Source organism: Streptomyces sp. NPDC058457 (assembly GCF_042720695.1).
In the GTDB taxonomy this organism is placed as follows: domain Bacteria; phylum Actinomycetota; class Actinomycetes; order Streptomycetales; family Streptomycetaceae; genus Streptomyces.
This window is the reverse complement of sequence record NZ_JBHXLU010000021.1, coordinates 1-41,959: the sequence shown is the minus strand read 5'-3', so window position 1 is coordinate 41,959 and position 41,959 is coordinate 1. Positions and strand designations below refer to the sequence as shown.

Sequence of the window (41,959 nt, the reverse complement as noted above, 5' to 3'; positions counted from 1 at the left end):
TTTCTTTCTCGGGCGGCCCCTCTGGGGCTCGGGGGGTCTCCATCTCGACTGTGCCCCTTGGGGACCGGGGGGGTGGGGGGGGGGGGGGGGGGGGGCGGGGGGGGGGGGGGGGGGGGCCCCCCCCCCCCCCCCCCGGCCCTGGTCGCCACGTGAGGCCGGGCTCACGGCGTGAGCCCACAGCAATCCATCCACCAGCACGGAGTCAGGAAGATGACAAAAAGCGCCGCGGACGTGTCCGTGAGGCAGCCCAGGAGACGCAGCACCTACACCCTCGCGCCGCTCGTCCTCATCGCGGCCAATGTCGTGCTCTTCGCGCTGTTCTTCGCGTGGCCGGCGGTGATCGGGCTCGTCTACTCCTTCACGAACTACACCGGTGTGGGGGCGTTCCAGTTCATCGGACTGGACAACTACCACAACCTGTTCGGGGACTCCGCCTTCTACGACGCGCTGACCCGGACGCTGCTGTACGCCGTCCTCTTCGTTCCGCTGAACTTCGCGCTCTCGCTGCTCGCCGCCAACCTGCTGGTGAGCAAGAACGCCAAGGGCGCGTCCGTCGCCCGTGTCATCTTCTTCATCCCGTGGCTGCTGTCGCCCATCGTCGTGGGTGTCCTGTGGCGGTGGCTGTTCGGTGAGAACTTCGGACTGGTCAACTACGTCATCGAGAAGCTCGGCGGGTCCGCCGTTCCGTGGCAGTCGAACGCGGACCTGTCGCTGCTGGTGGTGGTGTTCGCGGCATCCTGGGCCTGGACGGGCTTCTCGATGCTGCTGTTCATCGCGGCGATCAAGAACGTACCGGTGTCGTACTACGAGGCGGCCTCGCTCGACGGCGCCGGCCCCTGGCGCCAGTTCATCAGCATCACGCTGCCGAGCATCGCGCCCACGTCGTTCATCGTGATCCTGCTCAACACGATCAACGCGATGAAGGAATACCCGGTGTTCGTCTCCCTCAACAACGGCGGACCCGGAACGTCGAACAACCTGCTTGTCCAGTACATCTACCAGACCGGCTTCCAACGGGGCCAGATCGGCTACGCGAGCGCCGCGTCGTTCGTGCTCATGCTCATTCTGATGGCCGTCGCGATCATCCAGCTGATCGTCAACCGACGGGTGGAGAACCGATGACAACCACAGACATGCCACGCAAGGCCGACGCCGGTCCCGGACGGGCCGTCTCCAAAAGGCGGCCCCGCGGCGCGAGCAGTGGTGGGCTCCGGCGGGCGGTACCCGCGACGACACTGCTGTGGATCATGGCGTGCCTCTACGGGCTGCCGGTGCTGTGGTTCATCCTCAGCTCTCTCAAACCGGCCGGGGACCTGTTCTCCTATCCGCTGACGCTGGTTCCGCACAACCCCACCCTGTCGGGTTACTTCCAGGCGTGGCGCAGTGCCAACTTCTCCCAGTACTTCATCAACACGACCCTCGTGTGCGTGATCACGACGATCCTCACGGTGGGCGTCAGCTGCTGCACCGGGTACGCGCTGGCCAAGTACGACAACAGATGGCTCAAGGCGTTCTTCATCTGCATCCTGGCCACCACGATGCTGCCGGGCGAGGTCATGCTCGCCCCCGAGTTCCTGGTGGTCCGCAACCTCGGCCTCTACAACTCGTTCGCCGGCATCATCCTCCCGGCCGTGCTCACGGCGACCGGATGCTTCATGTTCCGCCAGTTCTTCATCACGGTCCCCGACGAACTCGTGGAAGCCGCGCGCATCGACGGCGCCCGCGAACTGTCGATCTTCCTGCGGATCATGGTGCCGCTCTCCCGGCCCATCATGCTGACCCTCGCCATCCTGTCCTTCCAGTGGCGGTGGAACGACTACATCTGGCCGCTTCTGATGCTGAACGACCCCAACAAGTTCACCGTGCAGATCGGCATCCAGAGCATCGTCGGCGCGCAGAACATCAACTGGTCGGTCCTGCTCGGCGCCTCGGTCATCTCGATGATCCCGCTGATCGTCATCTTCCTGGTCTTCCAGCGCTACGTCATGGGCGCCGACATCAATGCAGGCCTGAAGGACTGACCTTGACCGCCCTGCTTGACCACGAGTTCGTCCGCGCGGCGGCGCTCGCCGCCGACGGGTCGGCCGCCCTGCTCGAGGCCGACCCGTCGGCGGAATTCATCGGGCCGCACCGCGCCCTGGCCCGGCGGGTGAAGACGCTGGTCGCGGCGTACCGCTCGCCGGAGTCGGCCCTGCACGGTAGCGAGCGGGCCGTCGCCGCCGCGCTGACCCACCTCCGTGCCCTGCGGTCCGTGCAGACGGCCTCCGGCCTCTTCGCGGGCGGCGACAACGTGCAGTCGCCGCCGGACTCCGCGTTCACCGTCAACGACGTGTGCGACGCGCACGTCCTCGCCGCGGGCGCGGGGCCGGAACTGGCTGACGTCACGGCGGCGCTAGCCGACATCGCGGGCGCCGCCACCGGCCCTCTCCTGACCGGCGGGGTGCACACCCCGAACCACCGCTGGGAGCTGTCCGCGGCGCTGGCCCGGCTGCACCGCTCGTTCCCGGACGCCCGGCTGCTCGCCCGCGCCGAGGAGTGGCTCGCCGAGGGCGTCGACATCGACGCGGACGGCCTGTACTCGGAACGCAGTGCCGTCTACGCGTCCCTTGTGACCAACCCGTCGCTGCTGTTGCTGGCCGAGGTGCTCGGGCGTACCGACCTGCTGGACGCCGTCGAACGCAACCTCGCCACGACCCTGGGCCTGATCAGGCCGGACGGCACGGTGGAGACCGTCCACTCGCGCCGCCAGGACCAGAGGCTGTCGTTCGCGCTCTGGCCCTACCTGCCGCACTACCGGCTGCTCGCGATCCGCACCGGCCGGGGCGACTTCGCCCGCGCTGCCCGCCTGGCGGCCGCCGACGGCATCAAAGACCCCGACCTGCTCGCCCAGACCCTCCTCACCCCGGATCTGTGCCGGGCCCTGCCGGCCCCGGACGCGGAGAAGCTCCCGCGCGACCGGTACCTCCCCACCGCACGCCTCGCCGCACACGTCTCGGCCATCGCGCACACCGTGGTGTACGGCGGCTCCGACGTGCCCGGGCACCGGCGCATCCGCTCGGGCCTCGCCTGCAACCCCACCTTCCTGCGCCTGTTCGCCGGTGCCGCCGTCCTCGACGCGGTCCGCCTCTCGCGGGTGTTCTTCGACCTGGGCCCGTTCCGCGCCGCCGACATGGAACAGCTCGCCGACAACCGGTACCGGCTCACCCAAACCCTCACTACCGCCTACTACCAGCCGCTCCCGAAGGACCGGAGGCGCGACGACGGCGCCTACCGCCTGGTGGACGAGGGCCGCTTCTCCGCGGCGATGGCCTTCCACGACCGTCCTCAGGACGAGGTCTCCCACACGACCCGAGCCGAGGTCGACCTGCGGGAGGACGGGGCCGACCTGCGGATAGACATCAGCGGCCCGCCGGTGCCCTGGGCCCTCGAACTGACCTTCCGGCCGGGCGGCGAGCCGCAGGGCGCCGTACCGATCGGCGACGGACGCTGGTGCCTGACGACCGGGCCGATGACCTACCGAGTCGGCGACGACGAGATCCGGGTCGAGGCCGGCATCGAGGCGGGCGAACCGCTTGCCGGGCCGGACCGCGGCGACGTACTACGGTATGACCCGGGGCAGGACCACACCGTGGTCGGCGGCACCGACGCGACGACCGGGAACCGCGTCTACCTCGGCGGGCACGGCTCGCAGACCCTGACCGTCGCACTGCGCGCCCACCGGTCCGCATCAGTCTCCTGACCCCGACGACCCACGCCATGGCCACCTCCAGCACGAAGGGCTGACCTCCCCCGATGCACCTGCCGCGCCAGCTCGGCCCGCTGCACGACCTGCCGTCCACCCCCGAGGCGTACGACGCGGTCCTCGCCGACGTCGTCGAACAGGCCCTGGCCCGCCTCACCCCCGAGGGCAACCTCGAACACCCCGACGCGGACGACGACATCGGCGACACCTCGCTCGGCATCACCTCGCTGCTGGCCCTGGCCTGGCAGCGGTCCAAGGACCCGCGGCTGCCGGAGGCGGTGCGCCGCAGCCTCGCCTTCCATCTGGGCGAACGGGTCTACACCGAGGACAACCCCGGCTACCCGAACCTCACCGTCCGCAACTCCGGCCTGCCGTACGCCCGTTACGTCCTGGCGGCGGGCGCGCACCCGATCGGCGACTGGCCCAGCACGGTCTGGGCGCTGCTCCAGGCCGTGAACATCCTCGACCTCGCCGACGGCCTGGTCGACGACGGACAGCGCGCCGAACTGCTGGAGGTGGCCCGGGGCTACTGGCGCTGGCTGACCGAGGCCACCTTCTTCAACCCGCAGGAGGCCGGCAACCAGGCCATCGGCTGCGTGGTCGGCGGCCTGATGCTGGCCCGGCACCTCCCGCCCACGGAGGCGGAGCCGGTCCGCGAGCGGGCACTCGCCCTGTACACCGACAAGATCCGCGCCCACCGCGTCCTCGACCGGGGCGCCCTGCTGCCCCCCGAGCACGGCGGCGCCTACGACAACAACTACGGCCCGATCTCCCTGTCCTTCCTGGCCCAGGCCCACCGGATCAGCGGCCTGGAGATGTTCGCCGAGGACGGCGACGCGCTCGCCCGCTACATCGACGCCCGGCTCACGGGCGGCGGCTTCGACAACGGCGGACCGCGCTACAGCGAACAGCACTCGGCCTTCGAGTCGGTCCTCGGCCTGCGCTACTTCGGCGCCCGGATCGGCTCCGACCTGGGCCGCTACCGGGGCGACAGCCGCTGGGCCCGGCACGCGGTCAAGCCGGACGGCGGGGTCGACGGGCACTTCGCCTGGATGCTGGTCTGGCAGATCCAGGACCCCACCCCCTGGCACCGCGACCCGTCGACGGCCCCGGCCCGCCACCAACTCCGCGCGGGCACGGTCTCGGTGGCCTTCGACAGCCGCATGACCCCGTCCCTGGTCGAGGCCGGCGGCACCTACCACCTGCCGGCTGCGGTGAACCGGCAGCACGGCTTCGGCCCGGTCCTGGACGGCTTCCTGTACTGTCGGCCGATGGGCGAGGTCCGGGTCCGGGACGTACGCGTCGACGGACTGACCGCCAAGCTGGTCAGCAAGCCGGTGGTGGGGCGCGACCACGTCCTGCGCCACGTCCGCTCCCTGTACGTCACGGACGGCACCCGGCTGTGGGTGACGGTGGCCGTGGAGCGGTTCGACGGGGCGCCGTACCTGCTGGCCGGGCTGCCCTACGCGGCCGACGACGGCGACCGGGTGCGCCGGGTCGCCGAGGGCGAGGTCGCCGCGGCGGGTGCGCTGCGCCTCACGCACCCCGCCGGGCAGAGTGTGGACCACTTCGACGCGCGTGCCGAACTCACCCAGGAACAGGCCGCGTTCGCGCTCGCCGCGGACCCGCGCGGCTACGGCAACCCGGACGAGGGCTGGCGTCACCTGGTCGCCTCGACTGCCTACGAGGCCGAACCGGCGCCGGGCGCGCCGGAGCACCTGCACGTGTTCGCCGTGCGGTACGGGCCCGGCGGTGACTTCACGCCGTCGTTCGAGGGCGACCTGACCGTGCACACCGAGGGGTTCACGGCCGTCATCGGGGGCCAGGACGCGCATGGTGATCCTGAACTGGCCATTGCTGCCTGCTGAGCGCTCCGCTTGGAGGGCCGCGATACGCCGTCTGCCGTCTGCGGCGGCGTCGTGGCTGGTCGCGCAGTTCCCCGCGCCCCTTCAGGGCGCGGGTAGTGCCGTCTGCCGGATCACCAGGTCGGCCCGGTCCCGGGTGGCCGCGACCAGGTCGGCGTTCAGCTGGTCGGTGCGTGCGACCCAGGCCACCGCCGCCTCGTGGCCCTTGCCGAACTCCTCGTGCCGGGCGACCAGTCGCCGTACCCGCTCCGGCTCGTCGATCTCGCAGAACCACACCTCGTCCAGGGCCGGCCGCACCCGCGCCCACAGACCGTCCGCCAGCAGCAGGTAGTTGCCCTCCGTCACCACCAGCCGGGCCGTCGGCAGGACGGGGATCGCGCCCGCGAGCGGCTGCTCCAGGACCCGCTCGAAGCCCGGCGCGTACACCACGACGTCCGTCTCCGCGCGCAGCCGCCGCAGCAGCGCCGCGTAGCCCGCCGCGTCGAAGGTCGCCGGCGCCCCCTTGCGGTCCCTGAGGCCGAGGCGGTCCAACTCGACGTCGGCCAGGTGGAATCCGTCCATCGGTACGTGCGCGACCCACGGCTCACCTGCGCCGTTCAGCTCCCGCACCAGATGTTCGGCGAGGGTCGTCTTGCCGGCACCGGGGCTGCCCGCGATGCCGAGGATCGCGCGCGGGGCCCGTCCGGCGAGTGAACGGGCGCGGTCGAGGAGGTCGTCGAAAGTCAGCGGCACGCAAAAAGTGTGACACCGGGCCCGGAATGTGGCGGGCGCCACCCCCTCGAAGCCGTCCGATGGGGAAGATGCGGGTCATGACTGCACTAGGTCTGCCCGACACCATCCAGGCCTGTCTCTTCGATCTCGACGGGGTCGTCACCAAGACGGCCGTCGTGCACGCCGCGGCCTGGAAGGAGACCTTCGACGCCTTCCTGCGCGACCACGACGGACAGCGGCCCTTCGACGCGGTCGCCGACTACGACGAGTACGTCGACGGACGCCCCCGCGCCGACGGGGTCCGCACCTTCCTCGACTCCCGCGGCATCCACCTGCCCGAGGGCACCCCGGACGACCCACCGGACGCCCCGACCGTGCACGGCCTCGGCAACCGGAAGAACGAACTGCTGCTGGAGAAGATCCGCACCCAGGGGGTCGAGGCCTACGACGGCACCCTGCGCTATCTGGAGGCGGTCCGTGCGCACGGACTGCGTACGGCGATCGTCTCCTCCAGCGCCAACTGCCGTGACGTGCTGCGCTCGATCGGCGCCGAGCACTTCTTCGACGTCCGCGTCGACGGGGTCGTGGCCGCCGAGCGCCGGCTGCCCGGCAAGCCGCACCCGGACACCTTCCTGGCCGCCGCCCGGGACCTCGGGGTCGAACCCGCCCGCGCCGCGGTCTTCGAGGACGCCCTCGCCGGGATGGACGCGGGTCGCGCGGGCCGGTTCGGGTACGTCGTCGGCGTGGACCGCGTCGGACAGACGGACGCCCTGTACGCGCACGGCGCGGACACGGTCGTGAAGGATCTCGCCGAGCTGGGAGGCAAGGAGTGATCACCCACCGGTCGTACGCCGTGGAACCCTGGGCGGTCCGCGAGACACAGCTCAACCTCGACGTGCTCGCCCAGAGCGAGTCGGTGTTCGCGCTGTCCAACGGGCACGTCGGCTGGCGCGGCAACCTCGACGAGGGCGAGCCCCACGGCCTGCCGGGCAGTTACCTCAACGGCGTGCACGAGGTGCACCCGCTGCCGTACGCCGAGGCGGGCTACGGCTATCCGGAGTCCGGGCAGACCGTCATCAACGTCACCAACGGCAAGATCCTGCGGCTGCTGGTCGACGACGAGCCATTCGACCTGCGCTACGGCCGGCTCGTCGCCCACGAACGGGTGCTCGACCTGCGCCGGGGCGTCCTGGAGCGGACCTGCGAGTGGACCTCGCCGGCCGGCTCCACCGTGCGGGTGCGCTCGACCCGGCTGGTGTCGCTGACCCAGCGGGCGATCGCCGCCGTCGCCTACGAGGTGGAGGCCGTCGACCGGCGCTGCCGGATCGTCGTCCAGTCCGAGCTGGTCGCCAACGAGCAGCTGCCCGGGTCCAACGGCGATCCGCGCGCAGCCGTCGCGCTGGAGTCGGCGCTGGAGCAGGAGGACAACTTCGTCTCCGGGCACCGGCTGCGCATGGTGCACCGCACCCGGCGCAGCGGCCTGCGGGTCGCCGTCGCCGCCGACCACACGGTCTCCGGTCCCGAGCGGACCTCGGCCGGCGCCGAGAGCGGCGTGGACGTGGCCCGGCTGACCGTCACCTCCGTGCTGGAGCCGGGGCAGCGGCTGAGGGTGGAGAAGTTCGTCGCCCACGGCTGGTCCGGGGTGCGCTCGCTGCCCGCCATGGCCGACCAGGTGGACGCGGCGCTCGCGGCCGCCGCCCACGAGGGCTGGCAGGGGCTGGCCGACGAGCAGCGCGGCTACCTGGACGACTTCTGGTCCCGCGCCGACGTGGAGGTGGACGGCGACGAGGAGGTCCAGCAGGCCGTCCGCTTCGCCCTCTTCCACGTCCTGCAGGCAGGCGCCCGCGCCGAACAGCGGGCGATACCCGCCAAGGGCCTGACCGGCTCCGGGTACGACGGGCACGCGTTCTGGGACACCGAGATGTTCGTGCTGCCCGTCCTCACCCACACCGCTCCCGGCGCCGTCGCCGAGGCGCTGCGCTGGCGGCACAACACCCTGCCCGCCGCCCGCGAACGCGCCGCCCAGCTCGGTCTCGACGGGGCCGCGTTCCCCTGGCGGACCATCGCCGGCTCGGAGGGCTCCGCCTACTGGCCGGCCGGCACCGCCGCCTTCCACGTCAACGCCGACGTCGCCGACGCGGTGGTCCGCTATGTCGCCGCCACCGGCGACACCGACTTCGAACGGGACACCGGCGTCGAACTGCTTGTGGAGACCGCCCGGCTGTGGCGCTCGCTCGGCCACCACGACAGCCGCGGCGCCTTCCACATCGACGGCGTCACCGGCCCCGACGAGTACAGCGCGGTCGCCGACGACAACACGTACACCAACCTGATGGCCCGGGCGAACCTGCTGGCCGCCGCCGACGCCGTCGAACGCCACCCGCGGCAGGCTGCGGAGCTGGGCGTCGACGCGGAGGAGAGCGCCGCCTGGCGGGACGCGGCCGAGTCCGTGCACATCCCCTACAACCACGAGCTCGGCGTCCACGAGCAGCACGCCGGGTTCACCCGGTACCAGCGCTGGGACTTCGAGAACACCCGCCCCGAGCAGTACCCGCTGCTGCTGAACTTCCCCTACTTCGACCTCTACCGCAAACAGGTCGTCAAACAGGCCGACCTGGTGCTGGCGATGTACACCTGCGAGGCGTACTTCGACGCGGAGCACATCGCCCGCAACTTCGCCTACTACGAGCCGCTGACCGTCCGCGACTCCTCGCTCTCCGCCTGCTGCCAGGCCGTCGTCGCCGCCCAGGCCGGGCATCTGGCGCTCGCCCACGCCTACACGGCGGAGGCCGCCCTGATGGACCTCGACGACCTGGAGCACAACACCCGCGACGGACTGCACATCGCCTCGCTCGCCGGCACCTGGATGGCACTGGTGGCCGGCTTCGGCGGGCTGCGCCACTACGACGATGGGGCCCGGTTCGCCCCCCGGCTGCCGGAGCGGCTGCGGAGACTGGCCTTCAGCCTGCAACTGCGCGACAGCAGGCTCCGCGTGGAGATCGGCGCCGACAAGGCGACGTACACCCTGCTGGACGGACCGCCGCTGACCGTGTACCACCACGGAGAGCCGGTGACGGTCGGCACCGACAGCCCCGCAGTGCGTGCGGTGCCTCCGGCCCGCCCGGGCCCGGCTCCGCAGCAGCCACCGCACCGGGCACCGAACCGACCGGCCTGAGGGCCCGGGTCTGCGTCACTTGATGCGGACACCTCGGGGCGAATCTAGACTGGCGAGGAGTGGAAAACGATGGATTAGGGAGATATGTGCCATGGCCAAACGAGGGAACAAGCGACGCGCCCGCAAGAAGAAGAGGGCCAACCACGGCAAGCGCCCCAACGCCTGAGTCAACCTGGGCAGACGGCCGAGGGCCCTGATGCGGGTCGGATGCTCAGGGGGCGTGCAGCCGTCACGGGGCGGGGCAGTGGACCAGCGCGTTTGCCCCGGGTCGCCTCAGGGTGTGCGCTCGGGCTGCGCCGCTTGGGGGAAGTCCGCAGCCCGGGAGGCGGTCTCCTGGGCGCGCAGTTCGTCCAGGGCGCCGCGCAGTCGGTCGTGGACCGCGTCGTAGCCGCCGTTGCCCAGGACGATGCGGCGGGGCGGGGAGTCCTGGCTCATGGCGTCGACGACGGCCTTCACGCCGCGGTGGGGATCGCCGGGCTGGCGGCCGTCCTGACTGACCATGGCCACCCGCACCGTCTCCACGAACGCCCGGTAGGCCTCCACGGTCTCGGTCACCGGCTCCTCGACGAAGCCGGCATAGGCATGGGTGCGGAAGGCTCCCGGCTCCACGGCGAGGACCTGGACACCGAACGGCTCCACCTCGGTGCGCAGCGCCTCCGTCATGCCCTCCACCGCGAACTTGGCGGCACTGTAGAAACCGAAACCGGGCACGCTCGCGATCCCGGCGACCGAGGACATATTGACGATCCATCCGCTGCGCCGCTCCCGCATTCCCGGAAGCACCGCGCGGACGAGGTCGACGACGGAGAAGAAGTTCAGCTCGAAGGAACGGCGTACATCCGCCTCCGGGGAGCCCTCCACCGATCCGTACCAACCGCGGCCGGCATTGTTGACCAGCACATCGATCCCGCCGAAGTGCGCTTCCGCGGCCTGGACCGCGTCCCGGACCTGCTGGGGGTCGGTGGTGTCCAGCTTCAGCAGCAGGATCCGCTCGCGCGCCCCGGCGCCGTGCAGGTCGGCCCATTCCTTGAGCTGCCCGGGCCGGCGGGCAGTCAGCACGACGTTGTCGCCCTGCTCCAGCGCAACGTCGGCATAAGCCCTGCCGAAACCACCGGTACCGCCGGTGATGAACCATGTCTTCATGGTGCTCCTCCTTGGAGAGTAAAAAGGCGGCAGCGCGTCAGGGGGCGATGACCAGGCTGCTGATCAGCGTGCCCTCAAGGGTGAAGCGGTAGTTGAGATCGGCGCTGCCGCCGGGGAAGTCGCCCTCCAGGTGCTGGGTGAGGGTGAACTGGTGGGTGCCGGTGCGCTCGGCGGCCACCGGTGTGGTGGTGTAGGTGAACTCGGAAGCGGCGTCGGCCATCCACTCGGTGATCGAGGGGATGCCGGTGTGGGTGTGGCCCTCGTCGGTGACGCTCGCCTGCGGGGTCAGGATCCCGATCACCGCGGTGGTGTCCCGGGTGTCGAGCGCGGTCACGAACTGCCGGACGGCCGCGGGCAGATCGGAGATGCCGATACGAACGGTGCTGTCGGTCATGGGGTGCCTTACGTGAGTTGATCGGGTGGGGGAGGTCACAACTGGAGGGCGAGCCCTGTCTGCGAGCGTGGCTGCCCAGGGCATCGACGAGCTCGGAGCCACTGCCCCCGCGGGAAACCCACGCGGACCGAAGCGAGCATCGGCCGGTAGCCGTCGATCGACTCCTTGACGGGTTCGTCGGCGAGGACCTTCATGCCGGCCAGGTGGCTCATGCCGATCACGATGGGGCCTCCCCCGGGGAGAGGGTCAAGCGCGTCGAGCCCGGCGGATGCACACTGGGGGCATGCTCCACGGATTGACGATCGGCGAGTTCGCGCAGCTGACGCACCTGAGTGTGCGGACCCTGCGTCGTCACCACGAGTCCGGGCTGCTGGAGCCCGCCTCGGTGGACCCCGTCAGTGGCTACCGCTGCTACTCCAGCGACCAGATCCCTACCGCGCAGGTCATCCATCGGCTGCGTGAACTGGACGTGCCGCTGGCCGACGTGGCCAAGATCCTCGCCACCGAGGACGCCGCGGAGCGCGCGGACCTGGTCGGCGAACACTTGCAGCGGCTGGAAGCAGAACTGGACCGCACGCGAGCCGCTGTGATCTCCCTGCGGAACCTGCTGCGCCCCGACGGCGGCGTCCTGCAGGTCGAGCTCCGACCGGTGGCAGCCAGAACGGTCGCCGGGGTCGAGGACGTCGTCGGCCACGAGGAGGTGTCCTCCTGGTACGACGGGGCGATGGCCGCACTCGACGCCGCGGTCGCCGGTCTGCCTGCACTGGGGCCGCCGGGTGGGTGCTACGCCAACGAACTGTTCACCCGCGGGCGGGGAACGGCGCTGGTCCACCGGCCTGTGGCCGACCCACCGACCCGGGGCCGGGTGCGACCGGTGGATCTCCCGGCCGGCGAGCTTGCCGTGGTCGTCCATCCCGGACCGCATGACGATATCGACGTCACCTACGGCCGGCTCGGCGCCTGGGTGGTCGACCACGCCCTCGCGGTCGATGGCCCGGTGCACGAGACATATCTCGTCGGCCCGCGCGACGACCCGGATCCGGCAGCCTGGCGTACCGAGATCGGCTGGCCGGTGTTCCGGCTCGCACCCCCGTTGACAGTCGGCTGACCACTGTGGACTCGCAGGGCGAACACACCAACGGTTGACCCCGCCAGAAGCGACGGTTCGGCGTTGCCGGAGCAGCGGATGCGGATCGAATTCCGCCGCGCCGGCCACGCAGCCGGCCAGAAGGCCGGCGAACCGGCAGGGAGCATCGGCGGGCGCGGGGTCCGCCCGTTCACGGCGGGGAGTCCGTCCGTGGTCCGGGCAACGACTCGATCGTGCCTTCCGGTCCTCCCGGCAGCCGCTCGGTCATGTCAGCGCGTTCCACAGCAGCCCCACCAGATCGCTCGTCGCGTCCGCCGAGAACAGGGCTGCCAGAGCGCCCAGGGCGAGAACCGCTGCCGCGGCCGGCCAGAGATGCGGGGGTGGGCTCGTCTGCAGGGCCGCGATGCGGCGCGTGACCGCGCGGTCGGTGAAGTTGAGGGCGCAGGCCGGGCGTGCGGCCCGCCCGGCGCTGAGGGCCGCCCGGGCCAGTGCCCGGGCGGTGGTGCCGCGGTCCCCGACCTCGGTCGCCGCCTGCTCGTCCGCCCACCGCTCCACCAGGAAGGTCACGGCGGAACGGACCGGGCCGAGCAGCGGGTTGGCGGCCGCGGCGAGCGTCACCGCCGTCACCAGACGGCCGTGCCGGTGCCGCAGATGGGCCCGTTCGTGGGCCAGCAGCACCCGCCGCTCCGCCGGTGCCAGCGCACCCAGCATCGCCGAGGTGACCAGGATGCGGCCCGGCCGGCCCGGGATCGCGAACGCCTGCGGCACCTCGCAGGCGGCCACCACCAGTTCGGTGTCCCGCGGATGCCCCTCGCACAGCCGCCGCAGCGCCCGCCGGGTGCGCCGCTCGGCCCGAACCGCCCGCTGCACCCGCCAGACCACCACGGCCAGCGCCAGGCACGCGGCGACGCCGATCACCTCGGGTACCGGGTCGGCCAGTGGGCGGCCGTCCTCGTGGGCCTCCCGGATCACCGGCGGGGCGTCGCCCAGCAGGGCCGTCGTCAGCAGGACCAGTGACCAGGTGGCCGCGGCCGCGGTGAGCACGGCGGCGGACGCCAGCACGCGTGCTGCCAGCGCGGGGGCCATCCGGCGGCCGACCGCGGGGCTGACCAGGGGCAGCAGCAGGGAGACCAGCAGCGGGGTGTAGACGTCGAACCTCATGCGCCGCCTCCGGCGAACAGGTTCCGCAGCGCCCGCTCCTCCTCCGGGCTCAGCCCGGACACGAACTGCTGGAGCGCGGCGATCGGGTCCGGGCCCCGGTCCAGGGCCTCGTGCATGGCCTCGGCGGTCAGCTCGGCCGCGTTCTTCGCCGGCCGGTAGGCGCCGCGCCGACCGTCGGCGTCCCGCAGGACGAGTCCCTTGTCGTACAGCCGCTTCAGGATGGTGTGGACCGTGTTGTACGCGAGTCCGCCGCCGATCTCGGTCTGGATCTCGGCCGGGGTCAACGGCCGTTCGGTCGCCCACAGGGCTGCCAGGACCTCGCTCTCCAGCTCTCCGGCGCTGCGCCGCTCCGCCCTGCCGCGGGACCCTGTGCCAGCCATGGCACAACCTTACAGCGCGTAGTGCCGCCGTTCGTATGGCCGTACCCGCGCTGCCTCCGCCGGTAAGTCCGGTTAGTTTGTCAGTGTTTGTCCCTGAAGCCCATGGAGGGTCCTGCGCGCCGCAGGGGAACAGGGGTGGGTGCCTCGATGGTCCCGAACGTGAACGCCACGCCCGTCCTGGGCCGCCGGGGGCTCTACTGGCAGAGCGGCGCGTGCCTCGTGGTGCTGCTCGGCGCGGGCTGGCTGGTCCGGCGGCACTGGCCGGCCGTGGCGCACGGGGCGGTCCGGCTCGCCGTCGCCGACCAGGGGTGGCTGCTGGTGGCGGCCGTGGCGGCGGTCGGTACCTGGGCGTCCTCCGCGCTGGCCCAGCAGGGCTCGGTCACCCGCCGGCTGCCCGGCGGACGGCTGGTCGCCGCGCAGTTCGCCGCCTCGGCCGCCAACCACGTGCTGCCCGCCGGGCTCGGCGCGGGCGCGGTCAACCTGCGGTTCCTGATGCGCTGTGGACTTCCGGCGAGCCGCGGCGCGTCGGCCCTCGCGGTCAAGGCGGCCGCCGGCGCGGCGGTACGGCTGGCCCTCGTCGCCGTCCTCGCGCCGGCGTGCCCGGGGCTGCTGCGGATGCCGCACGTGTCCGTGGCCGCGCTCCTCGCCGTCTCCGCGGCGGTCGTCGTGGTCCTCGTCCCGCTCGGGGCCCGGGTGTGGCCCCGCTGCCGGGGCGCGGTGGCCGCCGTGACCGCCGACATCCGGGCCCTGCACGCCCGTCCGGTCCGGGCAGCCGCGCTGTGGGGCGGTTCGCTCGCCTTCGCCGGGCTGCACGCGCTGGTCCTCATCGCCGTGTCCCGGGCCGTCGGACTGTCACTGTCCCCGGCCCGGGTGGCGCTGCTCTACCTCGCCGCCAGCGGTGCCGCGGCGCTGCTGCCCACCCCCGGCGGACTCGGCTCGCTCGACGCGGCCCTCGCGCTCGCCCTCACCGCCTCCGGGACCACGGCGTCCGCGGCGGCCTCCGCGGTGCTCGGCTACCGGCTGCTGACCGTGTGGCTGCCGCTGCTGCCGGGCCTGGTGGTGCTCGGGGTGCTGATCCGGCGCCGGGCGCTGTGACCGGGCGGGTGTTTCCCGGTGGTCCGCATCAGGTAGGAGTCCGGTGTCGTCGGCCGACAGGAGGGGGACTGGTATGCCGGAGAACGAGACCGGGGGCCGGCTGGGGGAGGAGTTCTTCACGCCGGGGACCTCGTCCTTCGCCCGGTTCCTCGCCGCCCACCGGCCCGGACTGCTGCCCACCCGCAGCCCGCTGCCCCCGGGCACGGTCGCCGCGCCCGACGCCTTCCCGCACGGCACCACCGTCCTCGCCCTCGCCTACCGCGACGGCGTGCTGATCGCCGGCGACCGCCGGGCCACCATGGGCAACCTCATCGCCCAGCGCGACCTGGAGAAGGTGCACCCCGCGGACGACCACACGGCGGTCGCCTTCGCCGGCACGGTCGGGCTCGCCCTCGACATGGTCAAGCTCTACCAGGTCGAACTGACCCACTTCGAGAAGATCGAGGGCATCCCCATGACCCTCGACGGCAAGGCCCGCCGGCTCGCCGCGATGATCCGCGAGAACCTCGGCCAGGCCATGCAGGGCCTCGCCGTCGTCCCCCTGCTCGCCGGTTACGACCCCAAGGCGCCGGAGGGGGCGCGCGGCCGCATCTTCAGCTTCGACGTCGCCGGCGGCCTCTACGAGAAGCGCGCGTTCCACGCCGAGGGCAGCGGCTCGCCGTACGCCGGAGGCGCCCTGAAGAAGCTGTACCGCACCGGCCTCACCCGCCGCGAGGCCGCCCTGGCCGCACTCCAGGCGCTCTACGACGCGGCCGACGACGACTCGGCGACCGGCGGCCCCGACCTCAACCGCCGTATCTTCCCGCTGGTCTCGGTCATCACGGAGGGCGGCTTCGAACGGCTGCCGGAGCCCGAGACGGCGGACCTGACCCGGGAGATGGTCGACCAGCGCCGCACCCGCCCGGACGGACCCGGCGCCACGTCCTGACTCACGGCGCGGTCACCGATCTCTCCGGGACGTCGTCCAGTACCCACGTGCGCGGAACCCACCGCGCCGCCGCGCACGCGCAGACCCCGAGCCACCCGACCGCGAACAGCCAGCCGCCGAGCACGTCGGTGCACCAGTGCACGCCGAGGAACACCCGGGTGGCCCCGACGGCCAGCCCCCAGCAGGCGACGGCCGCGCACCACGGCGTACGGCCGTGCGGGGCCCGCGTCCAGATCGCGAGGATCACCACGCCGGCGGCCAGCGCGGCCGTGGTGCTGTGGCCGGAGGGGAACGACCAGCCGGAGGCGGACGTCTGCCAGTCGGCCTGCGGCGGCCGGGCCCGGCCGATCAGCTCCATCAGGGCGCTCCGGGCGGTCTGGCCCAGGGCGAGGCAACCCGCGCCGAGCAGCGCGGCGACCAGCCGCTGCCGCCGGGTGCGGCCCACGACCAGTCCGGCCGCCACGACCAGGGCGTACGGCACGAACCCGGTGCCGGTCGCGGTGACCCCACGGGCCACGGCCACCGCCACGTCCGGCCGGTGAGCGAGGGACCAGGCCAGCAGAGAGCGGTCCAGGCCGAGCGGGGCGCCGTGCCGGCCGGTCACGACCAGGGCCAGCACCGCGAAGGCCGCCCAGGCCCCGAACGCGACGCTCCCCGCGAACTCCGCGGTCCTCTTGCGTTCCATGACGCCGACGACGGCCCTTTCCGGTGACTACGAAGATCCGGTGACTACGAAGGTGTAGACGGTCTACCCGAATGTAGACGATCGGCGTCCCGCCGGTGTTCCCGGGTGCGCGCGTCCGTGTCCGGTCACGGCCTTTGCCGCACCATTACCAGTTCATGACCGACTGACTACATGGGTGTAGTCATCATGGTCGGCGGAGTAAGGCATGCCTTCACTAAGTTCGAGCCAATGGGCGGGGACGGGCCTGCCGGGGAGGGCTGCGACGGATGTGGGACGACGCGTTTCCGAGTTTCCTGATCGGGCTGAGGGAAGGGCTTGAGGCCGGGCTGATCGTCTCGATCCTCGTCGCCACGCTGGTGCGGGCCGGAGCCGGGAACCGGCTGTCGCAGGTGTGGACGGGCGTGCTGGCCGCGATCGCGCTGGCGATGAGCTTCGGCGCGGTCCTCACCTTCACCGCCGCCTCCCTCTCCGCGACCGCCCAGGAGGCCTTCGGCGGCACCCTCAGCGTGATCGCGGTCGCCTTCGTCACCGCGATGGTCTTCTGGATGCGCCGCTCGGCCCGCAGCCTCGCCGGCGAGATCAAGGAGAAGGTCACCGGCGCCCTGGCCATGGGCTCCGGCGTGCTGATCCTGACCTCGTTCCTCGCGGTCGGCCGCGAGGGCCTGGAGACCGCGCTGTTCCTGTGGACCACCGCCCGGGCGGCAGGCGAGTCCGCGGGCCCCCTGGCCGGCGCCGGGATCGGCCTGGTCCTGGCGGCCGGACTCTGCTGGGGCCTGTACCGACGCGTGCTGAAGATCAACCTCACCAGGTTCTTCACCTACACGGGCGCCGTCCTGATCGTGATCGCGGCCGGCGTCCTCGGCTACGGTCTGCGCGACCTCCAGGAGGGCGGCGTCCTCCCGGGCAACACGGCCTACGCCGTCGACCTCAGCGGCCACATCGACGCGGGCTCCTGGTACAGCACCCTGCTCCAGGGCGTCCTCAACATCACGCCGACGATGACCTGGCTGCAGGTGATCGGGTACGTCGGCTATCTGGCTGTCGTCATGACCCTGTTCGTGCGCGGAGTGCGGACGTCCGTACCGAAGCCGGCCGTCGAGCGGACGGAGCCGGCCGCTGCCGCAGACCGGTCGGAGCCGGAGCCGGAGCCGGTCGCGGGTGAGGCCGAGTCGCAATCCGCTGCCTGCGGGGCCGTGCCGGATTCCGGTGCGGACCGGCCCGAGTCGCGGCCCGAGCCCGCAGCCGTCGGCTCGGCGTCGCGGCTCGCCGCAGGGGAGCCCGAGCCGCAGGCGCGGCCGGACATCGCCGTCGGCCGGCCGGAACCGGGCCGGCCCGCCTGGGGGCCGCGGCGCCGGCCCGCCTGGGTGGTGCCCGTCGCCGTGGTCGTCGTCCCCGCCGTGGTCGCCGGGCTCGTCGTCGCCTTCGCCCGGCCCAAGCCGAGCGGCGGGCAGACCGTCGCCGTCTCCGAGACCGAGTGCGGCAGGGGTTTCACCGCGCCGAAGCCGGGCCGCCAGACCTTCCGGATGCAGAACACCGGCAGCAAGACCGCCGAGGTGTACCTGATCGACCCGGGCACCAACGCGGTGTACGGCGAGATCGAGGGCCTCGCCCCCGGCACCACCCGCGACCTGGTCGCCACCGTGGCCGGCGGCACCTACGCCTGGCGCTGTGTCCCCTCCAGCGGCAAGGCCGTCACCTCGCAGTCGGTCACCGTCAGCGGTGGCACCGGCAGCACCAAGGCGGTCGTACCGGTCTCCGAGAACGACCTTGCCGCACCGCTGACGGCGTACAAGGCGTACGTCGAACAGGGCCTGGCCACCCTCGTCACGCAGACCCGAACGCTCGAAGCCGACATCGCGGGCAACCACCTCGCCAAGGCCCGCACCGACTGGCTGACCGCCCACCTCACCTACGCCTCCCTCGGCGCCGCCTACGGCACCTTCGAGGACTACGACCAGAAGATCAACGGCCGCGCCGACGGCCTCGCGGGCGGAGTGGCCGACAAGGACTTCGCCGGGTTCCACCGGGTGGAGTACGGGCTGTGGCACGCGCAGACCGCCGGGCAGCTGAAGGCTCCGGTCCAGGCGCTCGCCGACGCGGCGGCCGGACTCCAGAAGGCGTTCCCCGCCCAGGACTTCGACCCGGGTGACCTGCCGCTGCGCGCCCACGAGATCCTGGAGAACACCCTCCAGTTCGAGCTGACCGCCGACACCGACGAGGGCAGCGGCACCAACCTCGCCACCGCGAACGCCAACCTCGCCGGCACCCGCGAGCTGCTGACCGTACTGCGCCCGCTCCTGACCACCCGGGCGCCGAAGCTGCTGCCGACCGTCGACGCGGACATCGCCCGGCTGCAGGGGCTCCTGGACGCCGAGCACCAGAGCGCGACCTGGACCCCGGTCGAGCAGCTCGACACCGTCGCCCGGCAGCGGATCGCCGGAGCCACCGGACAGCTCCTGGAGGACCTCTCCACGGTGCCGGACCTCCTGGAGATCAGGAAGTCCGCCTGATGAACCGAGCAGAGCACCCGCACCCGTACGACGAAGGGAACCCTCCGATGTCCGCTGCCGACACCCCGTCCTGCCCGATGGGTACCGGCCGCCGCTCCTTCGTGCGGACCGCGCTGGGCGCCGGGGCCGCGGGCGCGGTCCTGGCCGGCGGCGGCTTCGCGCTGAGCCAGGCCGGCGGCACCGCCGAGGCCCAGGCCGCCGACGCGACCGGCACCGCGAAGGTCCCCTTCCACGGCACCCACCAGGCCGGCATCCTCACGCCGGCCCCGGCCGCCGCCACCTTCGTCTCCCTCGACGTCATCGCCGACACCCGGCAGGGGCTCACCGACCTGCTGAAGACGATCACCGAACGGGCCCGCTTCCTCACCTCCGGCGGCACCCCCGAGGACCTCGGCGTCGGCTCGCCGCCCGCCGACAACGGCATCCTCGGCCCCGAGGTCCCCTCCGACGCGCTGACCGTCACCGTCGGCGTCGGCGCCTCCCTGTTCGACGGCCGCTACGGGCTCGCCAAGGCCCGGCCGGCCCGCCTGACACCGATGCGGACCTTCCCGAACGACAACCTGAACGCGGCCGAGTGCCACGGCGACCTCTCGCTGCAGATCTGCGCCGACAGCACGGACACCGTGCTGCACGCCCTGCGCGACATCGCCAAACACACCCGCGGTGCCATGCAGATCAAGTGGCGGATCGACGGCTTCCAGAACGCCCCGCGGCCGACCGGTGCCCAGCGCAACCTGCTCGGCTTCAAGGACGGCATCGCCAACCCGGACGTCAGTTCCGCCCGCGAGACCGACCGGCTGATCTGGGTCGGCGAGGGGCAGGGCGAGCCGGCCTGGACGGCGGGCGGCAGCTACCAGGTCGTCCGGATCATCCGGATGCTCGTCGAGTTCTGGGACCGGGTCTCGCTCAGCGAGCAGGAGCTGATGTTCGGCCGCCGCAAGGACACCGGCGCCCCGCTGGACGGCGCCAAGGAGACCGACATCCCCCAGTACGCCAAGGACCCGAAGGGCAACGCCATCCCGCTGGACGCCCACATCCGGCTCGCCAACCCCCGCACCGCCAAGACCGACACCTCCCGCATCCTGCGCCGCGGCTACAACTACGACCGGGGCGTCGACAGCGTCGGCAACCTCGACATGGGCCTGGTCTTCTGCTGCTACAACCAGGACGTCCGGCGTCAGTTCGAGGCCACCCAGACCCGGCTCATCGACGAGCCGCTCGTCGACTACATCTCGCCGACCGGCGGCGGCTACTTCTTCGCCCTGCCGGGCGTGCGGAACGCCAAGGACTGGCTGGGGAGCGGACTGCTGGCGACCTGACCACCGGACCGGCCTTTACCTTTCCATGACGTTCTCTTGGTGAAGGCCTGTCGCGGGCGCTGCTGCGAACAATGTGCAAGTACGGGAGGATGGCACAAGGCTGCCAATGGCAGCTGCCCATTGTTCGACCGAAGGATGTCACCTCCCGATGACGGCCGCCCCCGGTTCCGCTCCGTCCCTCCTCGCCCAGGCCGAGACCAAGCGCTCGGCCTGGCGCCGTGTCCGGGGCTCCATGACCCGGCAGGAGTGGATCAGGGTCGGCGGGATGGCCGGCTTCGTGCTCGCCCTGCACGTCATCGGCTGGGGCACGCTGGTCGGGATCATCGCGCCGCAGCACCTCAGCGTGGGCACCGAGTCGTTCGGTATCGGCATCGGCGTGACCGCGTACACGCTGGGCATGCGGCACGCCTTCGACGCCGACCACATCGCGGCCATCGACAACACCACCCGCAAGCTGATGGGCGAGGGCCAGCGCCCGCTGTCGGTCGGCTTCTGGTTCTCCCTCGGCCACTCCAGCATCGTCTTCGGCCTCGCCCTGCTGCTCTCGCTCGGCATGAAGACCCTGGCCGGACCGGTCCAGAACGACGACTCGCACCTCCACGAGGTCACCGGCCTGATCGGCACGACCGTCTCCGGCACCTTCCTCTACCTCATCGCCGGCATCAACCTCGTCATCCTGGCCGGCATCTGGAAGGTCTTCCGGCAGATGCGCTCAGGCGCCTACGACGAGGCCGCGCTGGAGACCCAGCTGAACAACCGCGGCTTCATGAACCGCTTCCTCGGCCGGGTCACCGGCTCGATCAGCAAGCCCTGGCAGATGTACCCGCTCGGCCTGCTGTTCGGGCTCGGCTTCGACACCGCCACCGAGATCGCCCTGCTGGTCCTGGCCGGCTCCGGCGCCGCCTCCGGCCTGCCCTGGTACGCCATCCTCACCCTGCCGGTGCTCTTCGCGGCCGGCATGTCGCTCCTCGACACCATCGACGGCTCGTTCATGAACTTCGCCTACGAGTGGGCGTTCTCCAAGCCGGTGCGCAAGGTCTACTACAACCTCACCATCACCGGCCTGTCCGTGGCCGTCGCCCTCATCATCGGCACCGTGGAACTCCTCGGCCTCCTCGCCGACAAGATGGACCTGCACGGCGCCTTCTGGGACTGGGTCGCCGGGCTCGACCTCAACACCGTCGGCTTCGTCATCGTCGGCCTCTTCTTCGCCACCTGGGCCATCGCCCTGGTGGTCTGGAAGGCGGGCCGCATCGAGGAGAAGTGGACGACCGGCCTCGCCCGGCCCGCCGAGCAGACCGAGGGCTAGACGGTTCGACCGGCACGCGATCATCGTGTGACGCGGACGACGGCCGCCGCCAGCAGGGTGGTTGCGGCCAGGGCACCCCACAGCAGCGCCGGACCCGCCGTGAGCAGAGCGGTGAGCGCGGCCGGTGCGGCGGCCCGGCCGATGCCGGTCGACAGCTGCCAGCGGGCGAGCGCGCGGCCGCGCAGCCGCGGCGGTGCCGTGGCCAGGACGAGCGGTGTGCCGCTGCCGGTGTAGAGGATCTCTCCGGCGGTGTACAGCAACGACACCGCGGCGACGGTCACCGTGCCGCCCGGCCCGCCGAGTGCGGCCGCCGCCCAGAACCCGAGGTAGGACAGGGCGAGCACGGCCCCCGCGCCGGCCAGCACCGATCGTCGGGAGCGTCGCGCCAGCCACAGCACGACGGGCACCTGGGTGACGACGACCAGCACGGTGTTGGCCACGAAGATGCCGGCCGACCAGGAGGGCGAGGCATGCAGGGAGGTCACCAGCATGGCGGGCAGCGCCACTTCGAGGACGTCGTAGCAGAACGCGTACGGCAGGTTGACGATGCTCAGGACGGTGACCTGCCGCAGTCCGTCGCCGTACGTCGCACCGGCGCCGGAATCCACATCGGTGCCGGCGGCAGGCTCCGCGTGCTGCTCGTCCTCACCCCGTGCCGTGGCGGGGACCTTCATCGACCACACCAGCGCCGCCGCCACGAGATATCCCAGAGTCGTCACCACGGCCAGGATCCGCAGCGCACCGGTGCCGGCGGCCACCGCGAGGGTGGCGGCCAACGCCCCCGCTCCCATGCCGGCGTTGCGCAGTGACCGTGCGGCCGCCAGAGCGGCGTCGCGGTGCCGGTCGTCGGCGAGGGCGGCGACCATGGCGGCGTGGGCCGCGGGCCAGCACTGGACGCCGATGCCCAGCAACACCGCCGCCGCCGCGTATCCGAGCGGTCCGGTGGCCGCCAGCAGTACGACGGTTCCCCCGACCCGTACCAGCAGCGTCGCGGTCACCGGCGTCGTGAGGGCGCCGCGGTCGATCCACCGGCCGGTCAGGGGAATGGCGCCCAGGCCCGCCAGCATCCCGGCGGACAGTGCGAGCCCGGCGTCGCGCGCGTCCAGGTGCAGCACGCTGATCCCGTACAGCAGCAGGAAGGGCCGCATCAGCCCGGCGGCCAGGGCGTCCACCAGCAGCGCCGAGGTGTACCGGCCGCTGCCCGGGACCCGCGGCAACCGGGTCAGCCTGACGAGGGCCCCGGCGTTCCGTGCAGTTCCCGTGCCCGGGCCCGGATTCGAATGCGTATCGGTGTCCGTCCTCATGGCAGTCACGGTCCCCGCCGGTTGCACCGCCGGGCACCTGGATTGACGATCAGCGCCAATCCACTTCGCGCCGGGCTGGGCCGCCCGCCTCCGGCTGCGACGATGAGTCCATGAGCGTGACCATCGACATCACGGGACTGCCGCATGAGCAGATCCGCTTCGTGCCCTCACCACTGGCCGAGCTGACCGCGATGCTGCACGTTCTGTCCGAGCCCAACCATCATCCGGAGCTGCTCGGTTGGGCCACGGCCACCCTCTCCTCGCTCCCGCCCGGTCTCGCCGACCGGCTGCTCGACGCGGAGGCCCTGTGGAGGTCGGCCCGCGCGGACTTCCTCCTGCCCGGCCGCCCCGGCGCGACGCTGGCCGACGAACTGGACGCCGTCGACCGCATCTCGGACGAGGCCTATGTCACGGCGGCACTCACCTCCCAGCGCGCCACGGCGTCCGCGCACGGGACACCGGGGTCACCGCTCAGCGACCCGGCGGACCGGGAGCAGGCGCTGGAGGTGGCCCGGGCGGGCGGGCCACGGCAGGCGGCCTTCGCGGAGCGGCTGCTCGCGGACCCTCCGGCCGTACGCGACTGGGTGCGCAGGCTCCTGCACGACTGCGAGGAGGCGTTCTTCGCCGACACCTGGCACCGTGTCCGGCATCACCTCGCCGCCGACGCCCGCCAGAAGTCCGACCTGTGGAGCCGGCACGGCCCGGAGCAGACCCTGGCCGCCGTCTCCAGCGCCATCACCCTCGACACGGCACACCGGCGGCGGCGCATCGTCATCGACAAGCTCCAGGACGTCAGTACCGGCACCACCACCGAAACCGGGCTCACCTTCATCCCCAGCGACTTCGGCCGCCCGCACCTGACCATCGTCTTCTCACCCGGCTGGCATCCCGTCGTCCAGTACCCCGCCGCCCGGCCCGGCCTCGACCACCCCGCGGCGCCCGAAGCGGTCCGCCGCCGCCTCGACGCACTCGCCCACCCGGTACGCCTGCGCCTGTGCCGCACGCTGGCCCGCGGCCCGCACACGACGGGCGAACTCGCCGCCTACTGGCAGCTCACCGCGCCCGAGGTGTCCCGACAACTGGCGGTACTCAAGAAGGCCGGACTGCTCGTCACCCACCGCCGAGGACGCTACGTACGCTACGAACTCGACCTCGCCACCTGCGCACGCCTCGGCACCGACCTGCTGGAGGCCCTGCTGCGGTAGCCGCACACCGACCACTCGGCCAGGCCCCTCGCCGTCGGCCGTGCGGACGGCGAGGGGCCCCGTCAGCCGCGTAGCTTCAGGTCCGCCCGCCACTTGATGATCTGCTTCTCCGCGTCGCCGGTGTACGACCAGGGTGTGCGGGTGGCCCGTCGCCCCATGAGTCGCAGCAGGTCCACGGCGAGGTCCGTGACGCCTGCCTGACAGGCCGCGTGCGTCAGGTAGTTGAGGTCACGCAGCTCGCCCGGGGCGACCGGGGCCTCGCCGCGCTGGGCGATCCAGCGCTCCCAGGTGCGCCGTACGTCGCTGACCGCGCCGTCGTGCTTCCAGTGCTGGCTGAGCGCGACCGCGTTCTGCTGTCCCGCCGCCGCGTCGAGGGCGTACCGGAACTCCTCGACGCGGGCGTACTGCACCAGGACGGGCAGCGCGCACCCCGGCGGGGCGACCCCGGCCGCGTCCCGGGCGAAGTCGTACATCAGGCCGTGCGTGCCGTGCCAGCGCGCGGAGTAGTAGTGGAGCACCTGGAGATGGCCCTCCACGTTGTACGGGTCGCGCCGGTGCAACTCGTCCCACCAGCGGGCGAGTTCCTGCCGGCGCACCCCGGTCGGATACAGCCGGGCCACCGAGATCAGGGAGACCCAGGGGGTCGGGTCCTGCGGGTACGCCTCGGCGGCGGTCAGGCAGGCCAGCACGGCGGTGTCGATCCTGGCCCGGTCGATCGGGATGCCCCGGCCCGCCGAGATGGCCAGGGTGAACGCCCGGGCCGTCTCGGTCGCCGCGCGCAGCACCAGCGCGTCGGCGCCGTGCGGCTCGGCGGCCAGCCAGGACTCCGCCGTCGAGCTGCCCGCGCAGGCCTGCGCAAGGAGCCGCACCCGGTGCCCCCGGACCAGCCAGTCCGGGCCGGTGGCCCGCAGCAGTTCCCGGAGGCCCTGCCAGCGGCCGATGACGATGTCCTGACGGGCCGAGGTGAGGGATTGGTCCCCGCAGTCCGGGTCGAAGTCGGGGGCGAAGCGGTCGCGCGCCATCGGACTCGTACCTCAGAAATCGGTGGGGAGGCCTTCGTAAGCCCGGGCATGTGCGGTGACGTGTTCGTCGGGGACGAGGTCGGCCTCGACCATGCGGGTGGCGTCCAGCTTGGCCGGCCGGTAGTAGTCGCTGCCCTGTTTCCAGTACCAGAGCATCGGGATCAGGCCGACGGCCAGGCCGCCGATGCCGATCGCGATCGCCGCGGTGCTCAGCTCGCCCAGCGACTCGACGAAGATCCAGAACATGAACAGGGCGCCGCACAGCGGCCACAGCCCGCCGAGCAGGAAGTTGCCCGCCGACCTGAACAGCATCTTGCGGTAGGCCACGACCACCGCGAGGCCCGCGAGACCGTAGTAGACGGCGATCTGCAGGCCGATCGCCGAGATGGCGTCGGAGAGGATCTCGCCCACCGAGCCCAGCGCGTTGGAGGCGATGAACAGCGTCAGCGCCACCGCGCCGACCACGCCGATCGCCACGTGCGGGGTGTTCCAGGTGCGGTGCACCTTGCCCAGCGCGGTCGGCATCGTACGGTCGCGGCCCATCGCGAACAGCGAGCGGGTGACCTGGATGAGGGTCGTCTCCAGGGTGGCGATGGTGGACAGCATCACGGCGACGATGAGCAGCTTGCCGCCCCAGCCCGGCCAGATCTCCTCGCCCAGCACGCCCAGCACGTTGGCGTCGTTCGCCGCGATCTGGTCCGAGGACAGGATGACGTTCACGGCGATCGTGAACACCTCGAACAGGGCGAAGACGATGCCCACGCCGATCAGGCCGGCGAGGCCGGTGGTACGGCGGGAGTTGCGGGTCTCCTCGCTGAGGTTGCTGGTGACGTCCCAGCCCCAGTAGTAGAACGCGGCGATCAGCGCGCCCGAGGCGAAGCCGGAGACGCCGTCGAAGTGCGAGAAGCCGAGCCAGGACCAGTCGAAGGCACGGGCGTTGCCGGTGTGGAAGAGGGCCAGCACCGCGAACAGCAGCAGGACCGCCAGCTCGATGCCGGACATCAGCAGCTGGGCGCGGACGGTGAGGCGGGCGCCGCCGAGCACCACCGCCAGCATGACCAGGAACCAGGCGGCGCCGACCACCGTCGACAACGCCACGTTGTCGGCGAGGCCCGAGTCGAACAGGGACAGCGTCATCGACCCGGCGGGCAGTGAGCCGGCCACCATGAAGATGGTCGCGGACACCACCAGCGCCCAGCCGCTGACGAAGCCGAGGAACGGGTGCAGGGTGCGGCCCACCCAGGAGTAGCTGGCGCCCGCGTTCACGTCGATCCGGCCCAGGTAGCTGAAGGCGAGCGCGATGCCCAGCATCGGTATCGCACACCACAGCAGGGCGGCCGGACTGGCCAGCCCCACCGACCCGACCAGCACCGCGGTGGTCGCGGCCAGCGAGTACGCCGGTGCGCTGCCCGCGATGGCCATGACCACCGTGTCGAACGTGCCGAGGGCGTTGGCCTGCAGCCCTCTGCCCCTGTTGTTGCTCATAGGTTGTGCTGCTTTCCGGTCGTGCACGGCGCACAGGAGTGCAGGCCCGCGGCGGTACGGGTGGGGGGTGCGCGACCGTCCTCGGACCCGGTGAGGGATGGCCTCGGGGCAAGGGCCGGCCAGGAGAAGAAAGGCGTGGTGAAGGCCGCATGCCGAGAGTCGGCGGACGGTCACACCGCGTGTGTGGGTGTGACTATAGCGGCCCTCTTTGACCTTTCAAGCTGACCGACCGGTAATCACATATGCCACTTGGGGAGCCCAACCCTCACACCGGAAGCAGTGGTTCCTGAAGCCCCTCAGTCCTCCAGCCGGTCGAGCTGCCGCAGCTTGTTGGTGGCGTCCAGGGCCGCGACCTTGTAAGACTCCGCGAGCGTCGGGTAGTTGAACACCGCGTCCACCAAGTAGTCGACCGTGCCGCCGCAGCCCATCACCGACTGGCCGATATGGATCAGTTCTGTCGCTCCGGTACCGAAGCAGTGCACGCCGAGCAGTCGCCGGTCGTCGGGGGAGACCAGGAGCTTGAGCATGCCGTGCGAGTCGCCGATGATCTGGCCCCGGGCCAGCTCCCGGTAGCGGGCCACCCCGACCTCGAACGGCACGCAGTCCTCGGTGAGCTGGTCCTCGGTCCGGCCGACGAAGCTGATCTCCGGGATGGTGTAGATGCCGATGGGCTGCAGGTTGTCCATCTGTCCGACCGGTTCCCCGCAGGCGTGGTACGCGGCGACCCGGCCCTGTTCCATCGACGTCGCGGCGAGCGCGGGGAAGCCGATGACGTCGCCGACGGCGTAGATGTGCGGCACCTCGGTGCGGAAGTGCTCGTCCACCGTGATCCGGCCGCGCCGGTCGGCGGACAGGCCCGCCCTCTCCAGGTCCAGTCCGTCGGTCAGGCCCTGGCGGCCCGCCGAGTACATCACCGTGTCCGCCGGTATCTTCTTGCCGCTCTCCAGCACGGTCAGCGTGCCCCGGGTGTGCCGCTCGACGGCGGCGACGGTCTCCCCGAACCGGAAGGTGACGGCCAGGTCCCGCAGGTGGTACTTGAGCGACTCCACGACCTCGACGTCGCACATGTCGAGCATGGCCGCGCGCTTCTCGACCACGGTGACCTTGCTGCCGAGCGCGGCGAACATGCTGGCGTACTCCATGCCGATGACACCGGCGCCGACGATGACCATGGAGCGCGGCACCCGCTCCAGCGACAGCACGTTGTCCGAGTCCATGACGGTGCGGCCGTCGAACGCGACGCTGTCCGGGCGGGCCGGCCGGGTGCCGGTGGCGATGACGATGTGCTCCGAGGTCAACAGCCGTTCGTTGCCGCTCGGTTCGCGCAGGGCGACGGTGTGTGGGTCGACGAACCGGCCGGTGCCGGAGCACAGGGTGACATGGTTGCGGGAGAGCTGGTTGCGGATGACGTCCACCTCGCGGCTGACCACGTGCTGGGTGCGCGCGGTCAGGTCGGCGACGGTGATCTCCTCCTTCAGCCGGTAGCTCTGGCCGTAGAGATCCCGCTGGGTGAGACCGGTCAGGTAGAGGACCGCCTCGCGCAGGGTCTTCGAGGGGATGGTCCCGGTGTGGATGGACACGCCGCCGACCATGTCGGGGCTGTCGACGACGGCGACCCGGCGGCCGAGCTTGGCCGCGGCGATGGCGGCCTTCTGGCCGCCGGGTCCGGATCCGATGACAAGCATGTCGAAATCGCGCACCCTGCGGAGTCTGTCAGCACGCGGCCCTGCTTCGAAAGGGTGAACGGGCAACCTGCTCGTGAAATCCGGTACGGACCTGGGCCGTTGCGCACCTCGCGGGCCCCGGCCCGGTCGGCTAGGGCGGCCCGCCGGTACGGCCCGCGCGCAGCAGCTGCGCGCGCCGGAACAGGGCGTCCGTCGTTTCGGCGAGTACTCCGCCGAGCAGCCCGGGGGAGTAGAAGGGGCTCGCCGCCCGCGCCACCTCGGCCGCCGGGATCGCGATCTGGTCGAGACCGGTGCGGCCGAGCTCCTCGATCGAGGTCCCCCAGACCACCTGGCCGACCCCCGCCCAGGCGCAGGCGCTCATGCACATGGCACAGGGCTCCGCGGTCGAGTACAGCGTCGTCGCGGCCCAGCCGTGGTTGCCGGCCCTGCGCACGTAGTCGGCCATCGCGACCATCTCCCCGTGGTACGAGGGGTTCTCGGCCGAGGCGTTGACGCCCTGCCCCAGTACCCGGCCGGAGTGCACGAACACCGCCCCGAAGGGGTAGAGAGGGTTCCGCTGCGCCTCCTCGATCGCGAGGTTCATGAACCGGGCGTGCGCCGCGCCTCCGTCGGCCGCGGATCCGGCGGAGGCCGGAGCGGAGTGCGGTGCGGCGACAGGGGAGTGCGGTGCGACGGCACCGGGCACGGACGGGGTCAGGCCCGCCGTGCCGAGCAGCCCGAGGAGACTGCGCCTGGTCGGCATGGTCGTCGCGCCGCCGGAGTCAGGGCAGGAGCCGCTCGATGCAGTTCGGCCCCTCGCGCTCCATCTTCTTCCTGGCCCATTCGAGCGTGGCCGGGGTGACGTCCCGGCCGGACGCCATCACCAGGTCTTCGGGCGCCACCCCGGTGCCGGGGGCGCTGTGCAGCAGGGAGTCCGGGGTGGCGCGGTCGTCGGGCGACCGGGACGCTTCGGGTTCTGTGGTCGACATGGTCTCTCCTTCACGGAGCGGGGTGCACACTCTCACGATTGCCCGCCCGGCCGCACCCCGCATCCCGAGCGGCCCAGGGCCCTGCCCGGTGCCGGCAGCCGGTGCGGGAAGGATAGCGCCCCTTTTAAGCTGTAAGGTAGCGATACATCCGTTCCGGGGAGGCCGTCACGATGGCCGAACAGTCGTTCTATCAGAATGCGCCCGGGAGCCCCCGCTACCTGCCGATCGCCGAGCACGGGCTGATCGGCGATCTGCGCAGCGTGGCCCTGGTCGGCAGCAACGGCACGATCGACTGGTACTGCAGCCCGTCCTTCGACGCCCCCAGCGTCTTCGCCGCCGTCCTGGACGCCGAGCGCGGTGGTTTCTTCGCGCTGGCCGCGGCCGTACCGGCCCGGACCAAGCAGTTCTACTTCCCCGACACCAATGTGCTGATCACCCGGTTCTACACCGACGAGGGAGTCGGCGAGGTCCAGGACTTCATGCCGGTGACGGGCGAGTCGGGCGAGCCGGCCGAGTGCGAGCGGCACCGGCTGATCCGCCGGGTGCTGTGCGTGCGCGGCACCGTCCCCTTCCGGGTCCGGGTGGCCCCCCGCTTCAACTACGGTGCCGACCCGCACACCCTGCGCATACTCGGTGACACCGCCCTGTTCGAGTCCGCGGCCAAGGCCCTGCTGCTCACCTCCACGGTGGCCCTGGAGAGCGACGGCCCGGACGCCTGTGCCGACTTCAAGCTCTCCGAGGGCGAGTCCGCCGTCTTCGCCCTCGACCAGGCCGGCGAGGACATCGCCCCGCGCGGCTGCGCCCGTGCCGAGGCCGAGCGCCAGTTCGAAACGACGGTCTGCTACTGGCGGCGCTGGCTGCACCAGTCCCGCTACCGGGGCCGCTGGCGCGAGATGGTGCACCGCTCGGCGCTCACCCTGAAGCTGCTCACCTACGCGCCCACCGGCGCCATCGTCGCCGCGCCCACCACCAGCCTCCCCGAGCAGTTCGGCGGCGAACGCAACTGGGACTACCGCTACGTCTGGATCCGCGACGCCGCCTTCGCCGTCTACGCCCTGCTGCGGCTCGGCTTCAGCAGCGAGGCCGCGGCCTTCATGAAGTTCGTGACCACCTACATCAGCCCCGGCGACGGCTTCGCCTCCGGCCCGTTGCAGATCATGTACGGCATCGACGGCCGCTCCGACCTGCCCGAACGCGAGCTCACGCACCTGGAGGGCCACTGCGGCTCCGCCCCGGTCCGGGTCGGCAACGGCGCGGCAGGCCAGCTCCAGCTCGACATCTACGGCGCCCTCATCGACTCGATCTACCTCTACGACAAGTGGGCCGAGCCCATCTCCAGCGGCCAGTGGGACGACGTCACCCGCCTCGTCGAATGGGTCTGCGACCACTGGGACCAGCCCGACGAGGGCATCTGGGAGACCCGCGGCGGCCGCAAGAACTTCCTCTACTCGCGTCTGATGTGCTGGGTCGCCGTCGAGCGGGCGATCCGCCTCGCCAACCGGCGCGGCCTGCCCGCCGACCTGCCCCGCTGGCGGCAGTGCCGCGACACCATCTACCGGTGGATCATGGACCGCGGCTGGTCCGAGCGGCGCGGTGCGTTCGTCCAGCACGAGGGCGGCGACGTCCTCGACGCCTCGCTGCTCATGATGCCCCTGGCCAAGTTCATCGCCCCGACCGACCCCAAGTGGCTGTCCACCCTGGACGCCCTCACCGAGGACCTGGTCTCCGACTCCCTCGTCTACCGTTACGACCCGCAGGCCAGCCCCGACGGACTCCGCGGCGACGAGGGCACCTTCTCCATCTGCTCCTTCTGGTACGTGGAGGCCCTGGTCCGCGCCGGACGCGTGGACGAGGCCCGGCTCGCCTTCGAGAAGATGCTCACCTACGCCAACCATCTCGGCCTGTACGCCGAGGAGATCGGCCGCACCGGCGAGCAACAGGGCAACTTCCCTCAGGCGTTCACCCATCTCTCCCTCATCAGCGCCGCCTTCAACCTCGACCGCGCGCTGGGCTGAGGGTCATGGCAGCGGCTGCTCCGCCCAGATGACCTTCCCGGCGGGCGTGTAGCGGGTGCCCCAGCGCTCGGACAGCTGCGCGACCAGGAACAGGCCCCGGCCGCCCTCGTCGGTGCTCGCCGCGTACCGCAGATGCGGCGAGGTCGTGCTGGCGTCGGACACCTCGCAGATCAGCGCCCGGTCGCGCAGCAGCCGTACCCCGATGGGCGGCCGGCCGTGCCGGATGGCGTTGGTGACCAGCTCGCTGAGGATCAGCTCGGTGGTGAACGACAGCTCGTCCAGGTCCCACTCCGCCAGTTGACGGGTCACCTTGGACCGGACCTCGGAGACGGCCGCCGGATCGGCCGGCACCTGCCACTCGGCGATCCGGTCCGCGCCGAGCGCCCGGGTGCGGGCGACGATCAGCGCCACGTCGTCGCTGGGGCGGGCCGGCAGCCGCTCCAGCACGGCCGCACAGGTGTCGTCGGGGGTCGAGCCGACCGCCGACTCCAGGGCGCCGGCGAGCAGTTCGAGGCCCTCGTCGATGTCCCGCTGCCGGTCCTCGACCAGGCCGTCGGTGTAGAGGACCAGACTGCTGCCCTCGGGAAGTTCAAGATCGGCCGTCTCAAAAGGCAGTCCCCCCACGCCCAGCGGCGGGCCCGCCGGCACGTCCGGGAACTCCACGCTGCCGTCGGGGCCCACCAGTGCCGGCGGCGGATGACCGGCCCGGGCCACCGTGCAGCGCCGGGACACCGGGTCGTAGATCGCGTACAGACAGGTCGCCCCGGTGATCGTGGCCGGGCTGTCCGCGTCGTCCGCGGGGGTCTCGTCCTGGTCGATACGGCCCACCAGCTCGTCCAGCAGACCCATCAGTTCGTCGGGCGGCAGGTCGAGCGCCGTGAAGTTGTGCACGGCGGTGCGCAGCCGCCCCATGGTCGCCGCCGCGTGCAGCCCGTGCCCCACCACGTCCCCGACCACCAGCGCCACCCGGGCCCCGGACAGCGGCAGCACGTCGAACCAGTCGCCGCCCACCCCCGACTGGGCCGGCAGATAGCGGTAGGCGATGTCCAGGGCGCTCTGCGCGGGCAGACTGCGCGGCAGCAGGCTGCGCTGCAGCGTCACCGCCATGCTGTGCTCGCGCGTGTACCGGCGGGCGTTGTCGATGGAGACGGCGGCCCGCGCCACCAGCTCCTCCGCGAGGGCCAGTTCCTCGGCGTCGAACGGTGCGGGCTTCTCCGAACGGCAGAAGTTGGCCAGGCCCAGCACCAGGTTCCCGGCCCGCAGCGGCACCGTGATCAGCGAGTGGATGCCGAACTCCAGGATCCGTCCGGTCAGTTCCACGTCCTGGGACCGCCAGCCGGGCGAGTCCCGCAGCCGCGGCTCGACGACGGACTCGCCGCTCTCCAGGCTCCGGCCCTGCGGCGAGGACGGCACGAACTGGAACCGCTCGCCGACCGGGTACAGCGGGGCGTCCTTGCGGATGCCGGCGAACGCCACCCGGCGCAGCGCGTCCCCGGGCTTCGGCTCCTCGCCCTTGAGGACCGCGTCGTACAGGTCGACGGTGGCGTAGTCCGCGAACCGCGGCACGGCCAGCTCCGTCAGCTCCTCGGCGGTGCGGGTGACGTCCAGGCTGGTGCCGATGCCCACCCCGGCGTCGTACAGCATGTTCAGGCGTTCGCGGGCCACCTCGGCGCGCCCGGAGAGGGCGCGCAGCTCGGTCGAGTCGCGCAGGGTGGTGACGCTCCCGGGCGGGCCGCCGCGTACCGCGATGGGGCGCTGGTTGACGGCCAGCAGCCGGTCCTTGACCAGGTGCACCTCGTCGGTGGCGACCCGTCCCGAGCCGATCAGCGACGCCGTCTCCGTGTCCAGGCCGAGGTCCAGGACCCGGCGGCGCTCGGCGTCCCCGGGCAGGTCCAGCAGGCGCTGTGCCTCGTCGTTGGCGAGCATCAGCCGGCCGTCGCCGTCGACGATCAGCACACCCTCCCGCACGGAGTGCAGCACCGCGTCGTGGTGCTCGTACATCCGGGTCATCTCGTCCGGGCCCAGGCCGTGCGTCTGGCGCAGCAGCCGCCGGCTGACCAGCGCCGTTCCCGCGGTCGCCAGCGCCAGTGCCGCGGCGGCCGCGATCAGCAGCAGCGGCAGCTGCTGGTCGGCGGTGCCGCCCACGTGCGCGGTGGTGATGCCGGCCGACACCAGGCCCACCACCTTGCCGTTCGCGTCCCGGACCGGGACCACGGCCTGCACCAGCTCCCCGATGGTGCCGTGGACCTCCTCGGTGACCGTCCCGCCGGCCAGCGCGGGCCCGATGGTCCCGACGAACTTCTTGCCGATGCGGTCCGGCTTGGGGTGCGTGTACCGGATCCCGTCGGTGTTCATGACGACGATGAAGTCCACGCCGGTCGCCTTGCGGGCCGCCTCGGCCCGTGGCTGGAGCACCTTCGTGGGGTCGGGCAGCCGCAGCGCCGCCGCGGTGCCGGGGGCTTCGGCGAAGGTCTGGGCGACGGCCAGGGACCGGTTGCGGGCCTCGGTGGTGCTGTCGTGCCGTACCTGGAGCACCAGGGCCAGCACGGCCGACACGATCAGGAGCAGCACGATCGCCACCTGCAGCACGAAGACCTGCCCGGCCACGCTGCGTCCGCTCAGCGCCGACCACAGCCGTCCGGACCGGATACGCCCCGGCCCGCCGGTCTCCCGCTCCCGCTGGGCGAGCGGCGCGCGCGGAGTCCCGGATCGGGACGGCCGAGGGTCGGACCGGCCGGGCTGACGGACCATGAGCCCATGTCTACACTGCCCCGCCCCGCGAGGCGAGAGCGCCCCCTGAGGTAACCGGCGAGATACCCCGTTGTGTCCTGATCACCCTCGGCGCGCGGGCTCCGGGCGGCGGGTGGCGAGCAGCAGTGCCACGTCGTCGGGGCGGTCGGTGGCGTGCCGGGCCATGGCGGTCAGCCGGTCGGCCACTCCGGTCAGGGTCCGGCCGCCGGGCCGCCCCGGCACCGCCCCGGCCTCGGACAGGGCCGCCCCCAGCGCGGCTATGCCCTCGTCGATGTCCGCGCCCGGCCGCTCCACCAGCCCGTCCGTGTACAGGGCGAGGATCGCGTCCGGCGCCAGCTCCAGCTCGGTCACCGGATACCGGGCCCGCGGATCCACGCCCAGGACCACACCGCCGGGTATCTCCAGGACGCGGGTGCGGCCGTCCGGATCGCGCAACAGGGGCGGCGGATGACCGGCCCGGGCGATCCGGACGAGCCCGGTGGCGGGGTCAAGGCGCAGATAGCAGCAGCTCGCGAACTGACCCGGGTCGAGGTCGATGAGCAGCCGGTTGGTGCCGCTCAGCACCTCGTCGGGCGGCCGGTCGCTGAGCGCGAACGCCCTTACCGCGCTGCGCAGTTGCCCCATGGTGGCGGCCGCCTGCACGCCGTGCCCCTGGACGTCGCCGATGACCAGGGCGAGACCGTCGCCCGACCCGACGACGTCGTACCAGTCGCCGCCCACGTCCATGCCCTGGGTGCCCGGCAGATACCGGCCCGCGGTCTCCACCCGGGGGTGTGCCGACAGCCGGCGGGGCAGCAGCGCCTGCTGGAGACCGCGGGCGAGGGCGGCCTCGCTGTCGTAGCGCCGGGCCTTCTCCATCGCGTGCGCGATCAGGCCCGCGAGGGCCGTGAGGACGGTGCGCTCCTCGGTGCTGAAACCGCGCTCGACGTCGAAGCCGAGGATGCAGGTGCCGACCGGGCGCCCCGAGGCGATCAGCGGCAGGAAGGCGCGGGCGCCCACGTCGGTGTCCAGGGGGAGGCCCGGGTAGGTGTCCGCCAACTGCCGCATCGACTCGAAGAACAGCGGCCTGCCGGTGGTGAGGGTCTCGACACCGGGGATGCGGGCGTCCAGGCCGACCCCGTCGAACGGGGCGAGGAAGCCCGGCGGGAAGCCGGTCTCCCAGGCGAGGTAGAGATGCCGGTCCTGGAGCAGGTAGATGGCCAGCCGGCGGCCGCCGAACGCGGGGAGCAGCTCCTGCATCACCACCGCGGAGACCTGCTGGGCGGTCACCGCGTCGGTCAGCGCGATGGCCAGAGCGATCGGCCGGTACAGCGGGGCCATCGAAGGACCACCGGGCACGCCCGGCCCACCGGGCACGCCCGGCCCACCGGGCCGCCCGAGCCCGGTCGCGGTGCTCGGCCCGGTCGCCGTGCTCGGCTCGGCTGCCGTGCCCGGCTCGACCGGGTGGGGCAGGTGCACGGCCGGGTCGATCCGGCTCGCCGGGACGACCGTTCCGGTGATGAGGTCCGGGCCCGGGTGCAGGGACAGAGCGAGGCACTCGCCCTCGGCGACGTCCTCGCACCGGACCTGGAAGTGCACCGGACCGCGGGCCAGCAGCGCACCCCGCCAGTGGTCGTCGTAGGGCGGACCGCTCAGCCACGGCATCGCCTCCCACACGGGCCGGCCGAGCAGCTCGGAGCGCGGCCGGCCCGACAGATGGACGACGGCCGGGTTGACGTAGCGGACGACCCCCGTGCGGTCCAGGCAGAAGACGCCCTGCGGCAGCAGGTCGGCCGCTCCGTCGGCGGCCGCGGCCGGGCCCGGGTCGACGACGATCCCGGAGACCAGGGACGGGTCGGCGGCGCCGGGCGGCGGCCACAGTTCCAGGAGGAGCGGGGCGCCGTCCGCGGCCCGCACCCGCAGCGGGGAGTGCGGCGGCTTGCCGGCCGCGGTCTCGCGCAGCGCGGCCAGCACGTCGTCGGCGTCGTCGGGCGTCACGGCCACGGCCAGTTCGGTTCCGGTACCGGGGAAGTCCTCCGGCGCCATGCCGAGCAGGGCGTGCAGCCGGTCGTCCGCGCGCACCGCCGAGGTGACCGGATCCCAGGTGAAGCGGCCCACCCGGGCCGCCCCGGGCCGTGGCGCGGGCGGCCGTATGCACACCGGCTCGCCCTCCCAGGCGACCGCCGCGTCGCCCTCCTCGGCCACCAGCTCGCGCAGTCCGGCCCCCAGCCGCTCGGCCAGCCGGCCCAGCCGGTCCAGGTCGGGCAGCTCGTCCACGGTGTCCGGGGTCGCGGGACGCAGCACGGTCAGCACCCCGAAGGACGGCTCCGCGCCGGGCACGGGCGTGTACACCGACCCGAACTGGAACGGCAGGCCCGCCGCGAACTGGGGATACCGGCGCACCATCTCGGTGGCGTCGGGCAGCACCACCCGCACACCGAGCCGGTAGGCGTCGGCCACCGGGAAGGGCCGGTCCACGTGCAGCCGCCACCAGGGCCGGAACAGCGGGCCGGGAAGTCCCACCAGCGTGGCCAGGCGCAGCAGTCCCGGGGTACCGGAGCGCAGGTACACCCCGGCGACGTGGCCGCCCGCCGCGCCCAGGGCGCCGGTCGAGGCCTCGACCAGCAGCGCGGTCAGCCGCTCACGCGCCCGGCCCATGGGCTCGCCGCTCCCAGTCATCGGGTCCTACCTAGTCCGCGCACCGCCGGGTGGGTGACACAGCAAGAATGCGTCACGACGGCCCGAAAACGCACCTCCGCGACACGGACCCACGGCGGTGGCGGCCACGGCGCCGGCCGGCTCGGCCCGCGCCCGCCGGCCGAAGCGCCAGGTGACCGTCCTCCCGGACACCGCGGACGGACCGGGGACACCGGCGAATGTGGCTTGCGTCACTCTGTCATGCCGGGCGGGTCAGAGTTCCGGGTCCTCCGCCGGCAGGGCCGCCCGCATCGAGCGCAGGGCCAGCAGCAGGACGCCGATGTCGTCCAGGTAGATCGGGTCGGGCAGCAGGTCGGTGGGGAGCACCAGATACAGCACGGCGCCCCAGAACACCCAGCGCGAGCCGGTCGGCAGCCCGGCCCGGCGCAGGGTGCGCCGGGTGCGGACCAGTCGTACGAGTAGGGCGACGGCGCCCGCCAGCAGGGCCGCGGCGACGATCGCGCAGATCACGAGCACGGTCGTGGTGGTGTCCATGGCTGTCCTGTCGTCCGGCCCCGATCCGGCCCGGGGTCTCTCACTGGTCCGTGTTCCCGGTTTCGTCCCCGGGCATGGCCGTCGGTTCCGCATTCTCCTTCGGGGCCCGCAGCCCCTTGAAGGCGCGGGTCAACTGCTGGAGGGGGGAGGCGGGTTGGGGCGCCGGTGCGGGCGGGGCGGGGGTGTCGCGGAGGGCGGCGAGCGCCTCGCCGGCCCGCTCGGCGGCCTCCCGGTACAGGTCCCGGGACCTGGTCATGGCCTCCAGCGCCTCGGCGTACTGCGCGACGCGCCCCCGTTCGCGCGCCAGCTCCTCCTCCAGCGTCATCAGGGTCCAGTTGTCGCGCAGATCGGCCAGCGCCTCCTCGGCGCCCTGCGGCGCGGGCTTCGCAAGTGCCGCGAACCGGCGCAGGGCGGCGATCAACTCGGTGGGCTCCGAGCCGTCCAGGAAGACGCTGCGCACCGCGTACTCCTGCGCGTCGTAGTCCGACGGCGCCGGGTCCGGGGGCAGCAGCACGGCGCCGCCGCGCGGGACCTCGGCACCGAGGTCGCGCAGCGCCCAGTTGACGGCTCGGAACTGCTGGGGCGCGGCGCGGTGTTCCACCACGCGGTGCGCGAGGCCGGGCGGCAGCCGCCGGACCAGCGGCAGCCGGCCGAGCGTGTCGGGCGTCATCGCCTCGTGCACGACGAGGTTGACGCACCAGGCGTCCTTCGCCGCGTCCCGCAGCACCCGGCGCATGTCCTTGTCGTCGCCGGGCAGCGGGTTGACCGTGCGCAGCCGCACGCCCGCCACGGCCGGGTGGTAGTCCCAGGCGGCCTCGCCGCCGTCACCGGCCTCCTCGCCGTCCGGCCAGAACATCGCCGCGGGGGAGGGCCAGGCCTCGTCCCAGGGCCGGTCGGCCTCGGCGACGAGCTGCCACTCCCGGCCCGCCTGCCGGCCCTGCAGGTCGACGAGGGTGAGCCGGGCGCGCACCGTCACGGTGCCGTCGTCGACGCGCCAGCGGGCCTCGAAGACCCGCCGGGCCAAGTCGTCGGGCACCGGGGGTTCGGCGAAGTCGTCGAGGGCGCCGGTCTCCTTGCGGCGGCGCAGGATCCTGCGGATCACCTCTTCGGAGTGCGGGCCCGTGTGGCGGCCGCGAGCGGGCCAGACGGTCGGCGGAAGGACGGCGCGGTCGGCGGCGGAGTTCGACATGGGCCAATCTGCTGGTGGGAGCGGGCTGCGTCTTCCAGTATCCCCGCTCGGGAGCGTGGCCCGCCGGGCGGGGCCGCCCGCGCACGGGGTGTGCGCCCCGCACCCGGGGCGCACATCGTGTGCGTCGTACGACGCCGGTTCACTCGTGCCCTTGATCCGGCACGCCCCGCACAATGGTGCGGCGAACGGGGCCCGCCCGCCCATCCGCTCAGGGGCGGGCCCCGTTCGGCGTCAGTGCCTCACGCACCACTCTCGCGGAGCATGTCCTCGCGCTCCACGAGCTTGACGCGCTCGCGGCCCTGCGGCTCGCCCAGTGCCTTCTCGGCGGCGTCCAGCTTGTGCCAGCCCTCCCAGGTGGTGAAGCGGACGTCGCGCTCCGCGAGGAATGCCTCCACGGCCTCCGGCGCGGGGGCCTCCGGGGTGTGCAGCCGGCCGTGCGCGTAGTCGTCCAGCAGATTCGACACCGTCTCGTTGGCGTCGCCCTTGGTGTGGCCGATCAGACCGACCGGGCCGCGGCGGATCCAGCCGGTGACGTACGTCGACCGGAGGTGGCTGCCGCTCTCCTCGACGACCCGGCCGCCCTCGTCCGGGACCGTGCCCGACTCGATGTCCCAGGGCAGCTTGGGCAGCTTGTCGGAGAGGTAGCCGACCGCGCGGTAGACCGCGGTGAGGTCCCAGTCCTTGAACTCGCCGGTGCCCTTGACGTTGCCGGTGCCGTCCAGCGCGGTGCGCTCGGTGCGCAGGCCGACGACCTTGCCGTCCTCGCCGAGGATCTCGGCCGGCGACTCGAAGAAGTGCAGGAAGAGCTTGTGCGGGCGGTCGCCGACGTCGCGGATCGCCCAGTTCTCCAGGGTCTTGGCGACCATGTCGGCCTGCTTGTTGCCGCGCCGGGTCTCGATCGAGCCCTCGTCGTAGTCGATGTCCTCGGGGTCGACGATGACCTCGATGTTGGGGGAGTGGTCCAGCTCCCGCAGCTCCATCGGGGAGAACTTCGCCTGCGCCGGGCCGCGGCGGCCGAAGACGTGCACTTCGAGGGCCTTGTTGGCCTTCAGGCCGTCGTGGACGTTCGGCGGGATCTCCGTCGGGAGCAGCTCGTCGGCGGTCTTGGCGAGGATGCGGGCCACGTCCAGGGCCACGTTGCCGACGCCGAGGACCGCGACCTTCTCGGCCTCCAGCGGCCAGGTGCGCGGCACGTCCGGGTGGCCGTCGTACCAGGAGACGAAGTCGGCGGCGCCGTGGGAGCCGTCCAGCTCGATGCCGGGTATCCGCAGCTCGCGGTCGGCCGTGGCACCCGTCGAGAAGATCACCGCGTCGTAGAAGGAACGCAGGTCGTCGAGGCTGATGTCGGTCGGGTAGTCCACGTTGCCGAAGAGGCGGATCTGCGGCTTGTCGAGCACCTGGTGCAGGGCGGTGATGATGCCCTTGATGCGCGGGTGGTCGGGGGCGACGCCGTACCGGATCAGGCCGAACGGGGCGGGCATCCGCTCGAAGAGGTCGATGGACACGCCGGGCTCGGCGGCCACCGCGGACTTGAGCAGGGCGTCGGCGGCGTAGATCCCGGCGGGGCCGGCTCCGACGATGGCTACCCGCAGGGGGCGCGGCATGATCAGGTTCCCTTCGAGTGAGGACAAGCGATCTCGAACGGGAAGCCTAAACTAAGGCAGTCCTAAGTTAGTACGCGGGTCCGCTCTATGACCCCATAAGGCGATCTTATGACTTCTGTCGGGCCCGGCTTATGGCTTCCCGGGCGTCACAGTGGCCGCCCGGTGCTTGGCGGGCGCCCCGGCCATGCACCAACCTGTCCTCTGCGGCGCACCGAGGCACGGTGGCCCGAGGGCGAGGGGTGGAAGCGTGGACGCACGCGGGGAGACGACCGTCGCGGTGACCGGTGGCAGCGGATTCGTCGGCAGCCATCTGGTACGGCGGCTGCTGGAGCGAGGGTACCGGGTCCGCGCGACCGTCCGCCGCGCCTCCGACGCGACGAAGGTACGGCCCCTGTGGGAGCTCCAGGAGGCCTTCCCGGGCCGACTCGCCCTCTTCGAGGCCGACCTGCTCAAGGACGGCTCCTTCGACGAGGCGTTCCGCGGCTGCGCGACCGTCTTCCACGTGGCCTCGCCGTTCCTGATGCCCGAGCGGATCGAGGACGGCCAACGGGACGTGGTGGACCCGGCGTTGCTCGGCACCCGCAACGTCCTCGGCGGCGTGGAGCGCACCCCGGAGGTGACGACCCTGGTCTTCACCTCCACCGTGGGCACGATCTTCGGCGACTACGCCGACGTCCGCGAGATGGCCGGCGAGGTGCTGACGGAGAAGTACTTCAACACCACCAGCACGGTGGCGAACAACCCCTACCACTACGCCAAGACGGTCGCCGAGCGCGCCGCCCGGGACGCCGAGGCCGCCCAGGACCGCTGGCGCATGGTGTCCGTCAACCCGGGACTGATCCTGGGCCCGTCCCTGACGCCCGCCTCCGAGTCCGGCAGCCTCTTCCTGCTCGACGAGCTGTTCAAGGGCTACTTCTGCTATGGCGCCCCGGACTTCAGCTTCACCACCGCCGACGTCCGCGACGTGGCCGACGCGCACATAGCGGCGGCGGAGAACCCGGCGGCGAGCGGCCGTTACATCGTGGCCAACGAGACGATGACGTCCTTCCACGAGATGTCCCGGATCATCCGCACCCGCCACCCCTGGGACCCGCGTCTGCCGCGCACCGCGCTCCCGCACGGGCCGGTACGGGTCCTCGGCCCCCTCTTCGGCCTCACCCAGGACTACATACGCAAGCACCTCGGCATCCGCTTCCGCGTCGACAACGGCCGAAGCGTCCGCGAACTGGGCCTTGCCTACCGGCCCGTCGAGGAGACCCTCCTGGACCACCACGAGAGCTGGCGCACGCGGCGGCGGAGGGTCTGACCTCGGGGGAGGCCGGTGCCGGCCGGTTCAGGCCGGGCGGATCACCCGGTGGATCGCCGACTCCCCGGCGTTGTAGATCGACTCCTCGCGGATGAGCGCCCCCGGGCTGGGCGCGTGCACCATCGTGCCGCCGCCCGCGTAGATCCCGACGTGGCTGTCGTCGTCGAAGAAGAAGACCAGGTCACCGGGCTCGATGGCGGCCAGCGTCAGCGGGGTGCCGGCCAGGGTCTGCTCCGGCGCGCTGCGCGGCAGTATGACACCGGCGGCGCGCCAGGCGGCCTGGGTCAGGCTGGAGCAGTCGTACGCCCCGGGCCCGGTCGCCCCCCATACGCACGGCCGGCCGATCTGCTCCCGCGCGAAAGCCAGCGCCTTCATGGCCTTGCCCGGCTCGGCCGCGACGCCCGGCTGGAGGAAGGCACCGGGATCGGCGGCGAAGGCGCCGGGCACGGCCGCGGGTGCGGCGGGGACCGGGGCGGCGACCTGCGGGGGCGCGGTCGGCAGGGGGGTGGTGGGGAGCGGGGCCGTCATGACCGGGGCCGTCATGACCGGGGCCGTCATGACCGGAGCGGCGGTGGGCATCGCCATGGTGGGCGCGGCCATCATCGCTTCGGCCGGCGCGGTCATGGCCATCGGCGCCGCGGCCGTCGCGGCCATGGGGGGCGCCTGCATCGGTGCTGCCATCGGTGGTGTCATGGGCGCCGCCATGGGCGCCGCCATGGGCGCCGCCATGGGCGCCGCCATGGGCGCCGC

Annotated in this window: 36 protein-coding genes; 17 read left to right on the top strand and 19 right to left on the bottom strand. The window is 72.4% G+C overall.

All coding sequences use genetic code 11. The annotated features are described in order from the left end of the window. The first annotated feature begins 210 nt into the window (after positions 1–210). From ACFWPS_RS18850 to ACFWPS_RS18835, 4 genes are read left to right on the top strand one after another with little or no spacing between them, the layout of a single operon-like run. Positions 211–1,122: a sugar ABC transporter permease gene (locus ACFWPS_RS18850; RefSeq protein WP_361291873.1), complete on the top strand. Its 912-nt coding sequence runs from the start codon at positions 211–213 to the stop codon at positions 1,120–1,122. Beyond that, positions 1,119–2,021: a carbohydrate ABC transporter permease gene (locus ACFWPS_RS18845; protein WP_383706422.1), complete on the top strand. Its 903-nt coding sequence runs from the start codon at positions 1,119–1,121 to the stop codon at positions 2,019–2,021. The genes ACFWPS_RS18850 and ACFWPS_RS18845 overlap by 4 nt, the downstream gene beginning before the upstream one ends. 2 nt (positions 2,022–2,023) lie before the next feature. Continuing rightward, the gene (locus ACFWPS_RS18840) at positions 2,024–3,739 is read left to right on the top strand and encodes a hypothetical protein (protein WP_383706420.1); all 1,716 of its coding nucleotides are present in this window, start codon (positions 2,024–2,026) and stop codon (positions 3,737–3,739) included. Positions 3,740–3,792: 53 nt separating this feature from the next. Further along, on the top strand, positions 3,793–5,610 hold the full coding sequence (locus ACFWPS_RS18835; protein ID WP_383706418.1) for a hypothetical protein: 1,818 nt from the start codon (positions 3,793–3,795) through the stop codon (positions 5,608–5,610). 81 nt (positions 5,611–5,691) lie between these two features. On the opposite strand, the gene ACFWPS_RS18830 is transcribed toward ACFWPS_RS18835, so the two are convergent. Continuing rightward, entirely contained in the window at positions 5,692–6,339 is a 648-nt protein-coding gene (locus ACFWPS_RS18830; RefSeq protein WP_383706416.1) for a nucleoside/nucleotide kinase family protein, read from the bottom strand. A gap of 77 nt (positions 6,340–6,416) precedes the next feature. On the opposite strand from ACFWPS_RS18830, the gene ACFWPS_RS18825 reads away from it, so the two are divergent. From ACFWPS_RS18825 to ACFWPS_RS18815, 3 genes are all read left to right on the top strand, one after another. Next, positions 6,417–7,151, top strand: a complete 735-nt coding sequence (locus tag ACFWPS_RS18825) for an HAD family hydrolase (protein ID WP_383706414.1) — start codon at positions 6,417–6,419, stop codon at positions 7,149–7,151. Beyond that, complete coding sequence (locus ACFWPS_RS18820; RefSeq protein WP_383706412.1) at positions 7,148–9,493, top strand: glycoside hydrolase family 65 protein; 2,346 nt, start codon at positions 7,148–7,150, stop codon at positions 9,491–9,493. The genes ACFWPS_RS18825 and ACFWPS_RS18820 overlap by 4 nt, the downstream gene beginning before the upstream one ends. Before the next feature lie 91 nt (positions 9,494–9,584). Continuing rightward, entirely contained in the window at positions 9,585–9,659 is a 75-nt protein-coding gene (locus ACFWPS_RS18815) for a 50S ribosomal protein bL37 (RefSeq protein WP_376335433.1), read from the top strand. A 107-nt stretch (positions 9,660–9,766) separates the two neighbouring features. On the opposite strand, the gene ACFWPS_RS18810 is transcribed toward ACFWPS_RS18815, so the two are convergent. Genes ACFWPS_RS18810 through ACFWPS_RS18800 form a run of 3 tightly spaced genes read right to left on the bottom strand, consistent with a single transcriptional unit; the run spans position 9,767 to position 11,242 of the window. Next, positions 9,767–10,636 carry an SDR family NAD(P)-dependent oxidoreductase gene (locus ACFWPS_RS18810; protein ID WP_383706410.1) on the bottom strand — a complete coding sequence of 290 codons (870 nt, stop codon included), beginning with the start codon at positions 10,634–10,636 and terminating at the stop codon, positions 9,767–9,769. A 37-nt stretch (positions 10,637–10,673) separates the two neighbouring features. Then, on the bottom strand, positions 10,674–11,030 hold the full coding sequence (locus ACFWPS_RS18805; RefSeq protein WP_383706408.1) for a nuclear transport factor 2 family protein: 357 nt from the start codon (positions 11,028–11,030) through the stop codon (positions 10,674–10,676). Between the two features lie 35 nt (positions 11,031–11,065). After that, positions 11,066–11,242, bottom strand: a complete 177-nt coding sequence (locus ACFWPS_RS18800; protein ID WP_383706406.1) for a hypothetical protein — start codon at positions 11,240–11,242, stop codon at positions 11,066–11,068. 71 nt (positions 11,243–11,313) lie between these two features. Here ACFWPS_RS18800 and ACFWPS_RS18795 point away from each other — a divergent pair, with 71 nt between their 5' ends. After that, complete coding sequence (locus ACFWPS_RS18795; protein ID WP_383706404.1) at positions 11,314–12,138, top strand: MerR family transcriptional regulator; 825 nt, start codon at positions 11,314–11,316, stop codon at positions 12,136–12,138. A 243-nt stretch (positions 12,139–12,381) separates the two neighbouring features. Here ACFWPS_RS18795 and ACFWPS_RS18790 read toward each other — a convergent pair whose 3' ends face one another. Both ACFWPS_RS18790 and ACFWPS_RS18785 read right to left on the bottom strand, forming a co-directional pair. Beyond that, positions 12,382–13,278, bottom strand: coding sequence for a M56 family metallopeptidase (locus ACFWPS_RS18790; RefSeq protein ID WP_383706402.1), 897 nt, complete (start codon positions 13,276–13,278; stop codon positions 12,382–12,384). After that, positions 13,275–13,658 carry a BlaI/MecI/CopY family transcriptional regulator gene (locus ACFWPS_RS18785; protein ID WP_217544993.1) on the bottom strand — a complete coding sequence of 128 codons (384 nt, stop codon included), beginning with the start codon at positions 13,656–13,658 and terminating at the stop codon, positions 13,275–13,277. Before ACFWPS_RS18785 ends, ACFWPS_RS18790 begins: the two co-directional genes overlap by 4 nt. Positions 13,659–13,805: 147 nt before the next feature. Between ACFWPS_RS18785 and ACFWPS_RS18780 the strand changes: the two genes are divergently transcribed. Together ACFWPS_RS18780 and prcB are read left to right on the top strand one after the other, a co-directional pair. Further along, positions 13,806–14,753 (top strand): lysylphosphatidylglycerol synthase domain-containing protein, encoded by a 948-nt coding sequence (locus tag ACFWPS_RS18780; protein ID WP_383706400.1) that lies wholly within the window; start codon positions 13,806–13,808, stop codon positions 14,751–14,753. A gap of 73 nt (positions 14,754–14,826) precedes the next feature. After that, complete coding sequence (gene prcB, locus ACFWPS_RS18775) at positions 14,827–15,681, top strand: proteasome subunit beta (protein WP_383706398.1); 855 nt, start codon at positions 14,827–14,829, stop codon at positions 15,679–15,681. Between the two features lies 1 nt (position 15,682). On the opposite strand, the gene ACFWPS_RS18770 is transcribed toward prcB, so the two are convergent. Then, positions 15,683–16,366: a phosphatase PAP2 family protein gene (locus tag ACFWPS_RS18770; protein WP_383706396.1), complete on the bottom strand. Its 684-nt coding sequence runs from the start codon at positions 16,364–16,366 to the stop codon at positions 15,683–15,685. Positions 16,367–16,632: 266 nt separating this feature from the next. Here ACFWPS_RS18770 and efeU point away from each other — a divergent pair, with 266 nt between their 5' ends. The 3 genes from efeU (at position 16,633) to ACFWPS_RS18755 (ending at position 21,504) form a co-directional block, all read left to right on the top strand. Beyond that, positions 16,633–18,876: an iron uptake transporter permease EfeU gene (gene efeU / locus ACFWPS_RS18765; RefSeq protein WP_383706394.1), complete on the top strand. Its 2,244-nt coding sequence runs from the start codon at positions 16,633–16,635 to the stop codon at positions 18,874–18,876. A gap of 47 nt (positions 18,877–18,923) precedes the next feature. Further along, positions 18,924–20,195: an iron uptake transporter deferrochelatase/peroxidase subunit gene (efeB, locus tag ACFWPS_RS18760; protein ID WP_383706392.1), complete on the top strand. Its 1,272-nt coding sequence runs from the start codon at positions 18,924–18,926 to the stop codon at positions 20,193–20,195. A 148-nt stretch (positions 20,196–20,343) separates the two neighbouring features. Further along, positions 20,344–21,504 carry a HoxN/HupN/NixA family nickel/cobalt transporter gene (locus ACFWPS_RS18755; protein WP_383706390.1) on the top strand — a complete coding sequence of 387 codons (1,161 nt, stop codon included), beginning with the start codon at positions 20,344–20,346 and terminating at the stop codon, positions 21,502–21,504. Positions 21,505–21,524: 20 nt separating this feature from the next. On the opposite strand, the gene ACFWPS_RS18750 is transcribed toward ACFWPS_RS18755, so the two are convergent. Beyond that, positions 21,525–22,721, bottom strand: a complete 1,197-nt coding sequence (locus ACFWPS_RS18750; protein ID WP_383706388.1) for an MFS transporter — start codon at positions 22,719–22,721, stop codon at positions 21,525–21,527. A 197-nt stretch (positions 22,722–22,918) separates the two neighbouring features. Here ACFWPS_RS18750 and ACFWPS_RS18745 point away from each other — a divergent pair, with 197 nt between their 5' ends. Then, positions 22,919–24,013: a DUF5937 family protein gene (locus tag ACFWPS_RS18745; RefSeq protein ID WP_383706386.1), complete on the top strand. Its 1,095-nt coding sequence runs from the start codon at positions 22,919–22,921 to the stop codon at positions 24,011–24,013. 62 nt (positions 24,014–24,075) lie between these two features. Here ACFWPS_RS18745 and ACFWPS_RS18740 read toward each other — a convergent pair whose 3' ends face one another. From ACFWPS_RS18740 to ACFWPS_RS18720, 5 genes are all read right to left on the bottom strand, one after another. Further along, the gene (locus tag ACFWPS_RS18740; RefSeq protein ID WP_383706384.1) at positions 24,076–25,035 is read right to left on the bottom strand and encodes a hypothetical protein; all 960 of its coding nucleotides are present in this window, start codon (positions 25,033–25,035) and stop codon (positions 24,076–24,078) included. A 12-nt stretch (positions 25,036–25,047) separates the two neighbouring features. Further along, entirely contained in the window at positions 25,048–26,520 is a 1,473-nt protein-coding gene (locus tag ACFWPS_RS18735) for an APC family permease (RefSeq protein WP_383706382.1), read from the bottom strand. 296 nt (positions 26,521–26,816) lie between these two features. Continuing rightward, entirely contained in the window at positions 26,817–28,220 is a 1,404-nt protein-coding gene (gene sthA / locus ACFWPS_RS18730; protein ID WP_383706380.1) for a Si-specific NAD(P)(+) transhydrogenase, read from the bottom strand. Positions 28,221–28,335: 115 nt separating this feature from the next. Continuing rightward, positions 28,336–28,947, bottom strand: coding sequence for a nucleoside deaminase (locus ACFWPS_RS18725; RefSeq protein ID WP_383706378.1), 612 nt, complete (start codon positions 28,945–28,947; stop codon positions 28,336–28,338). A 19-nt stretch (positions 28,948–28,966) separates the two neighbouring features. After that, on the bottom strand, positions 28,967–29,173 hold the full coding sequence (locus tag ACFWPS_RS18720; RefSeq protein ID WP_181805276.1) for a hypothetical protein: 207 nt from the start codon (positions 29,171–29,173) through the stop codon (positions 28,967–28,969). Between the two features lie 170 nt (positions 29,174–29,343). Here ACFWPS_RS18720 and ACFWPS_RS18715 point away from each other — a divergent pair, with 170 nt between their 5' ends. Beyond that, positions 29,344–31,188 carry a glycoside hydrolase family 15 protein gene (locus ACFWPS_RS18715; protein WP_383706376.1) on the top strand — a complete coding sequence of 615 codons (1,845 nt, stop codon included), beginning with the start codon at positions 29,344–29,346 and terminating at the stop codon, positions 31,186–31,188. Between the two features lie 3 nt (positions 31,189–31,191). On the opposite strand, the gene ACFWPS_RS18710 is transcribed toward ACFWPS_RS18715, so the two are convergent. The 5 genes from ACFWPS_RS18710 to ACFWPS_RS18690 all read right to left on the bottom strand — a co-directional run bounded on the left by ACFWPS_RS18710 (position 31,192) and on the right by ACFWPS_RS18690 (position 39,903). Further along, positions 31,192–33,939, bottom strand: coding sequence for a SpoIIE family protein phosphatase (locus tag ACFWPS_RS18710; RefSeq protein ID WP_383706374.1), 2,748 nt, complete (start codon positions 33,937–33,939; stop codon positions 31,192–31,194). Between the two features lie 81 nt (positions 33,940–34,020). Next, positions 34,021–36,597 carry a SpoIIE family protein phosphatase gene (locus ACFWPS_RS18705; protein ID WP_383706372.1) on the bottom strand — a complete coding sequence of 859 codons (2,577 nt, stop codon included), beginning with the start codon at positions 36,595–36,597 and terminating at the stop codon, positions 34,021–34,023. A gap of 231 nt (positions 36,598–36,828) precedes the next feature. Next, on the bottom strand, positions 36,829–37,110 hold the full coding sequence (locus ACFWPS_RS18700) for a YkvA family protein (RefSeq protein ID WP_383706370.1): 282 nt from the start codon (positions 37,108–37,110) through the stop codon (positions 36,829–36,831). Between the two features lie 40 nt (positions 37,111–37,150). Next, positions 37,151–38,299 (bottom strand): hypothetical protein, encoded by a 1,149-nt coding sequence (locus ACFWPS_RS18695; protein ID WP_383706368.1) that lies wholly within the window; start codon positions 38,297–38,299, stop codon positions 37,151–37,153. Between the two features lie 239 nt (positions 38,300–38,538). Beyond that, a complete protein-coding gene (locus ACFWPS_RS18690; protein ID WP_383706366.1) occupies positions 38,539–39,903 on the bottom strand; it encodes an FAD-dependent oxidoreductase in 1,365 nt (454 codons plus the stop codon). A gap of 247 nt (positions 39,904–40,150) precedes the next feature. On the opposite strand from ACFWPS_RS18690, the gene ACFWPS_RS18685 reads away from it, so the two are divergent. Next, positions 40,151–41,209, top strand: coding sequence for an NAD-dependent epimerase/dehydratase family protein (locus tag ACFWPS_RS18685; RefSeq protein WP_383706364.1), 1,059 nt, complete (start codon positions 40,151–40,153; stop codon positions 41,207–41,209). A gap of 27 nt (positions 41,210–41,236) precedes the next feature. On the opposite strand, the gene ACFWPS_RS18680 is transcribed toward ACFWPS_RS18685, so the two are convergent. Further along, the gene (locus tag ACFWPS_RS18680; RefSeq protein WP_383706362.1) at positions 41,237–41,737 is read right to left on the bottom strand and encodes a C40 family peptidase; all 501 of its coding nucleotides are present in this window, start codon (positions 41,735–41,737) and stop codon (positions 41,237–41,239) included. On the opposite strand from ACFWPS_RS18680, the gene ACFWPS_RS18675 reads away from it, so the two are divergent. Beyond that, positions 41,736–41,959 (top strand): hypothetical protein (locus ACFWPS_RS18675; protein ID WP_383706360.1); only part of this gene is annotated, 224 nt, incomplete at its 3' end. The genes ACFWPS_RS18680 and ACFWPS_RS18675 overlap by 2 nt on opposite strands.

Coding starts and splice junctions, on each gene's coding strand:
- ACFWPS_RS18850 (WP_361291873.1), top strand. CDS start 211: ATGACAAAAAGCGCCGCGGACGTGTCCGTGAGGCAGCCCAGGAGACGC.
- ACFWPS_RS18845 (WP_383706422.1), top strand. CDS start 1,119: ATGACAACCACAGACATGCCACGCAAGGCCGACGCCGGTCCCGGACGG.
- ACFWPS_RS18835 (WP_383706418.1), top strand. CDS start 3,793: ATGCACCTGCCGCGCCAGCTCGGCCCGCTGCACGACCTGCCGTCCACC.
- ACFWPS_RS18825 (WP_383706414.1), top strand. CDS start 6,417: ATGACTGCACTAGGTCTGCCCGACACCATCCAGGCCTGTCTCTTCGAT.
- ACFWPS_RS18810 (WP_383706410.1), bottom strand. CDS start 10,636: ATGAAGACATGGTTCATCACCGGCGGTACCGGTGGTTTCGGCAGGGCT.
- ACFWPS_RS18805 (WP_383706408.1), bottom strand. CDS start 11,030: ATGACCGACAGCACCGTTCGTATCGGCATCTCCGATCTGCCCGCGGCC.
- ACFWPS_RS18800 (WP_383706406.1), bottom strand. CDS start 11,242: ATGAGCCACCTGGCCGGCATGAAGGTCCTCGCCGACGAACCCGTCAAG.
- ACFWPS_RS18795 (WP_383706404.1), top strand. CDS start 11,314: ATGCTCCACGGATTGACGATCGGCGAGTTCGCGCAGCTGACGCACCTG.
- ACFWPS_RS18790 (WP_383706402.1), bottom strand. CDS start 13,278: ATGAGGTTCGACGTCTACACCCCGCTGCTGGTCTCCCTGCTGCTGCCC.
- ACFWPS_RS18785 (WP_217544993.1), bottom strand. CDS start 13,658: ATGGCTGGCACAGGGTCCCGCGGCAGGGCGGAGCGGCGCAGCGCCGGA.
- ACFWPS_RS18780 (WP_383706400.1), top strand. CDS start 13,806: ATGGTCCCGAACGTGAACGCCACGCCCGTCCTGGGCCGCCGGGGGCTC.
- prcB (WP_383706398.1), top strand. CDS start 14,827: ATGCCGGAGAACGAGACCGGGGGCCGGCTGGGGGAGGAGTTCTTCACG.
- ACFWPS_RS18770 (WP_383706396.1), bottom strand. CDS start 16,366: ATGGAACGCAAGAGGACCGCGGAGTTCGCGGGGAGCGTCGCGTTCGGG.
- efeU (WP_383706394.1), top strand. CDS start 16,633: ATGTGGGACGACGCGTTTCCGAGTTTCCTGATCGGGCTGAGGGAAGGG.
- efeB (WP_383706392.1), top strand. CDS start 18,924: ATGTCCGCTGCCGACACCCCGTCCTGCCCGATGGGTACCGGCCGCCGC.
- ACFWPS_RS18755 (WP_383706390.1), top strand. CDS start 20,344: ATGACGGCCGCCCCCGGTTCCGCTCCGTCCCTCCTCGCCCAGGCCGAG.
- ACFWPS_RS18745 (WP_383706386.1), top strand. CDS start 22,919: ATGAGCGTGACCATCGACATCACGGGACTGCCGCATGAGCAGATCCGC.
- ACFWPS_RS18740 (WP_383706384.1), bottom strand. CDS start 25,035: ATGGCGCGCGACCGCTTCGCCCCCGACTTCGACCCGGACTGCGGGGAC.
- ACFWPS_RS18735 (WP_383706382.1), bottom strand. CDS start 26,520: ATGAGCAACAACAGGGGCAGAGGGCTGCAGGCCAACGCCCTCGGCACG.
- ACFWPS_RS18725 (WP_383706378.1), bottom strand. CDS start 28,947: ATGCCGACCAGGCGCAGTCTCCTCGGGCTGCTCGGCACGGCGGGCCTG.
- ACFWPS_RS18720 (WP_181805276.1), bottom strand. CDS start 29,173: ATGTCGACCACAGAACCCGAAGCGTCCCGGTCGCCCGACGACCGCGCC.
- ACFWPS_RS18715 (WP_383706376.1), top strand. CDS start 29,344: ATGGCCGAACAGTCGTTCTATCAGAATGCGCCCGGGAGCCCCCGCTAC.
- ACFWPS_RS18710 (WP_383706374.1), bottom strand. CDS start 33,939: ATGGTCCGTCAGCCCGGCCGGTCCGACCCTCGGCCGTCCCGATCCGGG.
- ACFWPS_RS18705 (WP_383706372.1), bottom strand. CDS start 36,597: ATGACTGGGAGCGGCGAGCCCATGGGCCGGGCGCGTGAGCGGCTGACC.
- ACFWPS_RS18700 (WP_383706370.1), bottom strand. CDS start 37,110: ATGGACACCACCACGACCGTGCTCGTGATCTGCGCGATCGTCGCCGCG.
- ACFWPS_RS18695 (WP_383706368.1), bottom strand. CDS start 38,299: ATGTCGAACTCCGCCGCCGACCGCGCCGTCCTTCCGCCGACCGTCTGG.
- ACFWPS_RS18690 (WP_383706366.1), bottom strand. CDS start 39,903: ATGCCGCGCCCCCTGCGGGTAGCCATCGTCGGAGCCGGCCCCGCCGGG.
- ACFWPS_RS18680 (WP_383706362.1), bottom strand. CDS start 41,737: ATGACGGCCCCGCTCCCCACCACCCCCCTGCCGACCGCGCCCCCGCAG.